Source organism: Neobacillus drentensis, assembly GCF_036965425.1.
GTDB lineage: Bacteria > Bacillota > Bacilli > Bacillales > Cytobacillaceae > Neobacillus > Neobacillus drentensis_F.
In genome coordinates this window covers 41,677-88,458 of record NZ_JBALPP010000038.1, presented here as the reverse complement: position 1 = coordinate 88,458, position 46,782 = coordinate 41,677, and the positions used below count along the sequence as shown (strand labels likewise).

46 protein-coding genes and 2 pseudogenes are annotated in these 46,782 nt (G+C 39.6%); 40 read left to right on the top strand and 8 right to left on the bottom strand.

Annotation, left to right across the window (positions count from 1 at the left end; genetic code table 11):
- Positions 1-79: 79 nt before the first annotated feature.
- The 9 genes and pseudogenes from V7161_RS10625 to V7161_RS10585 all read left to right on the top strand — a co-directional run.
- Complete coding sequence (locus tag V7161_RS10625) at positions 80-445, top strand: RidA family protein (protein ID WP_335444963.1); 366 nt, start codon at positions 80-82, stop codon at positions 443-445.
- Between the two features lie 2 nt (positions 446-447).
- Complete coding sequence (locus V7161_RS10620; RefSeq protein WP_335444961.1) at positions 448-1,635, top strand: trans-sulfuration enzyme family protein; 1,188 nt, start codon at positions 448-450, stop codon at positions 1,633-1,635.
- Positions 1,636-1,652: 17 nt separating this feature from the next.
- On the top strand, positions 1,653-1,805 hold the full coding sequence (locus V7161_RS10615) for a hypothetical protein (protein WP_335444959.1): 153 nt from the start codon (positions 1,653-1,655) through the stop codon (positions 1,803-1,805).
- A gap of 228 nt (positions 1,806-2,033) precedes the next feature.
- Positions 2,034-3,209, top strand: a complete 1,176-nt coding sequence (locus V7161_RS10610; protein ID WP_335444958.1) for a MalY/PatB family protein — start codon at positions 2,034-2,036, stop codon at positions 3,207-3,209.
- 28 nt (positions 3,210-3,237) lie between these two features.
- Positions 3,238-4,710, top strand: a complete 1,473-nt coding sequence (gene nhaC / locus V7161_RS10605; protein WP_335444957.1) for a Na+/H+ antiporter NhaC — start codon at positions 3,238-3,240, stop codon at positions 4,708-4,710.
- Positions 4,711-5,171: 461 nt separating this feature from the next.
- Positions 5,172-6,131 carry a thioredoxin-disulfide reductase gene (trxB, locus tag V7161_RS10600; protein WP_335444956.1) on the top strand — a complete coding sequence of 320 codons (960 nt, stop codon included), beginning with the start codon at positions 5,172-5,174 and terminating at the stop codon, positions 6,129-6,131.
- 20 nt (positions 6,132-6,151) lie between these two features.
- On the top strand, positions 6,152-6,493 hold the full coding sequence (locus V7161_RS10595; RefSeq protein ID WP_335444955.1) for a thioredoxin family protein: 342 nt from the start codon (positions 6,152-6,154) through the stop codon (positions 6,491-6,493).
- Positions 6,494-6,682: 189 nt separating this feature from the next.
- A pseudogene (locus V7161_RS10590) lies at positions 6,683-6,811 on the top strand (aspartyl-phosphate phosphatase Spo0E family protein); the annotation flags it as partial.
- 73 nt (positions 6,812-6,884) lie between these two features.
- A pseudogene (locus tag V7161_RS10585) lies at positions 6,885-7,061 on the top strand (biotin carboxylase N-terminal domain-containing protein); the annotation flags it as partial.
- 95 nt (positions 7,062-7,156) lie between these two features.
- Here V7161_RS10585 and V7161_RS10580 read toward each other — a convergent pair.
- Positions 7,157-7,537 carry a YetF domain-containing protein gene (locus tag V7161_RS10580; RefSeq protein WP_335444973.1) on the bottom strand — a complete coding sequence of 127 codons (381 nt, stop codon included), beginning with the start codon at positions 7,535-7,537 and terminating at the stop codon, positions 7,157-7,159.
- Between the two features lie 238 nt (positions 7,538-7,775).
- Between V7161_RS10580 and V7161_RS10575 the strand changes: the two genes are divergently transcribed.
- The 3 genes from V7161_RS10575 (at position 7,776) to V7161_RS10565 (ending at position 11,225) form a co-directional block, all read left to right on the top strand.
- A complete protein-coding gene (locus tag V7161_RS10575) occupies positions 7,776-8,690 on the top strand; it encodes a hypothetical protein (protein WP_335444953.1) in 915 nt (304 codons plus the stop codon).
- Between the two features lie 16 nt (positions 8,691-8,706).
- The gene (locus V7161_RS10570; protein ID WP_335444952.1) at positions 8,707-9,738 is read left to right on the top strand and encodes a hypothetical protein; all 1,032 of its coding nucleotides are present in this window, start codon (positions 8,707-8,709) and stop codon (positions 9,736-9,738) included.
- Positions 9,739-9,992: 254 nt separating this feature from the next.
- Complete coding sequence (locus tag V7161_RS10565; protein ID WP_335444951.1) at positions 9,993-11,225, top strand: aminopeptidase; 1,233 nt, start codon at positions 9,993-9,995, stop codon at positions 11,223-11,225.
- 73 nt (positions 11,226-11,298) lie between these two features.
- Here V7161_RS10565 and V7161_RS10560 read toward each other — a convergent pair whose 3' ends face one another.
- The gene (locus tag V7161_RS10560; RefSeq protein WP_335444949.1) at positions 11,299-12,114 is read right to left on the bottom strand and encodes a murein transglycosylase; all 816 of its coding nucleotides are present in this window, start codon (positions 12,112-12,114) and stop codon (positions 11,299-11,301) included.
- 149 nt (positions 12,115-12,263) lie between these two features.
- On the opposite strand from V7161_RS10560, the gene V7161_RS10555 reads away from it, so the two are divergent.
- From V7161_RS10555 to V7161_RS10505, 11 genes are all read left to right on the top strand, one after another.
- Positions 12,264-12,551: a hypothetical protein gene (locus tag V7161_RS10555; RefSeq protein ID WP_335444948.1), complete on the top strand. Its 288-nt coding sequence runs from the start codon at positions 12,264-12,266 to the stop codon at positions 12,549-12,551.
- 87 nt (positions 12,552-12,638) lie between these two features.
- Positions 12,639-12,905, top strand: coding sequence for a CPCC family cysteine-rich protein (locus V7161_RS10550; protein ID WP_335444947.1), 267 nt, complete (start codon positions 12,639-12,641; stop codon positions 12,903-12,905).
- A 185-nt stretch (positions 12,906-13,090) separates the two neighbouring features.
- A complete protein-coding gene (locus V7161_RS10545; protein ID WP_335444945.1) occupies positions 13,091-13,531 on the top strand; it encodes a hypothetical protein in 441 nt (146 codons plus the stop codon).
- Positions 13,532-13,962: 431 nt separating this feature from the next.
- Positions 13,963-14,445 carry a GntR family transcriptional regulator gene (locus V7161_RS10540; protein ID WP_335444944.1) on the top strand — a complete coding sequence of 161 codons (483 nt, stop codon included), beginning with the start codon at positions 13,963-13,965 and terminating at the stop codon, positions 14,443-14,445.
- An 8-nt stretch (positions 14,446-14,453) separates the two neighbouring features.
- Positions 14,454-14,615, top strand: a complete 162-nt coding sequence (locus tag V7161_RS10535) for a hypothetical protein (protein ID WP_335444943.1) — start codon at positions 14,454-14,456, stop codon at positions 14,613-14,615.
- 375 nt (positions 14,616-14,990) lie between these two features.
- Positions 14,991-15,377, top strand: coding sequence for a hypothetical protein (locus V7161_RS10530; RefSeq protein ID WP_335444942.1), 387 nt, complete (start codon positions 14,991-14,993; stop codon positions 15,375-15,377).
- Positions 15,378-15,415: 38 nt separating this feature from the next.
- On the top strand, positions 15,416-17,377 hold the full coding sequence (locus V7161_RS10525; RefSeq protein ID WP_335444941.1) for a putative thiazole-containing bacteriocin maturation protein: 1,962 nt from the start codon (positions 15,416-15,418) through the stop codon (positions 17,375-17,377).
- Entirely contained in the window at positions 17,374-19,326 is a 1,953-nt protein-coding gene (locus V7161_RS10520) for a TOMM precursor leader peptide-binding protein (RefSeq protein WP_335444939.1), read from the top strand. Before V7161_RS10525 ends, V7161_RS10520 begins: the two co-directional genes overlap by 4 nt.
- Positions 19,327-19,535: 209 nt before the next feature.
- On the top strand, positions 19,536-19,955 hold the full coding sequence (locus V7161_RS10515; protein ID WP_335444938.1) for a DUF1801 domain-containing protein: 420 nt from the start codon (positions 19,536-19,538) through the stop codon (positions 19,953-19,955).
- Positions 19,956-20,008: 53 nt separating this feature from the next.
- Positions 20,009-20,203: a YwbE family protein gene (locus tag V7161_RS10510; protein ID WP_223589028.1), complete on the top strand. Its 195-nt coding sequence runs from the start codon at positions 20,009-20,011 to the stop codon at positions 20,201-20,203.
- 33 nt (positions 20,204-20,236) lie between these two features.
- The gene (locus V7161_RS10505) at positions 20,237-20,896 is read left to right on the top strand and encodes a DUF429 domain-containing protein (protein WP_335444936.1); all 660 of its coding nucleotides are present in this window, start codon (positions 20,237-20,239) and stop codon (positions 20,894-20,896) included.
- A gap of 82 nt (positions 20,897-20,978) precedes the next feature.
- Here the strand turns inward: V7161_RS10505 and V7161_RS10500 are convergent, their stop codons facing one another.
- The 3 genes from V7161_RS10500 to V7161_RS10490 form a co-directional block, all read right to left on the bottom strand.
- Positions 20,979-21,491 (bottom strand): DoxX family protein, encoded by a 513-nt coding sequence (locus V7161_RS10500; protein WP_335444934.1) that lies wholly within the window; start codon positions 21,489-21,491, stop codon positions 20,979-20,981.
- Between the two features lie 199 nt (positions 21,492-21,690).
- A complete protein-coding gene (locus V7161_RS10495) occupies positions 21,691-21,867 on the bottom strand; it encodes a hypothetical protein (protein WP_335444933.1) in 177 nt (58 codons plus the stop codon).
- 197 nt (positions 21,868-22,064) lie between these two features.
- Complete coding sequence (locus V7161_RS10490) at positions 22,065-23,675, bottom strand: bifunctional metallophosphatase/5'-nucleotidase (protein WP_420491610.1); 1,611 nt, start codon at positions 23,673-23,675, stop codon at positions 22,065-22,067.
- Between the two features lie 229 nt (positions 23,676-23,904).
- On the opposite strand from V7161_RS10490, the gene V7161_RS10485 reads away from it, so the two are divergent.
- From V7161_RS10485 to V7161_RS10475, 3 genes are all read left to right on the top strand, one after another.
- Positions 23,905-24,681 carry a class I SAM-dependent methyltransferase gene (locus tag V7161_RS10485; protein WP_335444930.1) on the top strand — a complete coding sequence of 259 codons (777 nt, stop codon included), beginning with the start codon at positions 23,905-23,907 and terminating at the stop codon, positions 24,679-24,681.
- A gap of 80 nt (positions 24,682-24,761) precedes the next feature.
- Complete coding sequence (locus V7161_RS10480) at positions 24,762-24,887, top strand: hypothetical protein (RefSeq protein ID WP_335444928.1); 126 nt, start codon at positions 24,762-24,764, stop codon at positions 24,885-24,887.
- Between the two features lie 113 nt (positions 24,888-25,000).
- Complete coding sequence (locus tag V7161_RS10475) at positions 25,001-26,176, top strand: GNAT family N-acetyltransferase (RefSeq protein WP_335444926.1); 1,176 nt, start codon at positions 25,001-25,003, stop codon at positions 26,174-26,176.
- 75 nt (positions 26,177-26,251) lie between these two features.
- Here V7161_RS10475 and V7161_RS10470 read toward each other — a convergent pair whose 3' ends face one another.
- Positions 26,252-27,241: a glycoside hydrolase family 43 protein gene (locus V7161_RS10470; protein ID WP_335444925.1), complete on the bottom strand. Its 990-nt coding sequence runs from the start codon at positions 27,239-27,241 to the stop codon at positions 26,252-26,254.
- 312 nt (positions 27,242-27,553) lie between these two features.
- Positions 27,554-28,705 carry an ROK family protein gene (locus tag V7161_RS10465; protein ID WP_335444971.1) on the bottom strand — a complete coding sequence of 384 codons (1,152 nt, stop codon included), beginning with the start codon at positions 28,703-28,705 and terminating at the stop codon, positions 27,554-27,556.
- Positions 28,706-28,845: 140 nt separating this feature from the next.
- Between V7161_RS10465 and V7161_RS10460 the strand changes: the two genes are divergently transcribed.
- From V7161_RS10460 to V7161_RS10425, 8 genes are all read left to right on the top strand, one after another.
- Positions 28,846-29,838, top strand: coding sequence for a Gfo/Idh/MocA family protein (locus V7161_RS10460; protein ID WP_335444923.1), 993 nt, complete (start codon positions 28,846-28,848; stop codon positions 29,836-29,838).
- Positions 29,839-29,879: 41 nt separating this feature from the next.
- Positions 29,880-32,030, top strand: a complete 2,151-nt coding sequence (locus V7161_RS10455) for a glycoside hydrolase family 52 protein (protein ID WP_335444922.1) — start codon at positions 29,880-29,882, stop codon at positions 32,028-32,030.
- A 200-nt stretch (positions 32,031-32,230) separates the two neighbouring features.
- Complete coding sequence (xylA, locus tag V7161_RS10450; RefSeq protein WP_335444921.1) at positions 32,231-33,562, top strand: xylose isomerase; 1,332 nt, start codon at positions 32,231-32,233, stop codon at positions 33,560-33,562.
- Positions 33,563-33,629: 67 nt separating this feature from the next.
- Entirely contained in the window at positions 33,630-35,129 is a 1,500-nt protein-coding gene (gene xylB, locus V7161_RS10445; RefSeq protein WP_335444920.1) for a xylulokinase, read from the top strand.
- An 83-nt stretch (positions 35,130-35,212) separates the two neighbouring features.
- Entirely contained in the window at positions 35,213-35,869 is a 657-nt protein-coding gene (locus V7161_RS10440) for an SGNH/GDSL hydrolase family protein (RefSeq protein WP_335444919.1), read from the top strand.
- Between the two features lie 26 nt (positions 35,870-35,895).
- Positions 35,896-36,936 (top strand): aldose epimerase family protein, encoded by a 1,041-nt coding sequence (locus V7161_RS10435; protein WP_335444918.1) that lies wholly within the window; start codon positions 35,896-35,898, stop codon positions 36,934-36,936.
- A 16-nt stretch (positions 36,937-36,952) separates the two neighbouring features.
- Entirely contained in the window at positions 36,953-37,936 is a 984-nt protein-coding gene (locus V7161_RS10430; protein ID WP_335444916.1) for an aldo/keto reductase, read from the top strand.
- Positions 37,937-37,956: 20 nt separating this feature from the next.
- Positions 37,957-38,562, top strand: coding sequence for a polysaccharide deacetylase family protein (locus V7161_RS10425; RefSeq protein ID WP_335444915.1), 606 nt, complete (start codon positions 37,957-37,959; stop codon positions 38,560-38,562).
- 21 nt (positions 38,563-38,583) lie between these two features.
- On the opposite strand, the gene V7161_RS10420 is transcribed toward V7161_RS10425, so the two are convergent.
- On the bottom strand, positions 38,584-39,216 hold the full coding sequence (locus V7161_RS10420; protein ID WP_335444913.1) for a YesL family protein: 633 nt from the start codon (positions 39,214-39,216) through the stop codon (positions 38,584-38,586).
- Between the two features lie 183 nt (positions 39,217-39,399).
- Here V7161_RS10420 and V7161_RS10415 point away from each other — a divergent pair, with 183 nt between their 5' ends.
- The 6 genes from V7161_RS10415 (at position 39,400) to V7161_RS10390 (ending at position 46,684) form a co-directional block, all read left to right on the top strand.
- Positions 39,400-41,151 (top strand): sensor histidine kinase, encoded by a 1,752-nt coding sequence (locus V7161_RS10415; RefSeq protein ID WP_335444910.1) that lies wholly within the window; start codon positions 39,400-39,402, stop codon positions 41,149-41,151.
- Positions 41,151-41,936, top strand: coding sequence for a response regulator transcription factor (locus tag V7161_RS10410; protein ID WP_335444908.1), 786 nt, complete (start codon positions 41,151-41,153; stop codon positions 41,934-41,936). The genes V7161_RS10415 and V7161_RS10410 overlap by 1 nt, the downstream gene beginning before the upstream one ends.
- Before the next feature lie 130 nt (positions 41,937-42,066).
- Entirely contained in the window at positions 42,067-43,365 is a 1,299-nt protein-coding gene (locus tag V7161_RS10405; protein WP_335444970.1) for an extracellular solute-binding protein, read from the top strand.
- An 80-nt stretch (positions 43,366-43,445) separates the two neighbouring features.
- Positions 43,446-44,321 (top strand): carbohydrate ABC transporter permease, encoded by an 876-nt coding sequence (locus V7161_RS10400; protein WP_335444905.1) that lies wholly within the window; start codon positions 43,446-43,448, stop codon positions 44,319-44,321.
- Between the two features lie 33 nt (positions 44,322-44,354).
- Positions 44,355-45,236 (top strand): carbohydrate ABC transporter permease, encoded by an 882-nt coding sequence (locus V7161_RS10395; protein ID WP_335444968.1) that lies wholly within the window; start codon positions 44,355-44,357, stop codon positions 45,234-45,236.
- 194 nt (positions 45,237-45,430) lie between these two features.
- Complete coding sequence (locus tag V7161_RS10390; protein WP_335444902.1) at positions 45,431-46,684, top strand: endo-1,4-beta-xylanase; 1,254 nt, start codon at positions 45,431-45,433, stop codon at positions 46,682-46,684.
- Positions 46,685-46,782 lie beyond the last annotated feature (98 nt).

Below are 46,782 nucleotides of genomic sequence, written 5' to 3'. Positions count from 1 at the left end.
ATAAAATTTTATTGTAATTAGATTATCTGGATAATATAATATTATCATAATAATAAAAAATTATTAAGGAGTGTTTTTATTGGAAAAATATCCTGAAGCGATTGGCCCTTACTCGGTATACCGTAAAATAGGTAATTTGATTTATACGTCTGGGCAGCTTCCAATTGACCCAGAAATAAACGATTTTCCCAGCGATAAAATTGAAGATCAAACAAGACAATCTCTATTAAATGTAAAAGCAATACTCAAAGAAAATGGCGCGTCGATGGATGATATCTTAAAAACAACCGTTTTTCTAAATGATATGAATGATTTCAATGCCATGAATGAAGTATATAAAGAATTTTTTAGTTTTCCCTACCCTGCAAGAACAGCTGTTGCGGTTGAAAAACTGCCTAAAAACGCCTTAGTTGAAATAGAAGTTGTTGCGGTAATGGATAAATAAAAATGGAGATGAAGAAAATGGAGCTCGATACAAAATTAATTCACGGTGGTCCGTTGACTGATCTACATACCGGAAGCTCATCCGTACCTATCTATCAAGCCTCTACCTTTCATCAAGCTCAATTTCCGGAATCACAAGAGTTTACCTATACACGTTTTGGTAACCCAACAAGGAAAGCATTAGAAGAAACGATTTCCTGTTTGGAGTTTGCTAAATATAGTTATGCCTTTGCTTCCGGTATGGCGGCAATTTCTGCGGTACTGCTTAATTTCTCACAAGGGGATCACGTAGTCCTTCCTAAAGATATTTACGGGGGAGCCTATCAGCTCGTAACAGAAATGTTTCCGAGATATGGAATCGAATACACTTTCGTGGATGAGACGGATTTAAACGCCTGGAAGAAGGCAATCAAGGGAAATACAAAAGGAATTTATATTGAGACACCATCTAATCCCCTATTAACGGTTACCGATATCAGAGGTGTTGTTAAGTTAGCCAAGAAATACAACTTGCTGACCATCATCGACAATACGTTTATGACACCGATTTTCCAAAATCCGATTAAATTTGGAGTTGATATCGTCATACATAGTGCGACAAAATTTATCAATGGCCATAGTGATGTAACCGCCGGATTGGTTGTAACCAACGATCAAGAGATTGCGGAGACATTATTCAAAACCCAAAAAATGCTGGGCAGTATGCTCCCCCCATATGATTGTTGGTTAATCTTAAGAGGAATCAAGACCATGAAAATTCGTATGGAAAAGGAAGTAGAAAATGCGGTATTTATAGCGAAAGAGCTTCAAAAACATAGCAAGGTGAAGGCTGTTTATTACCCAGGCCTTGAAAATCATAACGGAAGAGAGATCCATTTTTCCCAAGCAAGCAGCGGTGGAGCTGTCTTAACGTTTGATTTAGGAAGCTATGAAAATGTAAAGGACTTTTTTGCCCATGTAAGCATTCCTATAGTGGCCGTTAGCTTAGGTGGTGTAGAGTCAATTTTATCTTATCCATACACCATGTCCCATGCCGTAATTCCTGAAAAAGAAAGATTTGAATTAGGGGTGACAGAAGGGTTAGTTCGGCTGAGCTGCGGCATTGAAGATAAAAATGATCTTCTAAAGGATTTATGTAAGGCATTGGATCATGTAAAAAGCGGCGAATATCTTACGGAAAAAATACTATAAGGATTGGAAGATGCTTTATGGAGAAAATGAAGATCGCCAATGTACCCACAAAGGTTGACAAAGTGGATTTTTTCAATAAACACTTGAACAAATCAGTTTTATCAAGCGCGATGACCAGACGGGAATGGGAACATCAAAAAACAAAATTAGAAAACTGGAATATTTATTAGCCGATGCTAAAAGCAGAAAAAGTGATTAATAAATTACCAGTAGTGGGATCCAATCGAACCATGCGAGAGCGACTGCAGTTCTGGCGGCAAAATATCAGATGAAGTCCTTGTTGATTTTAAAAGAAAGTGAAATAAATAGGACGGAAGGAAATCTATATCTTAATAAATTAGTAGGCAGCAAAAATGTAAACGCATTCGCAGTTATTTTTAGAAAAATGAGGGGTAAGCATGATTCACAACTTTGATGAAACGATTAATCGAATTGGTTCTGATTCCGATAAATGGGACAATGAAGGGAAAGGCGGCACATTGATTCCGCTGGGCATTGCCGATACTGATTACAAGGCACCACGTGAAGTATTAGACGCTGTAAGGGAAAAGGTGGATTTTGGCGTATTTGGTTATGGGTATTTTCCGCGTGAGCGATTTACTGATGCTATTAAAGGTTGGTATGGCCGTCATCACAAAATTGATATAAGGGGGGGCGAAATTAGTTATGCGCCCGGATTAATGACAGGGGCGTTATGGATGTTTTTAGATGCTTATACCAATCCGGGAGACAAAGTAGTGATACAGCCTCCTGTCTATGCCACCTTTAAAAAGGTAATTGAGAATTTTAATAGAAAAGCAATCGACAATCGATTAATTTACCACAAAGGAGATGGTTATCAGATTGATTTTGAAGATTTAGAAGACAAACTAAAGATGCCCGATGTGAAAATACTCCTTGTATGTAATCCTGCTAATCCAATCGGGCGGGTATGGACAAAAGAGGAAATGAAGAAAATGTATGATTTATGTCGCAGGAATAACGTGATGATTATAAGTGACGAAATTCATAGTGACATGATTCACAAAGGGCTGCCTTTTCACTCCTTTTTAGAGATTTGTGAGGAAGAGGATCAACATGTTGTGGTGATGAACTCCCCTAGTAAAACATTTAATCTAGCATCCTTTTTTAGTGCTTATGTGATTGTAAAAAATAAAAATATGAAGAAAGCATTTGATGATATTTACGCAAAATATCACTTTGATTATAACTATTTAGGAGTTGAGGCGTTAATCACTGCGTATAATGAATGCGATTATTATGTGGAAGAATTAAATGCTTATTTACGAAGCAATATTGATTTTTCGATTAACTATATCCATAAACATTTACCGAAGTTAAAAGTTCAGTATCCTGATTGTTCCTATTTGTTATGGATTGACTGTGAAGGGCTAGGCCTCACCGGTACTGAATTGGCTGAATTTTTTACAGACTCAGGGGTTAGAGTCAATGAGGGGAGTTCATATGGTAAAGATAGTGGTAACTTTGTAAGAGTAAATATTGCTTGTACAAGATCTTTACTAGAGCACGCATTGAAACAGATTAAGCTAAACTATGACAAATATGGTTTTTAAAAACTAATTGAATTGTGAGGTTCTGTGAATGGGGAACAAACCTGAATATCAAGGAAATGCAACTGCTGAATGGGACGGAAAGTCTTATAAATTTCCGGTATCATTTAAATATGCAGTGGTTTCTGTCTTAATCTTTTTCGGCCTGCTGCTTACAGGAACACTTGGTTTTGGTGCATCTCTGGAATTAATGTTCTTGTTGTTATGGATTGTTGTGAGCCTGCTTGTCATGAAACTAGGATATAAATATAATGAGGTTCAAAATATGGCTTGGGAGATGGGTAAGCAATCTTTTGAGCCGAATACAATTATTTTAGTAGTTGGCGTCATGATTGCTACTTGGATGGCTTCTGGTACAATCCCTTATGTTATGTATTGGGGCTTAGAATTAATTTCGCCGCAATACTTTTTAATCACGGCCTTACTTCTTACATCTGCAACATCTCTTGCAACCGGAACTTCATGGGGGACTTTGGGTACAGTGGGTTTGGCCTTAATGACAGTTGGTAATGCACTTGGAGTTCCCCAAGCAATGACAGCAGGTGCCATTATTTGTGGTTCCTTCTTCGGAGATAAATTGTCACCATTGTCTGATAGTACAATTTTAGCAGCTACCGTTGCCGGCTCTAAAGTAATGTCACACGTTAAACATATGTTATGGTCAACGGTCCCAGCGTATATTCTAACAGCAATTATATTTATCATTTTAGGCTTAAAGTTTGGAAAAGACGGAGCGAATATACTGGAGATTCAACAAATTACTGGTGTAATATCAAAGCATTTCAATTTATCCTGGATTTCATTGATTCCTCTCCTGTTTGTACTAGTAATGCTCGTAAGGGGCATTCCACCTATTGTTTCGCTGTTAATGGGAGTGTTTAGCGGTTTGGCTGTGGCTGTTTTTACACAGGGATATAATTTAACAAAAATGTTTGATATCATGACCAATGGATTTGTGTTTAAAAGCGGCAGTAAGTTAGTTGACCCCATACTAAGCAGAGGTGGGCTCTACAGTTTAATGAGCTCATTCCTTGTTGTCCTTTTAGCCATGTGTGTAACGGGAATGCTGGAACAATCTGGGATTCTGAGTTCTTTAGTGGAGCCATTAGTCAAACGAACCCACGGCTCTACATTTAGAATAACACTAGCTACAATGGTAATCGCATTAATCACAAATATGATTGGTTCATCGATGTTATTAACTTCAATTGTAGCGGGTTCACTTATGAAAAATGTCTTTAAAAATAATAATTTGGCGCCAGAAAATCTTTCGCGTAATATCGAGGATGTTGGGACGATGGGCGCACCGGTTATTCCGTGGAATTCCAACGCAATCTATTGTTCGCAGATGTTGGCGGTATCGCCATATGCCTATTTCCCTTATGTCTTTCTAGCCTTCTTTGTCCCATTATTCGATTTAGTTTATGGTGCCACTGGATTTGCAATAAAGAAGTTAAAGCCTGAGAAGCACGAGGGTGTTGAAACAGCATCTAAAGCGATCTAAGTAAATAAGGCTTTTATATAGGCGATTCCTTATAACATTTATAGGAATCGCATTTTTATTTTTGGTAAGTCGTCTATATACTAGCAATGATTTTATTCTTAATTTCCAAAAAAATCTCCCTTTTAAGACACTCCAAAAACCTCATTTAAGTAGGTCCATGTAAAGAAGTTTATATTGTTTTACCTAGCAAAAGATGATTGAATAAATTCCTAATATTGTTCAAGTAGTTACAACAACTATCTTGTATCTTTCCCTTAAAACTTTCTTGGCTTTTAATCCACCGTTTGAAATTTGAGTTGGTACATGTTTTCTTGGTCTTGAAAAAATTTTTCTCAAACGTGATAGGAAATAGGAATGATTAACTTATAAGAGGCTGAAAAAATAGTGATTTTACAAGGAATTAAAGATTGGCACGAATATTGCAAATTAATATACATGACTAAGAGATAAGGAGGTAAGCGATGTATAAAGCCGTTATTCTAGGGACTGGACCTGCTGGGTTAACCGCAGCAATCTATTTAGCACGTGCTAACATAAGTCCTTTAGTCATTGAAGGGCCTGAACCAGGGGGGCAATTGACATTGACAACAGATGTCGAGAATTTTCCTGGTTTTCCTGAAGGGATTATGGGACGAGAGTTGATGCAGAACATGCGAAAGCAAGCTGAGTTTTTTGGCGCAAAGTTTAAAAGAGGCTGGGTTAAAAAAGTCGACTTTTCCAATAACCCTTTTACCTTAACGGTGGAAGGAATAGGGGAGCTTAAAACGCAATCTTTAATCATTTCAACGGGAGCTTCAGCGAAACTTTTGGAGATTCCAGGGGAAAGAGAAAATATTGGGCGTGGGGTAAGCACCTGTGCAACATGCGATGGATTTTTCTTTAGAGAAAAGAAAATTATCGTTGTCGGGGGCGGAGATTCTGCTATGGAAGAGGCAAATTTTTTAACGAAGTTTGCTTCGGAGGTTCAGGTTGTCCACCGCAGGAAGGAGCTTCGCGCTTCCCAAATTATGCAAGACCGTGCCAAAAAGAATCCAAAAATTACGTGGAGCTTTAATTCCATTCCTGAAGAAGTGATCGCAGGGGATCGACACGTTACTGGCTTGAAAGTAAAAAACAGCGAAACAGGAAAAGAGGAAGTTCTGGAAACTGATGGTATTTTTATTTCCATTGGGCACAAACCGAACACAGCATTTTTAGACAATCAAATCAAAACGGACGATATGGGATATATCATGGTGAATCCTGGTACAACCGAAACGAATATCCCAGGTGTATTTGCCTGCGGGGATGTTCAAGATCATAAATACCGCCAAGCCATTACGGCTGCGGGAAGTGGTTGTATGGCTGCTCTGGATTGCGAAAAATATCTTGATGCAAGTGAATTATGTAGTGGAAACAATCTATCTATCATTGAGAACTAAATATGGGGAGGATTTTAATAATGAAAGAGATTAAAACAAAACAAGAGTTTGAAGAGGCGATTTTATCAACAAAACCAGTTATGGCCAAATTCTATGCCGAATATTGCCCAGACTGTCAGCAAACCGATTTATTTATGCCCATCTTGGAAGAAGCGTATAGAGAAAAAGTAGATATGATTGCAGTAAATCGTGAACATTTTCCAGAGGTATTAGAGAAGCTGGACGTGTATGGAATCCCAAGCTTTATTGCTTTTAAAGAAGGGGAGGAACTGAACCGCTTTGTAAGTAAACTTGGAAAAAGTCAGGAAGAGGTTGAACAGTTTCTTAATCAAATTGTAGAGGCAAGTGGAAAACTAGGATAGAAAATCCTTGCCTGGAGCCAATAAATATTGAGCAGTCACTCAATATTTATTGGCCATCTTTTTAGTCTCAACAATCTTATCAACTATTTCATAGAAACTATACAGCTTTAGAGCTCGAATAACACGCCGACTTCGTGCATTTAGTAGAAGAGTATTGTATGACCTTTTTTGCTTCAAGGGGGATAAGAAATGGAACTTATGAAATATGTGAAGGAATACAATGATCTAAAATTCAAAATGGAGACATCAGCATTAAAGTATGGCCTGCGTGATTCAAGAACGATTGAATATAGCCAGGAATTAGATCTATTACTTAATAAAGTTATGAAAATTAGATATACAGGATTAAAACAGTTTAAACGTCTTAATGGTTTGTCAGTAGAAATAGAGGATGAAAACAACAAAACGAATCCAAAAAGTACTAGTCGCAAACCGTGGAGAAATAGCTGTCCGTATCTTCCAGGCATGCACGGGGTTGGGCATCAAGACAGTTGCCATATACTCTGAACAAGATAGCGTATCCCTACACCGGTTTAAAGCGGATGAAGCATACCTCGTTGGAGAAGGAAATAATTGATTTTTGGATTGAGACCATACTTTAGTTATTCCATTACAGGGCGCTTTTCTTTAATAAGAAGGCGTCTTTTTATAATGAGTTAGATTCTAGAACAATACATTTAAGGGATTGAATTTAATTAAAATGTATAAGAGATTGTGAAGGTATTCACTTAAACTATAGGGGTGCAAGAGTTGAACAAGGATTTGACTATTAACAGCGTAAATATGAAGAGTTCGCTTTTTTAATTCATCAAGCAGCCATTCTTTGTCGAAATGGTGGTCAGATAAATTTTGGTCTAATATTTCTCCATCGATAACCAATTCTACTGGAATCTTGTTGGATGATAGAGTACCATTTACTTCTAAAATTGCACATTCCACTTCTACTATGTAAAAGATATATTTTCCGCGCAATGCCTGTGTAAGCATTTCCAAGGAATAACCAATCTTTTTGAGCGATTCTTCCAAGATTTTTCCTTTCTCAATTAAGTTTCTTAAAGTCGATCCTTAAATCGGCTTTTTTATTTTTGCTAAATAAATAGTGTCATAACATATTAGAAAAGGCCCTTTGTAAAGGAAAATTGACTTATCCAATATGGATCCAGTTTAGGTTAAAAGAACTCTTTCTTTGGTAAATGAGCGTAAAACCGACAAAAATTCAAAAATAATGTCGAATGGTGTCCATGGAAGTTACGATGCCCTACTTTTGAAGGGAGGTGACATAATGCACATCCGGCATTTAATTCTAATGGGTGTATTTTTAGGGGCAGCCGCTTTCTTGCCAAACCATGCATTTGCAGAGAAAAATGGGGCCGCTGGTCAACCAGAACCTCAAAATTCTGCAATACATACTCCCGTTTTAGAGAAAAACGAAGTTCCAATGGTTTCGGATAAAGCAGTGCCCGTAACACCTGAAAACGTACATAAAAATCAAGGTGGAGTGGTTCAAAAACCAGTGACGAAACCTAGAACCCAGCAAACCCCAACAACCCCTGTTCCGAAATCACCAGACAAGACGAATAGGGGGATTGAAAAAGCAGCTCCTTCTTCACAAAAAAACATAAAGACAGTTGAATCTGCGGAACCGGCTGCAAAGGTGAAAGCTAGTGGACAAACAGGACCAGCAAAGCCAAATGCTGTTACGAATAAGCTTCCAAAGGAACTTAATTCACTCTCCTCAAAAAATCAAATAGATTCTGAGGCGGAAAGTAACAGCCAGCCTCCAGGTTTAGATGCTAAGTCAGAAACTTTTACAAAAGATATTGAGTCCTCAGTATCAATTAAGAGGAATAGTACTCTGAATACGCCGCAGAAACCGTTAATAGTTGAGGAAAACGAGAGGCCATCTAACAATAGGCAGAATCCTGGGGACATTGAGATCATGAGTAACCCTCCACAACGAACGCAATCGACTGGAGGGCAATCAAATGAGCAGTTTAGTCCGGGCACAGGAATGATAAGCTTTATATCAAGCCGGCTTGATTGGGATGAACATTTTGGTTTGAACCTTGGCCAGATTTATACTTCCCGCCAGGCTAAATACTGTCATCAATGGATCAATGCTCCGCCTTCACCACCGCCAAAAGCTGCTCCTTTTTTTACGTTTACTGTTAATTTAGTCAAAGGTAACGATAATTAAAGGAGCAAAATAGGAAATGAAACATTACGTTAACACAATTAAACTTGCAAAATCTTTCGTATTAACTGGAGTATTGTCTTTTGGACTTTTGGCAGGAGGTCAATTTACTGCAGCTGCTGGACTTGAGAAAGGAAAAGTGGAGCCTGTTAAAACTGTTCAAGCAAACAGTTCTCAAAATGGACAAGCCAGTTTAAAGGAAACTTCTACAGTTCCAACAAAGCCGGAGGTTCCTGCTATGCCTACAGCAGAAGTAAAAGCTGAGATTCAACATAAGCAAGAAGGCAGCATTGGAAAGTCGCAGGCAAGTATCCATGCCAGTGAAACGGCAAAAATGCATGCTGCCCCAAACTCTGCAATTTTCTCCAAAACTCCATCGGCAGATTCGAGTGGAACTGATGCTGTACAGGGATATCTATTCGGATCGGATTCTGCCTCAGCAGCGAATCCTGCAGGGGAAGATTTTTATCTAGGGAAGTTAGGTTATGGGAACACGGTGCAATTTGATACAGGCACGGGCAGCGGAATTTATTTCAGTAGTGCTAGAGCACAGAATGCTAGTTATGTTTACGGTTATTGGTTTTTATCCGGTATGCAACAGGCACCAGCAGGAACTTCTGCAAGTGAGTGGGGGATCCAGCAGGCCAAATTGGCACTAGAAACCTATGAATCTATGAAGAGTGTATATGGTTCGAAAGTTAGGCCAGTCATCTTTATTGATGTAGAATCGGCTTTAACCGGTATGAATGACTATGACTATGCAAATAATCAAACGATTTATAACGCATTTGTTAATTATCTCAATCAGTATGGACAAGGAGTAAAACCAGGTACATATTCTTCTCCAGGAAACTGGGAGCGTACGATGGGAAGCTTTTCGCCAAGCACTCCGGGAGCTTATTGGGTAGCACATTACCCAAGTGACATCCCTGCAGATTTGACAACGAGCAATTCAGATTGGCTCAATTTCCCTGGAACAAACGAAAAGGCAGAAATTTGGCAGTACTATGGTGGCTACGATGACTATAATGTAGCTTGGAAACTACCATAATAAGAACATGAAGTTTGTAAGTTTATAGTTTAAAAGTTTTTTCAAAATAAGGTTCTAAAACAAAGTGAGCGACTGTTCAATAAGAGCAGTCGCTTTTTTGTGATGAGTTTACATTTGGGAAAAACCTAAAGGATTTTTTGATTACAAAAGAAACCAAATCATTATTATTTCGTCTAAGAGTTTAGGGTATTTATACGTCTTTAAAGATTTACTATTTGTATCTGTAAGAAATATAAAACCAAAGGAGAAATGATATGCGAACTTTTCAAGAAAAATTAGAGAAATACGCTGCTCTGGCAGTTGAAATCGGAGTAAATGTTCAAAAGGGGCAAATTTTATTTATTTCAGCTTCTATTGAAAGTTATGAGTTCGTTAAATTGATAACAAAAAGAGCCTATGAAATCGGTGCAAGCGAAGTCATCTACGAATGGAATGATGACGCTTTAACTCGAATGAAGTATGAATCAGCAGCCGATGAAGTTTTTACTGATTTCCCTAAATACCGTGTCATGCAGCGGGAAGAGCTAGCTGAAAAGAATGCTGCCTTTATAGTGATCGATTCAAAAAACCCAGATTTATTAAATGGAATTGAACAAGAGCGAATCTCGAATTTTAACAAAGCATCAGGTACAGCACTTACCAAGTTTCGAACCTATATGGTGAGCGATAAAATTGCCTGGACGATTGTTGCCTATCCTAATCAGGCTTGGGCCGATAAAGTGTTCCCGAATATTGATAAAACGGAACGAATCAATGCGCTTTGGGATGCTATTTTTTCTGCAACGAGAATCGATTACGAGGATACAATTGGTGCATGGAAAGAACATATAGCAGCTCTAGATAGTAAAGCTAATTATTTAAATGGACGAAAATATAAATCACTACATTACCGTGCCCCAGGCACCGATTTAACCGTGGAACTGCCTGAAAAACATAAATGGATGAGTGCAGGAAATCATAATGAAAAAGGGACACTTTTCATAGCGAATATGCCTACAGAAGAAGTGTTCACTTCTCCTAATAAGTACGGGGTAAACGGCATTGTTACCAGTACAAAACCGTTAAGTTACGCAGGAAAACTGATTGATAACTTTTCCTTAACATTTAAAGAAGGTAAAATCGTAGATTTCACCTGTGAAAACGGGTATGACACACTTAAACAATTGATTGAGACAGATGATGGCAGCCGGTATCTTGGGGAAATAGCTCTCGTTCCGCATCAGTCGCCAATTTCAAACTCAAACACCATTTTTTATAACACGCTCTTCGACGAAAATGCGTCAAATCACCTAGCAATTGGCGAAGGATTTCCGTTTTGTTTAGACGAAGGAAAAACGATGTCAAAAGAAGAACTTGCGAGAATCGGTTTGAATGAAAGTATGACACATGTAGATTTTATGATTGGCTCGCATGAAATGGATATAGATGGGATCCTTTCTGACGGAAGTATCGAACCCATTTTCCGAAATGGGAACTGGGCATTTTAATTCCCTTTTTTGAAACGAGATGAAATGTTCAAGGACAATAACCGCCTCTGCCAACTTTGTGTGGCAGAGGCCATTAATTCATAGCTTTAATCCTTCGCAAGTATTGCTTTAAGTCCCCAGAGGATTTTATATCTTCCAGCTCCTTTTTAGACACTTCATCACTAGAATCATAGGAAAAATGAAAGAGATAGTCTCGGCTTTTGATGTGTTTGTTTAAAAAAGCTTGGTAATTAAGCTTTTTATCTTTGTCAGAGATTTCTTGTTCAAGTTTTTCGTTAAAGTAATTAATATCAAGGCTGAAATACTCTAACTCCTGGGCCTTTAAGTACTGGATCAATTTGTAAACCTTATCTAACTGATGGTCCATTTCATTGGAAGAGTTAAGCGTTACATTGGCAAATAGAATGTTTCCAATCCCGTTATGCTCTTGTTCAAAAATTTCTTGATAGGTGTTAGAGATGTTGTATTTAGTATAAGTTTCAACCGGGAATGAAACATTTACCATATATGAATAATTTTCAAGGGATTCATACAGCCCTTTATATACTGAACTAAATTGTTTGTTAAGCTCAGCACGCCATTTCATGTCCAAGTAATCATCCGACACTGGCTCCATATCTTCCGTAACTGAAATACGAACAGTTAGGTTGGGGGTCTTCTTAGGGTGAGAATCAATACGGTAAGTACCCGCTTCATCGCCTAGTGGTTTTGAAAAATTTGATTCATCAATAACAAAGTCTTCGTTGTATTTTTCTTCGAGATGCTTTTCTGCAGCTTTTTCAGCTTTAGAACTAATTAGTGGGAAATAAATATAGTCATACAAAACTAGACCAATTATGAATAAAAAGATAACTGGGATAATTAGTAAGACACCAAGTGCTTTTGGCATTTCTACACCTCCTAAAAGATAGGTATTTTTACATAATACAAGACGTATAGAAACAACTAAATGTTTCAATGAAGCAGTTTTGTTGCAGAAGGAATTTGTATTTTCTTCCAGAATATATTTACTCAATAATATAAAGGAGGAAAAAATGGGTGACGGCAATTATGGTAGCATTAGCGATAGCAATACTGGGTTCAGTAGTTGCTTGGCAATTTAGCAAAGGAAAGTCAAAAAAAAGAAAGTATATCATTTGTGGCATTACCATTATGGTAGCAATCGCACCTTTCCTATCATTTTCAATCGGCTTAACATATGCATTTATTGTTAGAAATGGTTGGGCAGGATTAATTATGTGGATCTTGTTTCCGATTATTTTCATCTTAGGGCTTATTGTATTATTGGTTGGTGTCTTTAAAGAAAAAGGAACAGAAACAATGTAGAATTATTGCATAGGGATAAGGAACTAGTTTGTGAAGAGTTATACTTAAACTAATGGGTGCATTTCTTAAGTATAGGAGAGGTTAAAGGTGAAATACACTTGTCCTTGTTGTGGATACAAAACTTTAGATGAAGAACCAACTGATACATATGAAATATGCGAAATATGTTTTTGGGAAGATGATGGAGTTCAATTTCGAGACCCTGATTACGAAGGTGGGGCCAATGATATTTCTTTAAAACAAGCACAACAAAATTACATTAAGTCCGGGGCGTGCCAAGAGGGATGTATTGAATTTGTGAGAAAGCCGAATAAGAAAGACATAAAAGACCCCAATTGGAAATCGTTAATTTAGCTAGTGTTAAGCTAACAGGTCCTTTAGAAAAAAATAAGGACCATTATTGAAGTGATTTCGTATTTTTCAATATTCTGCAATCGAGTGCCTTTCTTAAATAAAAAATTGTCTTCTTTTATTACGTATAAAATTATATATAATTTGTAAACTAAATTTATCCACATTAAGATTAAGGAATCGATGATATGATCCATGATAAGTTGTTAAAAATTGGTTTATTAGGTGTTTTGTCAACAATACCAGGAGAGATTGCTTCGAGGATATTTGCTTATTTTGGCATTGGTAAGTATAGTATTTTCGAATTAGCAAGTTTTATTATTACATTTAACAGGCCTGTATTTACCATAGGATTAATTGTAGATTTTTTAGTTGGTAGTGTTTTTGCAATCTTACTTTACTTTATATTTGAAAAGTTGGGTTCATGCTATTTAGTTATTAAAACTACTTTGTGCAGTTTACTTGCATGGTTAGTATGTGAACTTTTGTTCACAGCGACAATAGAAGGAAAGTATATCCCTATTAGACCTATAAATGATTATTATTCCCATATTATCAGTGCCATGATTTTTGGTATAACATTAGGACTGTTGATAAAAAAATTTATATTCAGCAAGTTAAATTCATGAACTACATTTAACCCTTTTAAATCAAGTATTACTTTTAGAGGTCGTGGCGGAAAAACAAACGAAGATTCATTAGCGTTAGAACCTACTATATTAACAAATGTATCCATGGATCATCCAGTAATGAACTTTTTAAATAGGTATTAAATATCCGCTGGCCATTCTTGGTCAGCTTTTTTGTTAAATTCCCATGATTGAGATTTTGATTGTTTTTCTGTTATGATTTGCTTTATAAAGCTGTTTTTTTTCTAATGTTACAGACACTTTTAAAAAGTACCATGTTAACTTAATCAAATTTATGGAAGTGTGTTTTTAGTATGAATATGCCAGATGAACTTACAGCGGCAGATGTTAATCTGAAACTCGATCATTCTGCCCTATTTCAAAACATTCAATCATTTTTAAATGGTTTAGATAATAATGGCGAATCACGTTTGCCTCAGCGTGCTTATCTTGCAACGCGAAATGCTATACGACAACTTGAACTCCCTCCTGGACAAACCGTATTAGAGAGGGAAATGGTTGACATCTTGGGTATGAGTAGAACTCCGGTACGTGAAGCTCTCGTTCGTTTTGAGATGGAGGGATGGGTACGACTCATACCACGCCGCGGGTTTGTTGTAGCACCTATTGTGGCGGATGATCTCCAACATATATATGAAGTGGTAGAAGCACTTGATGGAATTGCCGGGAGCCTGGCTGCAAAGCGTGCCACACGTGAAGAATTGGACAAACTCGATTATTTAATTGAAGAGCAAGAAAAAGCACTAGCTTCAGAAGATTTGCTTGCGTGGACTGACCTTGATGAGCAATTTCATCAACTCATTGTCGTTCTCCGAAAGAACTCATCGGACTCAATGGTGGAATCTTTAATACGGCAGGTAACTTGGCCGGTATCGTCATCCCTATCGTCGTAGGATATATCTTGAGTACAACACATTCCTTCAGTACCGCTTTATTCTTTATTGGGGCAGTATTGATAATAGGAGCCTTATCTTACATCTTCATCGTGAACAAAGTAGAACGGATTGAATTACCCCCTGAGTTGAAAGAGGAAAAGCAAACTCTATTAAAAGTACAGGCATAAGGGCACATAAAAAAGGCTGACCAATTGGTCAGCCTTTTATCATTTGGATTACCCATGGCCCGGAGTCAATGAAAATAGGCTTTTGAATCAGTTACAATACCCATCCCAATTTCATAATTTGTTGAAGAGAGGACTTTAGGTATTGGTGGATATATTTGTAAGTCTATTGTTTTCTTGTCATGATGTCTCTGTCCCTTTTTCATGTGGCCGGCAAGTCATGCCGATTTTATATACTATACGGAGGTATGAAAATGAATCCTTGGCAAAACGAACTTCAAATGTTGAATGTTGGTGATTTCCAGGCGAGCGAAGCTGTTCCTTTTGACTTAAACCAGTACTATATTGATCAGGCACGTCAATTAGGTGGCCTTGGCGGTGTCGGTGGCCTTGGTGGTGTCGGTGGTATCGGCGGTATCGGCGGGATCGGTGGTGTCGGCGGTTTTCATCGCTGTTCTAGCTGCTTTAGCTGTTCTAGCTGCTTTAGCTGTTCTAGCTGCTTTAGTTGTTCTAGCTGCTTTAGTTGTTCTAGCTGCTTTAGTTGTTTCAGCTGCTCTAGTTGTTTTCATTGCGGAGGTCATCGCTGTGGCGGCTGTGGTCGATGTGGAGGCCACCGTTGCGGCGGTTAAAAGCTCTAGTTTTGGAATAATTATGTGGTCCCCCCATGTAAAGAGACCGCCCCTGCCTGAGTTTTTGCAGGGGCGGTTCCTTTTCGAAAGACATATGGGACAAATGGAGATACATAGGATTATAGTGATGAATTGAAGCAGATTTGAGGATCATTGCAGCTAAGGAGGAACGATATGACAAGTTTGAACCCCTCTATGCGTCTGAAAGTAAAAAGAGACACATTTTTTCTCCCTGATTCTAACAATGGTATGTATTTTCGGAACAACATAAGCTCGTTCCGTATGGAAGGCAGCTCGATTAATCAGTGGGTTGAAAAGCTGTTTCCGATGTTAAACGGAGAGAACACGCTGGAGAATTTAACAGAAGGATTACCGGGCCCATACAAGGAACGGGTTTATGAAATTGCGGAAGTACTGTATCGAAATGGGTTTGTCAGCGATGTAAGCAAAGACCATCCTCATCAATTGGAGGATCACTTGCTTAAAAAGTACGGTCCCCAAATTGAATTTGTGAACAGTTTTGTCGATTCGGGGGCATACCGTTTTCAATCCTACCGGCAGGCCAAAGTGCTGGCAATTGGATCGGGTCCTTTTTTTAGTTCGTTAGTTGCATCGTTGCTGGAATCGGGATTGCCTAAGTTCAAACTGCTAATCACGGATAAGATACCGACCAATAGACGGCGGATAATGGAGCTAGCAGAGCATGCTCGTAAAACAGATCAGGAGGTGGAAGTGGAGGAAATTGCATCTGAGGAGAATGGGGTTAGATTTTGGAGGGAAATCATACAATCATTTGATGCCGTTTTGTATGTGTCAGAGGAAGGCGATCTGGAGGAACTGCGGCTTCTTCATTCGGTTTGCCTGGAAGAGAAGAAGATTTTTCTCCCTTCTATTTGCTTACAAAAGGTCGGGATAGCGGGGCCGCTAGTACATCCGGACTCTGACGTGTGCTGGGAGTCTGCGTGGAGGCGATTGCACCATTCTGTGCTTATGAAAGACAGGCAAATAGCCGGATTCACTTCCAAAGCGGGAGCGATGTTGGCAAATGTAATTGTATTTGAATTGTTTAAAAAGATTACTGGAGTGACCAAATCAAAACAGAATAATGATTTCTTCCTGCTTGATTTGGATACGATGGAAGGAAAATGGCATTCGTTCTTTCCGCATCCACTCGTGACTGGACGAATGTCCGCTAAATGGGTGAAGGATACCGAGATACTGGCCGAACATGGCTTGAGAAAAGGTGAGCCAAGTGAATTGCTTCTTTACTTCCACCAGTTGACATCAAAGGAATCAGGAATTTTTCATATTTGGGAAGAGGGAGATTTAAAGCAGCTTCCGTTAGCTCAATGCCGTGTCCAAGCCGTTAATCCGTTGTCGGAGGGCCCTGCTGGATTACTGCAAGAGATTGTCAGTACAGGTCTGACACACGAGGAAGCAAGAACAGAGGCAGGGCTTGCTGGGATTGAGTCATATGTGTCTCAAATGGTCGATTTGATTGTTCCAACACTATCATCGCATTCAGCTGGTAATAGTTTGATAGAACCGCAAGAATTCGTCGGCATTGGTGCTGGGGAAACCGTTGCGGAAAGTGTATCTCGCGGGTTGCAAAAGTGTTTGGAGGAGGAACTGAGTAAGCAGCATCTTGGTAAAAAGAATTCTGTCGCACAAGTGCAGGTTAGGAAGATGGAAGATGAAAGGTGCAAGTTTTATTTGCAGTCATTGACTACCTTGCAGGGAGCGCCAATGATTGGAGTAGGCAAGGAAATATTGGGTTTCCCTGTGATATGGGTGGGAACGAATGAAGGATGGTACCGCAGTGTTGACTTGAATATAACGCTGGCTTTACGAAAAGCGTTACAAAACGCTGTTTTTGGAGTTCAAAACCAATCTTCATTCAGCCCGGAACTTCCACTGAAGCTTAGGTCAGTCCATCTCGAGGACAAGGAGGCGCAGAATATTGATATCCCTGCCAATAATGAAAGGATCGAAGCTCCTACTCTAAAGTCTGCATTAGAAGTGTTGGAACGAAACGATAAGCGGCTTTTGGTCTTTGAACTAGAGCTTGAGCCTTTTATAAAAGAGAAATTGGCAGGAGTATTTGGTGTATTGCTTAAAGGGGAGGAATCCAGGTGAACCCAGTCGTATTGGTTGTCGGAGAAGGGGTGGTGGCGGACCGTGTGTGCGAAGAATTATTCACCCATTACCATGTATTACGCCAAACCCAATTTGGAGCATTTATACCGAAAAAAATGGATTTAGCTCTGGTGTTGCAGGATGTCTGGAATCCCTCTGACCATCAAAAGGCAGAAGAGGTTTTTAGGCGAACCGGTACTCCATGGCTGCGAGGGTTTGTTTCATTTGGAGAGGGCATAGTCGGGCCGCTTGTTCAACCGGGGAAACCGGGGTGCTCTCATTGTTCGGATATACGGCGTTACATGGCAATGGCAGGACGCGATCGGAAAGAGATGAGGGAGATGCATGGGAGGCTGAAGGAAGACGGCGGAATACAGCAGGATGTCTGGGCATCTCTTACGGGGCTTTTGCAGCTGGCACACTTCATTGGGGCGGAAGTTCACCGAATTTTGCAAGGTAATGATGCCCGCTCGGAAAGTCAGATCGGTTTAATCAATTTGAAAACCTTAACGAGTTCATGGCACACCTTCCTGCCTGTTCCATTGTGTCCGGTTTGCAGCGGTGTACCTGACGATTCGGAGGAAGCTGCCCGCATTTCATTGCAGCCAAGTCCGAAGGTCAGCGCTGACAGTTACCGCAGCCGATCGTTGGAGGAGCTGAAGAAGGTCCTGGTTAAAGACTACCTGGATCATCGAACCGGTTTGTTAAATGAAAAAATGGTTTATCTCGTACCGCCATTTGCCGATGTCAGTGTCAATCTGCCTTTGTTGCAGGGCGATGAGGGAACTGCAGGACGAACGAATTCGTATGAAGTGAGTGAGTTAACCGCCATTTTGGAAGGACTAGAGCGGTACTGCGGACTGGAACCCCGCGGGAAACGGACTGTAATCTACGATAGTTTTATGAATTTGAAAAATAAAGCACTCGATCCCATCAAAGTAGGTGTGCATGCAAAGGACCAGTATGAGCGGAGTGGATTTCCATTCCACGCTTTTAATCCTGAACGACCAATGAATTGGGTTTGGGGTTATTCATTTTTGGAAGAGCGTCCCATTCTTGTACCCGAATTGCTTGCTTATTACAGTTTGGGATGTGGGCAACAAGGATTTGTCTATGAAACTTCAAACGGATGCGCATTAGGCGGAAGCATGGAAGAAGCCATTTTCTACGGAATTATGGAAGTGGTGGAGCGTGATTCATTCCTGATGACCTGGTATGCGCAGTTGCCCCTGCCTCGTCTTGACCCTACGTCGGCAGACGACCAAGAATTACAGTTGATGATCGATCGCATGCGGGCTGTTGCGGGATATGATCTGTATTTATATAACTCGACAATGGAGCATGGAATTCCAAGTATTTGTGCGATTGCAAAAAACAGAAAGCAAAAGGGATTGAATCTCATCTGTGCAGCTGGAGCTCATCTCGACCCGGTGCGTGCGGTTAAAAGTGCGGTTCATGAGCTGGCTGGCATGATGCTGACTCTTGATGAGAAATTTGAGGCGAACCGAGAGGAATATTTAAGAATGTTACAGGATGCATCCCTGGTTCAACAAATGGATGATCATGGCATGCTCTACGGTTTGCCGAAGGCAGAGGAGCGTTTTAAGTTTTTACTGGATGATAATCGCCCATTGCGAACATTTGCTGAGGAGTTCAATTGGAGGTCGAATCATACGGATCTTACCGAAGATCTGAAGGATATTCTTCAAGTATTTCGCCGATTGGAACTTGATGTTATTGTGGTAGACCAGACGACACCGGAATTGATACGGAACGGATTGTATTGTGTAAAAGTGCTGATTCCGGGGATGCTGCCGATGACTTTCGGACATCACCTTACGCGCGTAACGGGTCTGGAGCGGGTGCTGAAGGTCCCGGTGGAACTCGGATATTTGAAAAAACCTCTGACAGTTGATCAGCTCAATCCACATCCGCATCCGTTTCCATAAGGGGTGGCTTGGATAATGAATCTTGATCCAGCTCCCCCTTGGTTTTTACCGAAATCGCCCTTGGTTGAAGGGGAGTTTGAATGGTTAACTATTAAAAACCTTGCTGATTAACCCAGCAAGGTTTTTGCTATAATGGGTGAGAGAATAATTGGAAAAATGAATTATACAATAAGGCTGGCTGAATACCGTTATAAGGAGAGATAGATATAATGTATGAACTAAAAACAAAAGAAACAGAAAACAGTGTTATTGAGTTTATTGAGAAAGTTGATAGCCTTAAGAAACGGGAAGACGCGTATAAACTTTTAGATATATTTACGGAAACCACTGGTTATCCAGCAAAGATGTGGGGACCAAGTATTATCGGATTTGGTTCCTATCATTACAAATATGAATCCGGCCACGAAGGCGATGCACCACTAGTTGGCTTTTCTCCTCGAAAAGCAAAAATCAGTTTGTATTTTGCACCGGGTGATACAAAGCGAGAGGAACTGTTAAAGGACTTCGGAAAATATACAACAGGAAAAGCGTGTGTGTATATCAATAAAGTTGCGGATATTAATGTGGATGTTCTAAAAGAGTTAATTAACCAATCTATTTTGTTTTTGAAGGAAACCTATCCGAATTAATAAAGGGAAACAGTACTTTTCGCTATTCCCATATCTGGAAGGAGATAATTGAAATGTCAGGCACGATACGAGAAAATATTAAACCCGGAATCAAAGTACGGGTTGTACAAAAACAAGACCAGCGTACCGGTAAATTAACAGAAGGTGTGGTCGCAAAATTACTAACCAAATCTGCCACACATCCGCACGGTATTAAGGTTATGCTGGAAAGCGGTATTGTTGGCAGAGTGAAGGAAATAGTGAATTAATCAGTAATAACAGTAGAAAGAGAAGGCTATTTTATGAGAGTAATCGGTATTGATTTGTCCGGACCAAGCAATCATAGGGATACGGTTCTTTCAGTATTTAAAACACAAGGGAGATATTTAAAATTTATTAAATGGATTAATCCTGTAAGCGATCAGGGCATCTTGAATGAGATTTTAGAACAAAGTCAATTAGATGAAGTCGTTGTAGGCATTGATGCCCCATTATCTTATGAAGATGGGGGAGGAGACAGGCAAGGTGACCGTGAACTTAGAAAGTTTATTACAGCATTAGGGATGAAGCCGGGATCCATCATGACGCCCACTATGACCAGGATGGTGTATTTAACTTTAAGAGGAATCAGGCTAAGCAGAGAAATAGAAAGTCTTAAAACTCCAAATCCTATTTCGATGGTAGAAGTGCATCCTGGCGCTGTTATTGGCTCAAGGATTTCTCCAGATGATTTGAAGTATGTTTTGAGCTACAAACAAAATCTATCAGCGAGAATGTTTATTTGGGACTGGCTCGGACAGCAAAACTTAACAGAACTCCCCATATTAAAAGAAGAACAAAGTCATTTTATCGATGCTTGTGCAGCAGCATTGGGTGCGTGGCATTGGAAGGAATCTTCCTTAGGACCGAAGTGGTTTTTCCCTGCAATTCCTCCACTAAATCCCTATGACCTTTGTTGTTGATTTCCCTATTAATGTTGATAAAAAAATGATGACCTTGCTGCATTGCAGCAAGGTTTCTTTAATATAAAAGTGGCCATTTTCATTATGCACTTTGGGAAATTTGTTCATTCCCTGCTTTCTTATATATCAATCTTCCAAGGTAGGGCGTAAGCCAACGATCCAATCCAAGTTTACCTGCATTCATTCCTGCTGCAAGAATAATCAATCCTAATAAAACCATCTGTGGATTTGTACTTGTTGTTCCTGATAACATATATGCAAAGTTCATTGTAAGCCCCATAAGCAGGGAAAGTGATGTGAAAATGCCTAAAATTAATCCGAGTCCTACTAAAAATTCTCCCCAAGGAACCATTACATTAAAAAGATCGACATATGGAATGGCAACCTCTTTTAGAAAATTGCCCCACCAAGGTTGAACAGCAGGGTGTTCACCAGACATATTTTTTACTGCTCCACCCAAAAAGCCGCTTGCATCAAAATTTCCACTAGAGATCTTTCCCCATCCTGCATTTAACCACTGCCAGCCAAGATAGAGTCGAAGTACAGTAAGGATTAAGGATACATAACGGTTTTCCTTTAAAAATTGAATAAACATAATCATACCTCCTGAGTTAATTGATAACAATTATCATTGATATCGATTATCATTATCATTTAATGCTCTGGAATTATCAATGAGGAATAGGTACCGAAATTATTTTCCAATTGTAGATAAATATTCCTAAATTAGTAGATCGTTATAATGTAAACAAGACGGCAGGGGCCGCCTCGTTCTTTAATTATGTTGATATTTCTTATTGACCAGAATTGCCGTCGTCACTTTGTGAACCATCATCAGTTTGTGAGCCATCATCGGTTTGTTGGGTATTGGGATCATCTGTTTTCGAGCTAGTGTCTGAGCATGCAGTAGCCGCGCCAAGTAACATCAATGCTGACATCAGAGCAAAAAACCACTTTTTGAAAGATTTCATTTTTATTCCTCCTTGAATGCTTGCATTTGGTATTACAGTCTTATCTTACAAGTTTTAATAGAAAAAAGAATGCAATTTTCCATTTCTTAACATATCTTAACCGTTTCATTAAACAGCTGAAATATTCATTATTTAAAATTTACAGATTATTAATGAAATTCACATCTCTTAAATTCAGTGGATAAAACGACGAATTCTTATTGAATTTTTTGAATCCGTCCTTCAATATTGGGAGTGAGCGGAACTGGAAACTGTAACATGTATTTTTTTAAGACATCAACATCTATAGAACCAACAGTTTTATGCGTCCCTTCAAGGAAAACCATGAAGTTGTCACCGCCCCCGGCAAGATAGTCATTTACCGTAAATGTGTATGTTTCTTTCGGATCAATCAATGTTCCTTTAGTAGTGAAAATATCAACCACTTTGTTGCCAACAGGTTTCTTGTCGTCCCAGGTATATTTCAACCCGGAAATTTGCAGCATTCTCAATTTAGCGGGCTGCCATTGCTGATTTAAAAGGAGGCGGATTTGATCGCCTGTCAGCGTCATTTTCACGAGTTTCCGTTTAAAAGGCAGGATGGTTAATAATTCCTCATACGTGATATTTCCGCCATGAAGGTCAGCCCGAATTCCACCCGGGTTAATAAACGCGAAATCGGAATGCAACTCTTTCCTCATAGAATCAGCAATGAGATTACCCAACGCGGATTCTCCATTTTTGTTTCGATGGCTAGTAATGTCGTTAGCAGCCTTGCCGACGACTTCATTAACAAAGGAAGAAACATCGGCTTCATACTTATCTACCATTTTCTTGATTTCTTCATCCGGTTTAATCGAATCCTGATAGACCATTACAATTTCCGCCTTTTTGCTTACTATCTCTATTGTGTTGGGATCAATCTCTAAAGTAACATCGGAAAAAGCCGTTCCATAAGAATAGGCTTGAACAAGCAGCTTTCCATTGACTACTGTATTAAGATACGTATGGCTGTGTCCGGCAAACATCACGTCAACTTCCTTATCTACCTTTTTGGCCATTTCAACGATTTCGCCGGCAGCGGGACCATCGGGACGAGCCTGCCTGCCCTCATTATGAGCCAATACCACGATCGCTTTTACACCTTGTTTTTTTAACTGTGACACCGCTTTATTAATGGCGGTTACTTCATCGACGAATTTAATGTCTTTTATTCCATCAGGATTCACCATGGATGGTGTATCGTCTAAGACAACGCCGATAAATCCGATTGGTATGTCATTTACTTTGAAAATTTTATAGGGAGGAAGGAGTGGTTTACCTGTTTTGATGTTAATAACATTGGCACATATATAGGGGAATTGAGTACCTTCAAAATATCCAGTATTGGGGTGGAATCCTCCTTGAATCAAGCGCATCATTTCTTTCACACCTTGGTCAAATTCGTGATTTCCCAAGGTTCCAACATCGAAGCCTATTTGGTTTAACGCTTTGATCGTTGGTTCATCCTGCAGGACCGAGGATACGGGGGCACTCGCCCCAACCATGTCACCGGCATGAACCAAAAGGGTGTTCTTATTCTTCGCTTTCCTTTCCTTCAAATAGGCTGCAAGATAATCCGCTCTGCCGACATTTTTTCCATTGAATTTTCGGGTGATGTTTAGCTGTCCGTGAAAGTCGTTTACGCCGAGTAAATGCAATTGAATGAACCGCTCCTTATTATTCGCTTTGCTTTGGGGGACGCCTTTTTTATCCGGAATCCCAGAGGCCATAACAATACCCGCCGTCAAAGAAGATGTAAGAACAAAAGCAAGAACTGCTTTGCTCATGGCGTTCCTATTCAATGATCCTTTCACTCTTTCCCTCGCCTCCCAATCCTCTAGTTGTTACAACTAAAGCATAAGGAAGGAATGTTAAGTTCGAATAACATTTTTGTCAATTTTCAGTTAATTTAAATGGAGGTTAATTAAATAATGGCTCCTGAAAATGATTTGTTTTAAATACTTGCACCGTGGTAAAATTTAACTGTTTAGAATTGAATCGAGGAGGGGAGTTAAGATGGGAATTGATTTTCATAGTAAAAAAAATCGCGTTACATATACAACCAGAACGGCTGATCACACCTGGAGCGAAGCCATAAAAGACCTTGTGCCTATCGAAAAAATTTCTAAAGCGGTAGATATAGGCTGCGGCGGAGGAATTTATTCAATGGCACTATCAGACATGGGTGTCAACTTGGTTACGGGTGTTGATTTTTCCGAACCTATTCTTGAAGGAGCAAGAGAAAACTGTAAAGAGTATAAAAACATATCCTTTAAGCATGGAAGTGCATTTGCATCTGGTTTAGAGAGTAATAGTTTTGATTTGCTGCTGGAAAGAGCATTAATTCATCATTTTAAGGATTTACCAGCCTGTTTCAACGAAGCAAATAGAATTCTTAAGGAGGATGGTTACTATATCGTTCAAGACCGTACTCCAGCAGATTGTCTACTAGAAGGAACTTATAGTCATATTAGAGGATATTTCTTTGAACTTTTTCCACGATTAATTGAAATGGAAACGGAGCGCCGACACGATACCCAAACTGTTGTCTCAGCTCTTAAGGAAGCAGGATTTAAAGATATTCAAGAGATAACACTATGGGAAACAAGAAAGGTGTATGAAACGAAAGGTCAATTACTTCAAGATTTGAGTGAAAGAACAGGCAGAAGTATTCTACATGAATTAGATGATAAGGAATTAAAGGTATTAATAAATCATATCGATGAGTCACTTAAATCAGAGACGAATATCGTAGAAAAAGATAGATGGACCATTTGGAGGGCCGTGAAATAATCTTTGAAGAGAATCACTAATAATATGTTCATTGCAAGTAAAAAATAAGAATCCATACAAATTAAAAGCAGGTGATCACGATGAAAGATGAGGAGAGAGATTTGCTGGCTGAAGCCATTGAAAAGTATGAAAGTTTGGAAGCACAGACAGTCGATGGGATCACAATCGCACAAATGGAAGATTTACTAAAGCAATGTTTTGAATGAGCTTGGGATACAATCCTAAGCTTTTTATTTTTTGGCTGTGTTAAAGGATAAAACTGGAATGTAAACGTTTTATATGCGATAATTTCAGTTGATGAAAAAGGGGGTTGGTCTAAATGTTAGTAAGAGAAGTAACTGAAGCTGCATTCTTAGAATCAATGAAACTATCAATGTATGCCTTTCAATATAAGGTTCCGGAATCGGAACTGCCAGCCAGAAAAGAAGCAGTAAAAAATCATAAAATTTTAGGAATATGGGATGAGAACCTTCTAGCTGCCAAATTACACATTATCCCGTTAAACATTTACATGAACGATGCCGAATGGAAAATGGGCGGCATCGCCGGAGTCGCCACATACCCTGAATATCGACGAAATGGGTATGTCAAGGCACTCATGATTGATTCCTTGAAACAAATGCGCGATAACAATCAGATTGTATCGCTTCTGCATCCATTTGATATCTCTTTTTATCGGAAATATGGATGGGAAATATTAAGTGAAAAGAAAAAAATCACGATTGAAAAAATGGATCTAAAGTTTCTAGAACCGCAGGAAGGTTTTATTAGGAGATATTCCAAGGAGACCCATAACGAAGAAATAGAACAAGTTTATGAGCAATTTTCTTCCCGATTTACAGGTATGCTGAAACGCGAGACAAATTGGTGGAAACAAAATGTATATGATGAAGATTCCCAGCTTGCTGTCTACTATGATTCCGCGAGCGAGGCTGCGGGCTATATTTTGTACCACGTGAAGGATAAAAAAATGGATATCGAAGAGCTGATTGCCCTTGACCACGAAGCAAGAATCGGGCTTTGGAATTTTATCTGCCAGCATGACTCCATGGTGAATACAGTAACAATAAATCTCGCAGGTCACGATCCTTTTCCTTATTTTCTAAAGAAGCCAAGAGTAAAAACAGATTTGTATCCATATTTTATGGCGAGAGTCGTAGATGCAGAGGAATGTTTACGGAGATTTTCGTTTAACAAAGAAATTGAGCCCCTATTCCTCCATCTTGAAGATTCACATGCGCCTTGGAATAATGGAAGCTATTTACTTGGAAATGGCGAAATCAAGGTATTTAAAGAAAAAGCCGGAGGTCAATGTGTACACCCACCTAAAAAAGGGATTCAATTGAATATCAATTCCCTTTCGGCGATTCTATTTGGCTACAAACGGCCAATGGAGCTTTATGAAATGGGATTCTTAACTGGGGCTAAGTCAGAGATTGAACTTTTTGAAAAAAAGGTTCCAGTGATGAAATCAGCGTTTTTTGATTTCTTTTAATTTTGACACCATCGAGCACCATTCGTACTCATCCAATAAAAAAGCTGGCCTCAATCAATGAGGCCAGCTTTCTTGCTATTTATCAGCCCCATAAGGGTCTATTGTTTGAATTGTTCCGTCTTCGTTATATTTTAATTCCGTGTATTTCACAGAGCGTTTATGGTCGACGCCATCAGATAACGAGCAATCGTGATAAAACAGATACCACTTATCCTTGAATTGGACAATCGAATGATGGGTGGTCCAGCCGATTACAGGTGTCAGAATGGTCCCTTTGAACACAAACGGGCCCTGTGGATTTTCACTAACCGCATAAACAATTTTATGAGTGGTACCCGTAGAGTAGGAGAGATAGTAAAGACCATTGTATTTATGAACCCATGGGCCTTCGAAATATCTCCGGTCTTCGTCACCTGCAAGAATCGTGTTGCCTTCTTCATCAATTATGGAGATTTCCAGCGGTTCGCCTTTAAACGTCAGCATATCGTCGTTTAATTCAGCTACTCTTGGTCCTATTGCCGGTTCGGTTGGAGCTGGACCTTCAGCATCAGGATTGAATGTACTGGTCTGCCACTTTTCTAGCTGTCCACCCCATAGGCCGCCAAAATAAACGAATGCTCTTTCATCGTCATCCACTAACACAGCGGGGTCAATACTGAAGCTGCCCGGTATATAATTTTCCTCCGGTGTAAAAGGTCCAGCTGGATTAGAGCTTGTCGCGACGCCAATTCTGAAAATGCCATCTTTATCTCTTGCTGGGAAATATAAATAATACGTGTTATTTTTATACGCTGTGTCGGGTGCCCAAAGCTGTTTACTTGCCCAAGGAATATCTCTTAAGTGAAGGACTTCCCCATGGTCTACACATGGTGCGTTGACATCATCCATCGATAAAACATGGTAATCTTCCATCTTATACTGATCACCATTATCATTAGAAGGTTCATTATGATCAAGGTCATGTGAAGGATAAATATAAAGCTTACCTTCAAAGACATGTGCAGAAGGATCTGCCGTAAATATGTGCGTAACTATAGGTTCATTAGGTTTTGAGTTTTTTTCCATAATATCCTCTCCATCAAATAGAATCGGTACTAATAAAATTATTATAACTGAAGTTGGTTAACTTTGTACATTCATTAAACTAACTTTTTGTTGAATATTTTTTATTGAGAGTGTTCATGGACAAAAAAGCCAAAAGGATGATGCAAAAGCTGTCTTCATAGAGAGTTCATGAGGACAAGAAAAGCCAAAAAGAAGGAAAAGTTGTCCGCGTAAATCTTTCCCAAAAAAGACATAAAAATACAGCAATAGTAAAAAAGCAGCCCCGCCTTCTTTAAAAGGCAGGGCCGGACGATTTCGCCAGTAATATTCAATTTAGGAAGTTCTTGCTTCTTCTTTGATGAAGTTCTCAACAACAAAAGCTGATACACCTAATACTGTAGAATACTTTCCAAGCTTGGAAAAGTCTAATTTCAATTCCTTTTGATGATGGGAGAGGGTGTGATTTTCAATAATCGTTCGGATAGGCTGCTCCATCCATTCTTTTGCCATGGCTAATCGGTTTCCGATGATCACCTGGTCGGGGTTGAACGTATTAATAATGTTATTAATACCAAACCCGAGGTACTGGCCGATTTCTCCAAAGAGATGCTTAGCGGTTTCATCACCATTTTCAGCCCGCTTAATCAATGCCTCAAGTGAATCCGTGTTTTTGCCAGCCATCTCCAGCAGAGCATTCTCTGATGCATATGCCTCCCAGCATCCTCTGCTGCCGCAATTACACAGCTTACCGTTGATATCAATGATCATATGTCCCATTTCGCCGGAAAAGCCATTTCTCCCTTGATATAACACTTTGTTTAAGATAATCCCCACACCGATTCCAATTCCAGCACTAATATAAATAATGTTCTGGTAGTCTTGACCTGCCCCAAACTGTTGCTCGCCAACAGCCCCTGCATTAGCCTCGTTTTCAATCATGACAGGGACACGGAATTCATTCTCAAGATCGGTTTTTAACTGAACATTTTTCCATCCTAAGTTTGGAGCCAGAAGGACAGCCCCCTCTTTGTTAACAATCCCGGGCACGCCTACTCCAATCCCGACAATACCATATCTGCTGCCCGGCATCTCATCGATGAGCGATTGAATCATATTTTTAACAATACTCATGATTTCTGAATAGACAGTTTGTTCAAGGGGGTGATTTTTCTCAATTAGAATATTGCCTTTTAAATCCGTCAAAACACTTAGAACATAATTAACGCCAATATCAATCCCAATTGCAAACCCGGCAACTTTATTGAAATGAAGGATAACAGGGCGACGGCCGCCGCTAGATTCACCTGGTCCTGATTCAAAAATAAGTTCTTCCTCTAATAGTTCGTTTACCAAAGAAGAAACGGTTGCCTTATGCAAACCGGATACTTGGGCAATGTCTGCTCTTGAAATCGGTTCTTTTTCGATAATTAATTGCAATACGAGTGCTTTATTATTTTTTTTAACAATCTGCTGATTCCAAGTCATTGTTTTCACAATAAAACTCCTTATTCGGTAGTAAATATATTTTAACACAAACTTAGTTTACTGGATATACAAACGTGGATTCAGATGTTATAATCAACTTAGTTTAACGGATATACAAAGATAGTTGAGGAGGGAGTTTGTTGAGTAGGATTCGATGGGGAGTCATTGGCACAGCAGATATTGCTAAAACAAAAGTAATTCCAGCGATTTTAAATTCAGACTATGCTGAAGTTGCGGCGATTGCCAGCAGAGGTGACAAAGCGAAGGATATTGCGGAGAGATTCTCAATCCCGAAATTTTATGATTCCTATCATAAGCTGCTTATGGATCAAGAAATTGAAGCCGTTTACATCCCACTTCCTAATCATTTGCATAAACAATGGGTGACCGAAGCTGCCAAACATGGGAAGCACGTCCTTGTCGAAAAGCCGGCTGCCTTAACTGCTGAAGAAACACAAGAGATGATGGATTGCTGCCGTGAGAATAATGTGATTTTCATGGAAGCTTTTATGTATCAATTTCATCCGCAACATCTTAGAGTTCGAGAAATAGTAACATCAGGTGAAATTGGTGAAATCAAATTCATGCGCGCAAGTTTTTCTTATTTTTTAAAAGATGAGCTTACCAATATCCGTATGAAAAAGAAAATGGGCGGCGGAAGTATTTATGATATCGGCAGCTACTGTATCCATTCTATCCGTAACATCATGGAATCTGAACCCGTCAGAGTTGAAGCGTTCGCAGAACTCGATCCGCGATCTGGAATCGACCGATCCGCGATTGTCTATATAAAGCTGGAAAATGGAATAAACACTGTGTTTGATTGCAGTTTTGATATGTCATTTAGACAGGAATATGAAATTGTTGGAACAAAGGGCAGAATTACTGTTCCAGCTGCCTACCGGCCAGATGTTTCAGACAATGCAGGAGTCATTCTAATTGAATCAGTGCAGGGGAAACGTTCTGAAATGGTTAGCGCTGATCAATTTAAAATGCAAATTGACCATTTTTCACAGGCTGTTATAGAAGGTTACCAACCTAAATATTCAGCAGAAAATACACTTAAAAATATGAGGGCTATTGATGCATGCTACCAATCGATTGAAAGTCGAGCTGCAGTGACGTTAGTTTAATGGTTAATGAAAATATAATTTTTTGAGAGCAGGTGAAGAAATTGGTTAAGAATATGTTTTTCAATGCACATCATTCACCAATCGGGGCATTTTCAAGTTTCACACTAGGATTTTATGGTAACGGGGGCGGTTTGGATTTAGAGCTTGGCCGTTCGCCGCGGAAAAATGTCTACGTTGGAGTGGAATCTATTGAACAAGAAGGCATTTTCAATGCCCTGCCGTTCTTTGAAGTGGCTGATGATGAAAGCAAGCGCTATGACATCGAAAATATGGACCCGAACCCAGATAAACCGAAGATTATCCTGCCATTCAATAAGGAGCAAATACAACGTGATTTTCAATTAGGAACAGACTCTTGGAAGGCCGGCGATTTAACTTTTACAATTTATTCTCAAGTTCAGTCTGTACCGGACCCTTCATCAGCGGCAGAAGAGGAATTGAAGAAGACGTTAATACCTGCTGTTTGGGCTGAGCTTACAATTGATAACACAAAGGGGGCTAGGAGCCGCCGGGCTTTCTTTGGATATCAAGGAAGTGACCCTTACAGTTCCATGCGCCGTTTGGATGATACGTGTGATGGCATTTCTGGTATTGGCCAAGGTCGTTTAACCGCGATAGCCACGAATGATCCTGAAGTGAAATCTGCTTTGCACTTTAGTTTAGAAAATATTTTAACCACGCCATTGGAAGAGAATTGGACATTCGGTCTTGGACCGCTGGGTGCACTTGTGATGGACGTTCCAGCCGGCCAATCACGGACCTATCATTTTGCGATTTGTTTCCACCGCGGCGGATATGTAACGGCTGGATTGGATGCTTCCTACTTTTACACAAGATATTTCCCTAATATCGAATCGGTGGCAGCTTTTGCATTAGAAAACTTTGATGAATTTACAAGTCGTGCTAAACAAGCGAATAGTTTAATAGATAACCCGAACTTATCAGATGACCAAAAGTTCATGATGATTCATTCGATTCGCAGCTATTATGGCTCCACGCAACTATTGGATGCCGATGGCGAACCCTTCTGGGTAGTAAATGAAGGAGAATACCGGATGATGAACACCTTTGATCTAACGGTAGACCAAATTTTCTTCGAACTTAAAATGAATCCATGGACTGTAAAAAATGAGCTGGATATGTTTGTAAGCCGTTTTAGCTATGAAGATAAGGTGCGTTTTCCAGGGGATGAAACAGAATATCCAGGCGGAATCAGCTTTACGCATGATATGGGAGTAGCCAATACTGTTTCTAGGCCGCATTATTCTTCATACGAACTGTACGGTTTAGATGGATGTTTCTCTCACATGACTTATGAACAGTTAGTAAACTGGGTGTTATGCGCATCCGTTTATGTAGAACAAACAAGAGATCATCAATGGTTAAAGGCTAATTTAGACGTTTTCGTCCGCTGCTTTGAAAGTATGCTGAACCGTGATCACCCTGAAGCAGATATGCGTGATGGAATTATGGGACTCGATTCGACGCGTGTCATGGGCGGAGCGGAAATCACCACCTATGATAGTTTAGATGTTTCGCTTGGACAGGCAAGAAATAATATTTATCTGGCGGGCAAGACATGGGCATCATATGTGGCATTAGAAAAGCTCTTCAGAGACAACGGTCTGGACGGCCATTCAAAAGAGGCCGGGGTTCAAGCTGAAAAATGTGCAGCTACGATTGTCTCACAGGTCACTCCTGACGGATATATTCCGGCTGTTATCAAAGAAGGAAATGATTCGAAAATTATCCCAGCCATTGAGGGGCTGATTTTCCCATATTATACAAATACTCAGGAAGCGTTAGATCCTAATGGCCGATTTGGAGCCTATATTCAGGCACTAAAAACGCACCTAGAAACAGTTTTAACAGAGGGAGTCTGTTTGTTCGAAGACGGAGGATGGAAGATTTCATCTACCAGCAATAACTCCTGGTTAAGTAAAGTTTACCTCTCTCAGTTTATTGCCCGTGAGATCCTTGGCTTGGAGTGGGATATAAAAGGAGCAAAGGCAGATGCGGCCCATGTTGCCTGGCTGACACACCCAACCTTATCGGTTTGGAGCTGGAGTGATCAAATTATCTCTGGTGAAATTGCCGGAAGTAAGTATTATCCTCGAGGAGTCACCAGCATCTTATGGCTGGAAGAAAGTAAAAAATCCGCACCTTTAAGTAAGGTTGAACAGCAGGCTTAATAAAGAATAAAGGCTGTTTGAGCTTAAACAAGCAGCCCTTAAAAATAATTTTAGATAAACTTAGTTTATTGAATAGACAAACAAAGTTTATGGTGCTATAATTTGATTAAACAAGGGGAAACAGATTAAAAGATCTACGACCCTTTTGTAAGCAGTTACAAGTTAATTTAAACCCACAAACTACTAGGAGGCATACCCCCATGGCATATTTCGAAACGGTAAACAAAATTCAATTTGAAGGCGCTTCATCAAAAAATCCATTGGCATTTAAATACTATAACCCTGAAGAAAAAATTAACGGCAAAACCATGGAAGAAATCCTTCGTTTCTCCGTAGCATACTGGCACACCTTTACTGCTGACGGAACAGATCCATTTGGGGTAGGTACAGCCATCCGTCCATGGGATCGTTTAACAGGATTAGACTTGGCAAAGGCACGTGTAGAAGCGGCATTTGAACTTTTTGAAAAATTAAATGTACCTTTCTTCGCCTTCCACGATGTGGATATTGCTCCAGAAGGAAGCACGTTAAAAGAATCGAACGAAAACCAAGATGTTATCGTGGCAATGATTAAAGAATACATGAAAACAAGCAAAACAAAATTGCTTTGGAGCACAGCGAACATGTTCACGAATCCTCGATATGTTCATGGTGCTGCGACTTCTCCAAACGCAGACGTGTTTGCTTACTCTGCGGCCAAGGTGAAAAAAGGCTTAGAGGTAGCAAAAGAACTTGGTGCGGAAAACTATGTATTCTGGGGCGGCCGCGAAGGCTATGAAACTCTTCTTAACACAGATATGAAGCTTGAACAAGACAATTTGGCACGCTTCTTCCATATGGCAGTTGATTATGCCAAAGAAATTGGCTTAAATGTTCCATTCTTAATTGAGCCAAAACCAAAGGAGCCTACAAAGCATCAATATGATTTTGATGTAGCTACTGGACTCGCATTCTTACAAAAATATGATCTAACCGATTACTTCAAGTTTAATATCGAAGCCAACCACGCGACACTAGCTGGTCATACTTTTGAGCACGAGCTTAGAACGGCACGTATTAACGGTATGCTTGGTTCTGTTGATGCAAACCAAGGGGATACATTGCTTGGCTGGGATACAGATGAATTCCCAACTGACTTGTACACTAATACACTAGCCATGTATGAAATTCTGAAAAATGGCGGACTAGGCAGCGGCGGCTTAAATTTCGATGCTAAAGTCAGAAGAGGTTCGTTCGAGCCGGAAGATTTATTCTACTCACACATTGCCGGCATGGATGCATTTGCTGTCGGCCTGAAAGTTGCAAACAAATTAATTGAAGATAAAGTACTAGATAGCTTTATCGAAGAACGCTACAGCAGCTTTACAAAAGGCATCGGTTTAGAAATCGTAGAAGGCAGAACAAACTTCCGTGAGCTAGAGGCTTATGCCCTTCAATTAACAGAAATTAAGAATATTTCAGGCAGAACAGAACGCCTTAAGGCTACAATCAATCAATATTTACTAGAAACTCTTTCAAGTGTAACCGTTTAATAATAATGTTGAAAAAAGTGCTGGCAGCCTATTACTCCAGCACTTTTTTTAGAAAAGGATGATAAGGATGAAATACGTAATTGGTGTTGACCTCGGAACGAGTGCAGTAAAAATCTTACTCGTCAATCAGAATGGTGAAGTGTGCAAAGAAGTGTCAAAAACCTATCCCCTCATTATTGAAAAATCAGGTTACAGTGAACAAAACCCGGAGGAGTGGGTTGAAAAAACCACTGCAGGTTTAGCTGAACTAATCGGGCAATTCGATGGAGATGTAAACGATATCGAGGGCATCAGCTTCTCCGGGCAGATGCATGGTCTTGTTCTATTAGATCAGGATAATCAGGTGCTGCGAAACGCGATTTTGTGGAATGACACGAGAACAACAACACAATGTCAAGAAATCTACGAGGTGGTTGGCAAACAGCGTTTATTGGAGGTAACCAAAAACCCGGCCTTAGAGGGTTTTACCCTGCCAAAAATTCTTTGGGTAAAAGAAGAAGAGCCTGAAATCTTTGAACGTGCGCATCTATTTATGCTTCCAAAGGATTATCTCCGTTACCGAATCACCGGAAATATCCACATGGAATATTCTGATGCGGCGGGAACCTTGCTGTTAAATGTCGCAAATCGTGAGTGGAGCAGTGAGGTTTTAGAACGATTTGGTCTTTCCGCTGAATTCTGCCCTCCATTAGTGGAATCTCATGCCTTTGTTGGAACGATTACGGCTGAATTTGCCGGAGCAACTGGATTATCGGAAGCAACCAAAGTATTTGCCGGCGGTGCGGACAATGCCTGTGGCGCCATTGGCTCAGGGATTCTTTTTGAAGGCAAAACGTTATGCAGCATCGGCACTTCAGGAGTCGTTCTTTCTTATGAAGAGAGAAATGACCTGGATTTTGAAGGGAAGGTTCACTACTTTAATCACAGCGAAGAAAATGCTTACTATACAATGGGTGTAACCCTGGCGGCGGGCTACAGTCTAAGCTGGTTTAAAGATACATTCGCCGGCGCTGAAGCCTTCGATCAGTTTTTAGAAGGTGTTGAGGATGTAGCGGCAGGAAGTAATGGATTATTATTTACTCCTTATTTAGTCGGTGAAAGAACTCCTCATGCAGATTCAAATATTCGCGGAAGCTTTATTGGCATTGATGCAGCACATGAGCGGAAGCATTTTGCCCGGTCTGTACTCGAGGGAATCACCTTCTCCTTAAATGAATCAATTGAGATCTTTAGAAATAATGGCAAGACAATTGATTCCATTATTTCGATCGGCGGCGGGGCCAAGAACGAAACATGGCTGCAAATGCAGGCAGATATTTTTAATGCAAAAATTGAAAAGCTTACAAGTGAACAAGGACCTGGAATGGGAGCGGCTATGTTAGCAGCATATGGTTGCGGCTGGTATCCATCCTTAAAGGAATGTGCACAAGTATTTATTCAAACTGCCAAAACCTATTACCCCGTTCCGGAAAATGTGGAAACTTACAAGAAACTATTTACCCTCTATCAACAAGTTTATTCACAAACAAAGGAACTAAATGAGCAATTACGAGCTTTTAGAAAGTAACAAATGAAGCCACTCAAGCTGCTCGAGCCTGGTGGCTTTCATTTATTTCGGGTTAGCTTCATGAAAAAAGGAGGGAAGAGTTTTTGAAACTTGAACAAGGTCAAAAACTATTATTTATTGGCGACTCCGTAACAGATTGTGAGCGTGTAAAGCCGGAAGGGGAAGGATTGTTTGGTGCCCTCGGCAAGGGCTATGTTTCCTTTGTTGATGGGCTTTTGCAAGCCGTTTACCCGGAGCTTGGAATCCGCGTGGTGAATAAGGGGATCAGTGGCAACACCGTTCGTGATTTGAAAAGTAGATGGCAAGAGGATGTCATTAGTCAAAAGCCAGACTGGTTATCCATTATGATCGGCATTAACGATGTATGGCGTCAGTATGATACGCCGTTTATTAAAGACTGGCATGTGTACCTTGATGAATATGAGGATACGCTTCGGAATCTTGTAATGGAGGCCAAGCCGTTTGTAAAAGAAATAGTTTTAATGACCCCATTTTATTTAGAAAGCAATCAGTTGGATTCTATGCGCCAGTCAATGGATCAATATGGTCAGGCTGTCAAAAGAATTGCAGAAGAAACAAATTGTATATTCGTTGATACGCAAGCTGCCTTTAATGTGGTTTTAAAGGACCTCTATGCTGCAACTATCGCTTGGGATCGTGTCCATCCTTCCACTGCTGGACATATGGTCCTTGCCCGGGCATTTCTGAAAGAAATTGGCTTTGATTGGAACCGCGACTAACTGCTTGAAATGGAGGGAAGATCAAATTGAAAGTTATTCATGAGAGTTTTGGTCAAATTGATCACCAGACGGTCTCATTATTTACATTGGTTAATGATAACGGAGTAGAAGTTACAGCGATGAATTATGGCTGTACCATAACGAAAATCGTAGTTCCTGATAAAAACGGAAAATACGAAAATGTTGTCCTTGGACATGATTCACTGAACGATTATTTAAAGGATCCCTATTTTCTCGGTGCAGTCGTTGGCAGAGTGGGAGGTCGAATTAAAGGCGGATCTTTTGAACTGGATGGCCAAAGTTACACTTTGGCGAAAAATGACGGTAATAATCATTTGCATGGCGGGATAAAAGGTTTTGATAAGGTTGTTTGGGATGCGGAAGTCATAGGAGAAGGAGTGCGTTTTTCTTATTTCAGTCCCGATGGCGAGGAAGGGTACCCTGGGAATCTGCATATACAGGTTACGTATACACTAAATAACAATAACGAATTCACCATTCACTATGCGGCCCAAACTGACAAAAAGACGCTTTTAACCGTCACAAACCATGCTTATTTTAACCTTAGCGGCAGCCTGAAAAGGGATATCGTGAATCACACCCTGACAATTAAGAGTGATCAATTTTTAGAACTCGATCAGGAGTTTATTCCAACAGGCATTTTTGTGGACGTTAAAAATACGCCATTTGATTTTACAAGTGAAAGAATAATAGAAACAGGTATTGCATCAGACCATCCACAAAACGTATTAGTAGGGAATGGTTACGATCACCCGTTTCTATTAAAGACAAATCATGATAACGAAATTGTTTTGAAGGATCCTGACAGCGGACGTGTTCTGACGATTGAAACAGATGAGGCCGGGGTAGTAGTATATTCGGGTAATTCCATAAAAACAGAAGGAGAATTCCGGGGAGCGCCATCTGGAAAACACCTTGGTATTTGCTTGGAGACTCAAGGGATGCCTGATGCCATCCATCATCCTCATTTTCCATCAATCATTTTAGACAAAGATCTGCAGTATTCATCTAAATCAGTTTATAAGTTTGGAATTGAAAAGGAATAAAAGAGGAGTTTTGAAAATGAATTATCGCGAACTAGGCAATACAGGAATCATGATTAGTGAAGTCAGTTTTGGAACATGGGCGATCGGTGGTTCATGGGGCAGGACGAGTGACGAAGAAGCACTAAAATCCTTGGAATATGCCATTGAAGAGGGTGTAAACTTTTTTGATACAGCAGATGTGTATGGGGATGGACATAGCGAAGAGTTATTGGCAAAAGCTACAAAGGGCAAGGAAGATCAAATCTATATTGCAACCAAATTCTGCCGGCAGGGTGATATATTTGATCCGAAAAGTTACAGCTATGAACAAGTATCCGCATATTGTGAAGCCAGCCTGCGCCACTTAAACAGAGAAGCGATTGATTTGTACCAAATTCACTGCCCTGCCACTGAAATTTTGAAAGATGGCAGTGTATTTGAGGTGCTCGATCGTTTGCAGACAGAAGGGAAAATCCGTCACTACGGAGTCAGCGTCGAAACCGTGGAAGAGGGCTTAATTTGTTTGAAATATCCGAATGTAAAAAGCCTGCAGATTATCTTTAATATGTTCCGTCAAAAGCCATTAGAAACATTAATTCCTGAGGCGTATCAAAAAGGGACAGGCCTGCTCGTTCGATTGCCGCTTGCCAGTGGGCTGCTGACAGGTAAATTTACTGATGAACATGTTTTTGAGGCCGATGACCACCGACGTTTTAATGAAAATGGAGAGGCATTTAATGTCGGGGAAACATTTGCCGGTTTGGGATTCCGAAAGGGTGTCGAATTGGCAGACCAGTTAAAATGGATTGCCGAAGACCGGAAATCGATGGCTAGTGCCGCGCTGCGCTGGATTTTGGATCAAAAAGAAATTACTTGTATTATTCCTGGTTTTAAAAATGTCAAACAGGTTGAGGATAATCTTTCAACTCTTGAGACAAAACCATTTACAGAGGAAGAAAAGAAAGCCGTACAACGATTCTATGAGGAAAATGTAAAGGGTTTTATTAGGGGGCCTTATTAAATTGAGAGGGAGCATTCCAAATGATTAATGAAGTTCCTGCATTGCAGAAGGTTATTGCGATTACGTTTGACGACGGGCCTAACCCTATTTATACACCACAAGTATTAGAGATTTTTTCAGAAGTCGGCGGAAAAGCCACTTTCTTTATGATTGGCGAGCAAATGAGCAAGTATCCTGAGATGGTAAAAAAAGTGGCAGAACAAGGACATGAAATTGGAAATCATACTTTTACTCACCCAAAGCTGTCTCAATTAACACAGGAAGAATGTTCAGAGGAAATTGAACGTAATGAGAGTTTGGTAGAGGATTTGGCTGGACAAAAGCCAGTCGTCTTTCGTCCTCCTTACCTTGATTATAATCATGAAACACTCTCAGTGCTCGAGCAAAAGAGCTATCCAATGATTGGAGCGCTAAATCTGGAAGCACATGACTGGGAACAGCCAGGGGTGGATCATATTCTTGCCAAAACAAGAGACTGTGCTAGAAATGGGAGTATCCTACTTTTCCATGATGGCTACGGGGACCGATCTCAAACAATAGAAGCGGTCCGTATTCTAGTGGCTGAATTATCATCCCAAGGCTATCAATTTGTTACCGTAAGTAGTCTATTAAATGGACAGATGTAAAGTAAAAATGGGAGCCCATATTTAAATGGATTGTGCTCCCTTTTGCTTTTTTTCTATTTTTTGAAAGGATAGATAGCAGCCAGCCATTATAATCCCTGCTGTTATGCTCCCTCCATAGAAAAATAATAGTCCAGGTATTACTTTTACCACAAAGTATACAGCAATTACTCCAAGCAGCATGACAATGTTATTTATCGGATTGATCAGCATAATGAAAAGAGCATTTTTAAATAGTTGAATAAACGTAACATTGTAATGGACGTATAACGGAAAAATATACAAAAGGCTCATAATGATTGCAAAGATAATTAAGTATAAAGGTATGTGAGTTAATTGAAGTAAATGGCTGGCATCGATTTTCATGTAGTACAAATCAGTGAAAATAAGACCTGTGAATAAAGCCAAAATAATCCCTAATCCATTGCTTCTAAGAAACTCTTTTTTATAGGCAGTCCTGAAGGTTTGAAACACGGGAATATCACTTTGTCCCATCATCCATTTACGCAGGACCGTAAACATGGCCACTGTTGCAGGGGATAATCCGAATAGGACTAACCCAAGTAAAGAAAAGCCAATCCATAAAAAATTGAGATAGGCAAACTTGGTAATCCACTCGGTAAGGGAGTAAAGACCTCTCATTGATAGTTTATTCATAAAAACCTCCCTTTCATTTATAACGCTTACATTTGTCGTTATATTCAATTATAGACCATTGAAGCATAATTGAACATTGGTTAGAATTGCTAATATTTTGATACTGAAATAATGTTCAAGATTTCAATTAAATACGTTATATTAGATAAAATACTATTCTGGAATAAAAAAGGTTGAAAAATAATGTTTTCACTGTTGCATAAATGGAACACATTACGAAATCAAATACTTGTCGTATTTTTAGTGGTTATGGCAATTGTATTATTAATTGTCGGTGTATTAACTTTTAATAGAGTGTCCGCTTTACTTAAACATAATGCAGAAAAACAAATTAATCAAACTGCCGTTGAGGCAAATGGAAGATTAGAATCTTTATATAAACAAATTAGTACGGCATCTAAACTAGTTATGACTAATGATAATATTCAAAAAACTCTGACAAAGGGTTATGAAGGAAAAGTGATTACTTTTACTGAGCGGCAGCAATTGGAATCTACTGTGAACACCATTCAGGCGAATACGGATGGGATCTTTTCCTTTGAGCTTTATACAAATAATTTAACCCGGCTGATGCCGTTAGATGATACCAATTTAATCAGCAGAATTGATGGCAGGTGGATTCAAGAAGCTAATGAAGCGAATGGTCGACTGATTTGGATTGGAGATGACCCGAATAATTCAGATAATATATTAGCACTAAGACGTGTGAATTTAATGGGCCATGACTATGCGAATGGCGGTTATCTCCTCATTAGTGTCTATCGTAGTTATTTACAATTTGCCAACCAAGATGAAACCACGATACCCAACCAGTATTCCATTCTATTAGACAGAGACTCTAAGCCGATTCTATCCAACTACGAAAAAACTATCGAGCCTATCCTAACAAATGATTCACTTACTCTTACATTGGACAAGCAGGATTATATGGTAACAAAACAGACCTCGAATGAAACCGGCTGGACTTTGATTATTCTAACTCCAATAAAAGCTTTAACCGAAGGAATTAGTGTACTGAAGGCTGGAATTATTATATCAGGTATTATTGGATTTATTATCTTTTTTTTCAGTTCACTATTCCTATCGACTTTTATTACCAGACCTATAATCAAATTGACGGAAACGATGCAGGAGGCCAGCGCAGGCTCTTTAACGATGAACCCGAGTGTGACAACGGTAAATGAGATCAAAGAATTAAATAGTACTTATAATCAGCTGGTTAAAGAAACCAATCATCTGATTAAAATGGTGTATCAAAAAGAAATTACCCGAAGCAGAAGTGAATTAAAAGCATTGCAGGCTCAAATTAATCCTCATTTTCTATTTAATACTTTGGACGCTCTTAAGTGGACACTTGAGGATAAGGATGAGGAGGAGCTGGCCGAGTTTGTCGTTGCCATGTCTGAATTATTCCGTTATACCATAACTAAACAAACGGATGGAGACTGGGTCTCAATTAAAGATGAAATTCACCATATCGATAATTATATGGAAATTATGAAAATGCGTTTTGGTGATCAATTAAAATGGAAGCTTAATATGCCGTCCGAATGGGAACAGGTAAAAATTCCAAAATTGCTGATTCAGCCTTTAGTTGAAAATGCTGTCCTGCATGGGGCAGGCAATACGGCAAAGCCATGCACCATTTGCGTTACTATTCAGCCTGCTGTGGATCCCGTGTACCTGAACATCCTTGTAGAAGATGATGGTCCGGGAATCAATCAAGAAAAGTTGGAATCTATTAAACAAGCGATGCAATCAGGTGGCGTAATGTCAATAAAGAAAGGCAGTGGAATGGCGATTTCCAATGTGCATAAACGTTTGGAATTATACTATCAAGATCGTTTTAAAAGTGGACTTGCCATTACTAGTGAAGTAAATAGGGGGACAACTGTTTCATTTGTAATACCTGTGAGGGGAGTGGAAGGACTTTGATGAGCCCAAAGACTATTTTAGTTGTAGATGATGAACCAAGAACGCGCCATGGATTGAAAAAATCATTGGTTACATGGGCTGAAGGAAACTATCAGATCTTTACGGCTTCTAATGGAGAAGAGGCTATTGAATTGATGCAGAAACAAAAGGTCCATATTCTTATCACAGACATTCGGATGCCGGAGATAACGGGCCTGGAATTACTAAAAATGGCAAAAGCACAAAATTACTATCCCGTCATCATTGTTATTTCTGCCTACTCTGAGTTTGAATATGCCCAGGAAGCCCTTCGTTTAGGCGTGATTAACTATTTACTAAAGCCAATCAGCAAAAAGGCTCTAATTGAGGCTGTGGAAGGTGCTGTTCAAGCCGTTGAAAAACAGGAGCGGGCCGGCATGATAGAAAAAGTCGTAGACCAGAAGCTTATGGATGTTAATGCCCAAAACCCTTCGAATCGTGTACCGATAAGGGATGCAATCGATTATATCAACAAAAATATCAAGAATGAACTGACTCAGAAAGAAGTGGCCGATCATGTTCATTTAAACCCAAGTTATCTAAGCGTATTATTTAAGGAACATGTCAAGCTAACCTTCAGTGAATATGTAACGAGACGGAGAATTCAGCGTGCGAAGGAATTATTAATTTCTACTAACCTTCCGATCAACGACATCGCTGAAGAATCGGGGTATAAAACGGCTAAATATTTTATTAAGATATTCAAAGAATTAGAGGGTCTGACACCAAGTGCATATCGGAAAATCAACAATGAAAGGGCTTTCTAAAAATAGTAGTATTTTTCCTAATCGCCGTGACCTATTTTTCAGAACAATCTGACTGTATTCTATAAATGTAAAGAAAATCAAAGAAAAGGTCATAGGGGGAATTACATTGTTTAAAAAGAAAACGGTTGCAATGATCATGTCTGTAATCATGCTTGTCTCTCTAGCACTTGCAGGTTGTTCTTCCTCAAGTTCGACTGAGGAAAAAAGCGCAGATGGTAAAAAGGTCATCAAATTCATGCATTTATGGCCTGAAGGCAGTTCCAATGCCCAATTCTCCATCGTTAAAGATATCATTGGAGAATATGAAAAAGAACATAAAGATATCAAAATTGAAACTGAAATCCTAAATCCTGACCAATACAGAGAAAAGCTTAAAGTTTTAGCTTCTTCCAATGAACTTCCTGATATCGGTATGACTTGGTCAGATGGATTCATTAAGCCATACGTCGAAGGTGGAATGTTAGCGCCATTGGATGATGTCGTTGATAAAAATCCAGATCTTAAGGATGCGTTTATTCCTGGTGTAAAAGAATCATATGCTGTTGATGGAAAAACATATGGTCTGCCGCTGGAGTTAAACATATCATACGTTTTCTACAACAAGGAAATCTTCAAGAAGTATAACCTTGAAGTGCCAAAAACTTTTGAAGAGTATAAAAAAGTTGTCAAAACTTTAGCTGATAACGGAGTAGTTCCTGCCACTGTAGGAGCGAAAGATGGATGGCCGGCATCATTCTGGTTTATGTATCTTGCAGACCGTATTGGCGGACCTACTATTCTAACAGATGTTATCCATGGTAAAGCGAAAATGGATGACCCGGCTATTCTTAAAGCAGCGCAAGAAGTACAAAACCTTGTAGATATGGGCGGCTTTGTAAAAGGTGCCAGCGCTTTATCTAACGATGATGCAAAAGGTTACTTTATGAATGAAAAGGCAGCGATGTTCCTAACAGCTACTTGGGAATTGCCAAACTATACAACAAGCCCTGATGTTAAACAAGAATTTAAAGATAAAATCGGCTATTTCAAGTTCCCAACTTATGAAGGCGGTAAGGGTACAGATATCAACAGTTATGTTGGCGGTCCTGGTGTAGGTTTATTCGTTGCAAAGGATTCTAAGGTTCAAAAAGAAGCAAAAGATTTCGTTGGCTACCTTGTAAAGAGATGGGGAGAAAAATCAGTAACAGACGCTGGTGTTATCCCTGCTACGAAAGTTGACACATCAAAATTAGATCTTGCTCCTATGTACATTGATATCTTAAAAGACTTGAGTGAAGCATCAAACGTTACAACCTATTTTGATACTCAATCAAGCCCAGCTGTATCAGAATTACACCACGATTTAGTCACAGCTCTATTCGGAAAACAAGTTACGCCGAAGGATTTTGTTAAGCAGCAAGCGGATGCACTTGCAAAAGAACAAAAGTAATCACGTGTAATGAAGGTTCTATAAGTCATAGAGGGCATATCGGATATGCCCTCTATCTATTTAGGAAGGGAGTATAGAAAATGAAAAATGTAATGTCTAACAAATTCGTCATCACCCTTTACGTACTTCCTGCGTTAATTCTAATTCTTCTCTTAATTTATATCCCTATCGTCTTAACTGGTTATTATGGATTAATGGACTGGAACGGCATCGGCAAGATGAAGTTTGTCGGTTTAGATAACTATATCGAGTTAGTCAAGGATAAATTATTTTGGCAGAGCACATGGCATTCCCTGCTACTTGGTCTTTTTTCTACGGTCAGCTTGGTAGGTTATTTAATTTTATCGCTGATCCTGGCAAGTAAAATCAAAGGTGCCAACTTTTTACGAAAAATTTATTTAATTCCAATGCTATTATCTTCGGTTGCTATTGGACAGCTTTGGGCAAAGATTTTTGACCCTACAAACGGCATGATTAACAGATTGTTAACCATATTTGGAGTTGATAATCCTCCAGTCTGGTTAGCTGATTCTAAGATTGCGCTATATGCCCTCTTCTTTCCAATCGTTTGGCAATACGCGGGCTTCTATATCATTATTTTCTATGCAGCCTTAAAGAATGTGCCGGAAGAACTGATTGAAGCGGCGAAAATTGATGGAGCAACTTCCATTCAAATTGCCTATAAAATAAAGCTTCCTCTCATTGCCGGTGTCATCAAAGTCATGGTTATTCTAGCAATTGTCGGCTCATTAAAGTATTTTGACTTGATTTTTGTCTTAACTGGCGGCGGACCTAACCATGCGAGTGAGGTTATGGCCTCTTATATGTATTCCGAAGCTTTTAGTAAGTATAACTTCGGATATGGAAGTGCGATTGGATTCGGATTATTGATCATCTGTCTTGTGATGACTTGGCTGATTCAAAAATTACTATCTTCTAAAGAAGTTGAATTTTAACAAAGGGGAGTGAAAAAGATGAGTAAAGCAGTAATGGAAACAAAATTCAATACGACCTTGTCGGCTCCTTATAAAACTAGTAAATCGCTCGGAAGTAGAATCGGATACGGAGTACTTTACGTTATTCTGGGAATCATTGCGATTATTCAAATTTACCCGTTAATTTGGCTGCTCTTGTTTTCCCTAAAAACCAATCAAGAGGTTTTCGGCATGTCACCGTTCTCACTGCCACAAAATCCACAGTGGGGCAACTACGCAAAGGCATGGTCAGCAGGCCATATTGATGTTTACTTTTTTAATAGTGTGCTTTACACCGTTATAGCTGTTGTACTGACTGTGATTCTTGCAAGCTTTGTAACGTTTGCCATCACCAGAATGCATTGGAAATTGAGCGGGCTGGTTCTTGGTTTGTTTATGGCGGGGTATATGATTCCCCTTCACTCAACCTTAATTCCATTATTCAACATTTTTAAATCGACACATCTTATTGATAACCCAGTTTCCGTCATTTTATCTTATGTAGCGTTCAATTTGCCGATTACGATTATGATACTAGCAGGATTTTATAAAACACTCCCACGGGAAATTGAAGAGGCAGCTGTTATGGATGGGTGTTCCATCCACAGGATCTTCTTCCAAATCACTTTGCCAATGACTATTCCTGTACTTTCAACAACCGTCATCATTAACATGATTTATAACTGGAATGAATTCGTGTTTGTCAATACTTTCCTAAGTTCCGACAAATGGAAGACTATTACCGTTGGTGTGAACAACTTTGTCGGCCAGTACTTAACAGATTGGGGCGCGATTGGTGCAACCCTAATGATCAGTATTATTCCAGTATTAATTGCTTACTTTATTCTGAGCGATCGGATTGTTGAAGGGATAGCAGCAGGATCTGTAAAAGGATAAGAATTAGGAGGAGGCATTAGTACCAACCAGAATGATCGATATCAAATACCTCGAATCATGATGCTTCAGAACCATACTTTGGACGACTTTATTGGAATGGTTACAATCGGTGACTAGAAATTAGTGAGTTGATTAGTTTGTCAGATTTTGAAAAACCTTTTCAAAAATATATTTCTTAAAAAGGAGATAGAAACATGCTAAAAGTCTTACGTAAACCCGTTATTTCAGGATTAGCCTTAGCTTTATTATTACCTGTAGGTATGTCAAGCGTATCTGCATCTGATACAGCATCATATGCAAAAAAACCAGCGATTAGTGGATTAGAGGCACCACAGCTTGACCAAAGATATAAAGATTCCTTCACCATTGGTGCAGCGGTTGAACCTTCGATGTTACAAGGAAAAGATGCACAAATGTTAAAGCGCCATTTTAATAGCATTGTTGCTGAGAATGTCATGAAGCCAGCAAGCTTGCAGCCAGCCGAAGGCCAATTTAACTGGGGGCCTGCTGACCAAATCATTAAGTTCGCAAAAGAAAATGGTATGGACGTTCGCGGCCATAACCTTGTATGGCATAGCCAGGTACCAGATTGGTTCTTCAAGGATATAAATGGAAATTCAATGGTTGTTTGGCAATACGGAAGGCAAGTGGTTGCCGATCCAGCAAATCTTGAGGCAAATAAAAAGCTTTTATTACAGCGCTTACATGACCATATTAAAGCAGTAGTATCACGTTATAAAAATGATGTGAAATCTTGGGATGTTGTGAATGAGGTAATCGATGAATGGGGAGGAAATCCTAATGGTTATCGTCAATCTCCATGGTATCTAATTACTGGTCTTGACTATATTAAAGTCGCTTTTACAACGGCTCGAGAATATGCTGCTCCGGATGCCAAGCTTTATATTAATGATTACAATACAGAAGTAGAACCAAAAAGAACGTACCTCTATAAACTAGTTAAGAGTTTGAAGGAAGAGGGTATTCCAATCGATGGTGTTGGTCACCAGTCACACATCCAAATCGGATGGCCATCTGAAGCAGAAATTGAAAAGACGATTAACATGTTTGCGGATCTTGGGTTAGATAACCAAATTACCGAGCTTGATGTAAGTATGTATGGCTGGCCGGTATATTCGTATCCGACCTATGCTGCCATTCTAGAACTCAAATTCATGAATCAAGCGGACCGTTATGATCGTTTGTTCAAGTTATATGAGAAATTGGGCGATAAAATTAGTAACGTTACATTCTGGGGAGTTGCTGATAACCATACTTGGCTGAATGACCGTGCAGATGTTTATTATGATGGAAGTGGAAACCTTGTTTTAGATGGCAACACTCCTGGTGCTGAAATGTCACCAGAAAAAGGTAAAGACGCACCATTTGTTTTTGATCCTGATTACAATGTAAAACCAGCTTATTGGGCAATTATTGACCATAAATAGGATGAAAAAATCAGCTCTGAGGTTTAGGAGCTGATTTTTTAATAGTTGTGGATAGGAAGCCCTATTGAGGACATTTCTGTTGATTTTTAAACTAGTTT

Bases quoted from the DNA above. Each gene is read 5' to 3' on its own strand.
- V7161_RS10595 (WP_335444955.1), top strand. From the start codon at position 6,152: ATGAAAGAGATTAAAACAAAACAAGAGTTTGAAGAGGCGATTTTATCA.
- V7161_RS10510 (WP_223589028.1), top strand. From the start codon at position 20,009: ATGTCAGGCACGATACGAGAAAATATTAAACCCGGAATCAAAGTACGG.
- V7161_RS10505 (WP_335444936.1), top strand. From the start codon at position 20,237: ATGAGAGTAATCGGTATTGATTTGTCCGGACCAAGCAATCATAGGGAT.
- V7161_RS10525 (WP_335444941.1), top strand. From the start codon at position 15,416: ATGACAAGTTTGAACCCCTCTATGCGTCTGAAAGTAAAAAGAGACACA.
- V7161_RS10495 (WP_335444933.1), bottom strand. From the start codon at position 21,867: ATGAAATCTTTCAAAAAGTGGTTTTTTGCTCTGATGTCAGCATTGATG.
- trxB (WP_335444956.1), top strand. From the start codon at position 5,172: ATGTATAAAGCCGTTATTCTAGGGACTGGACCTGCTGGGTTAACCGCA.
- V7161_RS10405 (WP_335444970.1), top strand. From the start codon at position 42,067: ATGATCATGTCTGTAATCATGCTTGTCTCTCTAGCACTTGCAGGTTGT.
- xylB (WP_335444920.1), top strand. From the start codon at position 33,630: ATGAAATACGTAATTGGTGTTGACCTCGGAACGAGTGCAGTAAAAATC.
- V7161_RS10515 (WP_335444938.1), top strand. From the start codon at position 19,536: ATGTATGAACTAAAAACAAAAGAAACAGAAAACAGTGTTATTGAGTTT.
- nhaC (WP_335444957.1), top strand. From the start codon at position 3,238: ATGGGGAACAAACCTGAATATCAAGGAAATGCAACTGCTGAATGGGAC.
- V7161_RS10545 (WP_335444945.1), top strand. From the start codon at position 13,091: ATGATCCATGATAAGTTGTTAAAAATTGGTTTATTAGGTGTTTTGTCA.
- V7161_RS10500 (WP_335444934.1), bottom strand. From the start codon at position 21,491: ATGTTTATTCAATTTTTAAAGGAAAACCGTTATGTATCCTTAATCCTT.
- V7161_RS10390 (WP_335444902.1), top strand. From the start codon at position 45,431: ATGCTAAAAGTCTTACGTAAACCCGTTATTTCAGGATTAGCCTTAGCT.
- V7161_RS10470 (WP_335444925.1), bottom strand. From the start codon at position 27,241: ATGGAAAAAAACTCAAAACCTAATGAACCTATAGTTACGCACATATTT.
- V7161_RS10565 (WP_335444951.1), top strand. From the start codon at position 9,993: ATGCGAACTTTTCAAGAAAAATTAGAGAAATACGCTGCTCTGGCAGTT.
- V7161_RS10415 (WP_335444910.1), top strand. From the start codon at position 39,400: ATGTTTTCACTGTTGCATAAATGGAACACATTACGAAATCAAATACTT.
- V7161_RS10395 (WP_335444968.1), top strand. From the start codon at position 44,355: ATGGAAACAAAATTCAATACGACCTTGTCGGCTCCTTATAAAACTAGT.
- V7161_RS10570 (WP_335444952.1), top strand. From the start codon at position 8,707: ATGAAACATTACGTTAACACAATTAAACTTGCAAAATCTTTCGTATTA.
- V7161_RS10480 (WP_335444928.1), top strand. From the start codon at position 24,762: ATGAAAGATGAGGAGAGAGATTTGCTGGCTGAAGCCATTGAAAAGTAT.
- V7161_RS10560 (WP_335444949.1), bottom strand. From the start codon at position 12,114: ATGCCAAAAGCACTTGGTGTCTTACTAATTATCCCAGTTATCTTTTTA.
- V7161_RS10490 (WP_420491610.1), bottom strand. From the start codon at position 23,675: ATGAGCAAAGCAGTTCTTGCTTTTGTTCTTACATCTTCTTTGACGGCG.
- V7161_RS10410 (WP_335444908.1), top strand. From the start codon at position 41,151: ATGAGCCCAAAGACTATTTTAGTTGTAGATGATGAACCAAGAACGCGC.
- V7161_RS10615 (WP_335444959.1), top strand. From the start codon at position 1,653: ATGGAGAAAATGAAGATCGCCAATGTACCCACAAAGGTTGACAAAGTG.
- V7161_RS10465 (WP_335444971.1), bottom strand. From the start codon at position 28,705: ATGACTTGGAATCAGCAGATTGTTAAAAAAAATAATAAAGCACTCGTA.
- V7161_RS10620 (WP_335444961.1), top strand. From the start codon at position 448: ATGGAGATGAAGAAAATGGAGCTCGATACAAAATTAATTCACGGTGGT.
- V7161_RS10485 (WP_335444930.1), top strand. From the start codon at position 23,905: ATGGGAATTGATTTTCATAGTAAAAAAAATCGCGTTACATATACAACC.
- V7161_RS10430 (WP_335444916.1), top strand. From the start codon at position 36,953: ATGAATTATCGCGAACTAGGCAATACAGGAATCATGATTAGTGAAGTC.
- V7161_RS10575 (WP_335444953.1), top strand. From the start codon at position 7,776: ATGCACATCCGGCATTTAATTCTAATGGGTGTATTTTTAGGGGCAGCC.
- V7161_RS10610 (WP_335444958.1), top strand. From the start codon at position 2,034: ATGATTCACAACTTTGATGAAACGATTAATCGAATTGGTTCTGATTCC.
- V7161_RS10425 (WP_335444915.1), top strand. From the start codon at position 37,957: ATGATTAATGAAGTTCCTGCATTGCAGAAGGTTATTGCGATTACGTTT.
- xylA (WP_335444921.1), top strand. From the start codon at position 32,231: ATGGCATATTTCGAAACGGTAAACAAAATTCAATTTGAAGGCGCTTCA.
- V7161_RS10475 (WP_335444926.1), top strand. From the start codon at position 25,001: ATGTTAGTAAGAGAAGTAACTGAAGCTGCATTCTTAGAATCAATGAAA.
- V7161_RS10400 (WP_335444905.1), top strand. From the start codon at position 43,446: ATGAAAAATGTAATGTCTAACAAATTCGTCATCACCCTTTACGTACTT.
- V7161_RS10420 (WP_335444913.1), bottom strand. From the start codon at position 39,216: ATGAATAAACTATCAATGAGAGGTCTTTACTCCCTTACCGAGTGGATT.